55 protein-coding genes and 1 pseudogene (2 of these 56 only partly in view) are annotated in these 56973 nt (G+C 64.6%); 35 read left to right on the forward strand and 21 right to left on the reverse strand.

Features of this window, described 5'->3' with window-relative positions; all coding sequences use genetic code 11:
- From urtD to RAD04_RS04080, 12 genes are all read left to right on the forward strand, one after another.
- On the forward strand, window positions 1-140 hold the final stretch of the coding sequence (urtD, locus tag RAD04_RS04025) for an urea ABC transporter ATP-binding protein UrtD (protein ID WP_018318771.1). It extends 622 nt beyond the left edge of the window; the window shows 140 of its 762 coding nt (coding positions 623-762); its start codon lies beyond the left edge, outside the window; its stop codon occupies window positions 138-140.
- 3 nt (window positions 141-143) lie between these two features.
- The gene (gene urtE, locus RAD04_RS04030; protein WP_018318770.1) at window positions 144-839 is read left to right on the forward strand and encodes an urea ABC transporter ATP-binding subunit UrtE; all 696 of its coding nucleotides are present in this window, start codon (window positions 144-146) and stop codon (window positions 837-839) included.
- 32 nt (window positions 840-871) lie between these two features.
- Window positions 872-1702 carry an urease accessory protein UreD gene (locus tag RAD04_RS04035; protein WP_461622746.1) on the forward strand — a complete coding sequence of 277 codons (831 nt, stop codon included), beginning with the start codon at window positions 872-874 and terminating at the stop codon, window positions 1700-1702.
- Window positions 1703-1739: 37 nt separating this feature from the next.
- Window positions 1740-2042 carry an urease subunit gamma gene (locus RAD04_RS04040; protein ID WP_007605424.1) on the forward strand — a complete coding sequence of 101 codons (303 nt, stop codon included), beginning with the start codon at window positions 1740-1742 and terminating at the stop codon, window positions 2040-2042.
- Window positions 2043-2154: 112 nt separating this feature from the next.
- Window positions 2155-2460 carry an urease subunit beta gene (locus RAD04_RS04045; RefSeq protein WP_026202067.1) on the forward strand — a complete coding sequence of 102 codons (306 nt, stop codon included), beginning with the start codon at window positions 2155-2157 and terminating at the stop codon, window positions 2458-2460.
- A 57-nt stretch (window positions 2461-2517) separates the two neighbouring features.
- Window positions 2518-3057 carry an HD domain-containing protein gene (locus tag RAD04_RS04050; protein WP_461622747.1) on the forward strand — a complete coding sequence of 180 codons (540 nt, stop codon included), beginning with the start codon at window positions 2518-2520 and terminating at the stop codon, window positions 3055-3057.
- A 34-nt stretch (window positions 3058-3091) separates the two neighbouring features.
- On the forward strand, window positions 3092-4807 hold the full coding sequence (gene ureC, locus RAD04_RS04055; RefSeq protein WP_461622748.1) for an urease subunit alpha: 1716 nt from the start codon (window positions 3092-3094) through the stop codon (window positions 4805-4807).
- A gap of 142 nt (window positions 4808-4949) precedes the next feature.
- A complete protein-coding gene (locus RAD04_RS04060; RefSeq protein ID WP_018318764.1) occupies window positions 4950-5249 on the forward strand; it encodes a putative quinol monooxygenase in 300 nt (99 codons plus the stop codon).
- Between the two features lie 14 nt (window positions 5250-5263).
- The gene (locus RAD04_RS04065) at window positions 5264-5920 is read left to right on the forward strand and encodes an urease accessory protein UreE (RefSeq protein ID WP_461622749.1); all 657 of its coding nucleotides are present in this window, start codon (window positions 5264-5266) and stop codon (window positions 5918-5920) included.
- Window positions 5901-6629: an urease accessory protein UreF gene (locus RAD04_RS04070; RefSeq protein ID WP_461623156.1), complete on the forward strand. Its 729-nt coding sequence runs from the start codon at window positions 5901-5903 to the stop codon at window positions 6627-6629. Before RAD04_RS04065 ends, RAD04_RS04070 begins: the two co-directional genes overlap by 20 nt.
- 39 nt (window positions 6630-6668) lie before the next feature.
- Window positions 6669-7292, forward strand: a complete 624-nt coding sequence (gene ureG, locus RAD04_RS04075; protein WP_008131868.1) for an urease accessory protein UreG — start codon at window positions 6669-6671, stop codon at window positions 7290-7292.
- 296 nt (window positions 7293-7588) lie between these two features.
- Window positions 7589-9247 carry a CHASE domain-containing protein gene (locus RAD04_RS04080; RefSeq protein WP_461622750.1) on the forward strand — a complete coding sequence of 553 codons (1659 nt, stop codon included), beginning with the start codon at window positions 7589-7591 and terminating at the stop codon, window positions 9245-9247.
- Between the two features lie 33 nt (window positions 9248-9280).
- On the opposite strand, the gene RAD04_RS04085 is transcribed toward RAD04_RS04080, so the two are convergent.
- From RAD04_RS04085 to RAD04_RS04105, 5 genes are all read right to left on the reverse strand, one after another.
- A complete protein-coding gene (locus RAD04_RS04085) occupies window positions 9281-9910 on the reverse strand; it encodes a TetR/AcrR family transcriptional regulator (protein WP_461622751.1) in 630 nt (209 codons plus the stop codon).
- 147 nt (window positions 9911-10057) lie between these two features.
- Window positions 10058-11200 (reverse strand): OpgC domain-containing protein, encoded by a 1143-nt coding sequence (locus RAD04_RS04090; RefSeq protein WP_461622752.1) that lies wholly within the window; start codon window positions 11198-11200, stop codon window positions 10058-10060.
- A gap of 187 nt (window positions 11201-11387) precedes the next feature.
- Window positions 11388-11843: a hypothetical protein gene (locus tag RAD04_RS04095; RefSeq protein ID WP_461622753.1), complete on the reverse strand. Its 456-nt coding sequence runs from the start codon at window positions 11841-11843 to the stop codon at window positions 11388-11390.
- 93 nt (window positions 11844-11936) lie between these two features.
- A complete protein-coding gene (locus tag RAD04_RS04100) occupies window positions 11937-12305 on the reverse strand; it encodes an ElaB/YgaM/YqjD family protein (protein ID WP_461622754.1) in 369 nt (122 codons plus the stop codon).
- 78 nt (window positions 12306-12383) lie between these two features.
- Entirely contained in the window at window positions 12384-13496 is a 1113-nt protein-coding gene (locus RAD04_RS04105; protein ID WP_461622755.1) for an AI-2E family transporter, read from the reverse strand.
- Between the two features lie 209 nt (window positions 13497-13705).
- Here RAD04_RS04105 and RAD04_RS04110 point away from each other — a divergent pair, with 209 nt between their 5' ends.
- Window positions 13706-14485, forward strand: a complete 780-nt coding sequence (locus RAD04_RS04110) for a L,D-transpeptidase (protein WP_461622756.1) — start codon at window positions 13706-13708, stop codon at window positions 14483-14485.
- A gap of 17 nt (window positions 14486-14502) precedes the next feature.
- Window positions 14503-15150: a DUF2865 domain-containing protein gene (locus RAD04_RS04115; protein WP_461622757.1), complete on the forward strand. Its 648-nt coding sequence runs from the start codon at window positions 14503-14505 to the stop codon at window positions 15148-15150.
- Between the two features lie 220 nt (window positions 15151-15370).
- Here the strand turns inward: RAD04_RS04115 and RAD04_RS04120 are convergent.
- Window positions 15371-17453, reverse strand: a pseudogene (locus tag RAD04_RS04120) (methyl-accepting chemotaxis protein).
- Between the two features lie 272 nt (window positions 17454-17725).
- Between RAD04_RS04120 and RAD04_RS04125 the strand changes: the two are divergent.
- Window positions 17726-17881: a Thivi_2564 family membrane protein gene (locus RAD04_RS04125; RefSeq protein WP_007599832.1), complete on the forward strand. Its 156-nt coding sequence runs from the start codon at window positions 17726-17728 to the stop codon at window positions 17879-17881.
- Window positions 17882-18014: 133 nt separating this feature from the next.
- Here the strand turns inward: RAD04_RS04125 and RAD04_RS04130 are convergent, their stop codons facing one another.
- The 4 genes from RAD04_RS04130 to cysD all read right to left on the reverse strand — a co-directional run bounded on the left by RAD04_RS04130 (window position 18015) and on the right by cysD (window position 23549).
- Complete coding sequence (locus tag RAD04_RS04130) at window positions 18015-18215, reverse strand: CsbD family protein (protein ID WP_461622758.1); 201 nt, start codon at window positions 18213-18215, stop codon at window positions 18015-18017.
- Between the two features lie 142 nt (window positions 18216-18357).
- Complete coding sequence (locus tag RAD04_RS04135; RefSeq protein WP_461622759.1) at window positions 18358-20523, reverse strand: malate synthase G; 2166 nt, start codon at window positions 20521-20523, stop codon at window positions 18358-18360.
- Between the two features lie 295 nt (window positions 20524-20818).
- Window positions 20819-22735, reverse strand: a complete 1917-nt coding sequence (cysC, locus tag RAD04_RS04140; protein WP_461622760.1) for an adenylyl-sulfate kinase — start codon at window positions 22733-22735, stop codon at window positions 20819-20821.
- Between the two features lie 19 nt (window positions 22736-22754).
- Entirely contained in the window at window positions 22755-23549 is a 795-nt protein-coding gene (gene cysD / locus RAD04_RS04145) for a sulfate adenylyltransferase subunit CysD (protein ID WP_026202064.1), read from the reverse strand.
- A 245-nt stretch (window positions 23550-23794) separates the two neighbouring features.
- On the opposite strand from cysD, the gene cysG reads away from it, so the two are divergent.
- From cysG to RAD04_RS04205, 12 genes are all read left to right on the forward strand, one after another.
- Window positions 23795-25219 carry a siroheme synthase CysG gene (gene cysG / locus RAD04_RS04150; RefSeq protein WP_461622761.1) on the forward strand — a complete coding sequence of 475 codons (1425 nt, stop codon included), beginning with the start codon at window positions 23795-23797 and terminating at the stop codon, window positions 25217-25219.
- The gene (locus tag RAD04_RS04155; protein ID WP_018318747.1) at window positions 25216-25533 is read left to right on the forward strand and encodes a DUF2849 domain-containing protein; all 318 of its coding nucleotides are present in this window, start codon (window positions 25216-25218) and stop codon (window positions 25531-25533) included. Before cysG ends, RAD04_RS04155 begins: the two co-directional genes overlap by 4 nt.
- Window positions 25534-25544: 11 nt before the next feature.
- A complete protein-coding gene (locus RAD04_RS04160) occupies window positions 25545-27200 on the forward strand; it encodes a nitrite/sulfite reductase (protein WP_091955966.1) in 1656 nt (551 codons plus the stop codon).
- Window positions 27187-27702, forward strand: coding sequence for a DUF934 domain-containing protein (locus RAD04_RS04165; protein WP_461622762.1), 516 nt, complete (start codon window positions 27187-27189; stop codon window positions 27700-27702). The genes RAD04_RS04160 and RAD04_RS04165 overlap by 14 nt, the downstream gene beginning before the upstream one ends.
- Complete coding sequence (locus tag RAD04_RS04170; protein WP_461622763.1) at window positions 27699-28430, forward strand: phosphoadenylyl-sulfate reductase; 732 nt, start codon at window positions 27699-27701, stop codon at window positions 28428-28430. The genes RAD04_RS04165 and RAD04_RS04170 overlap by 4 nt, the downstream gene beginning before the upstream one ends.
- A 123-nt stretch (window positions 28431-28553) precedes the next feature.
- Complete coding sequence (locus RAD04_RS04175; protein WP_461623157.1) at window positions 28554-29552, forward strand: sulfate ABC transporter substrate-binding protein; 999 nt, start codon at window positions 28554-28556, stop codon at window positions 29550-29552.
- A gap of 37 nt (window positions 29553-29589) precedes the next feature.
- Window positions 29590-30426 carry a sulfate ABC transporter permease subunit CysT gene (gene cysT / locus RAD04_RS04180; RefSeq protein ID WP_461622764.1) on the forward strand — a complete coding sequence of 279 codons (837 nt, stop codon included), beginning with the start codon at window positions 29590-29592 and terminating at the stop codon, window positions 30424-30426.
- A 10-nt stretch (window positions 30427-30436) separates the two neighbouring features.
- Window positions 30437-31360 (forward strand): sulfate ABC transporter permease subunit CysW, encoded by a 924-nt coding sequence (gene cysW / locus RAD04_RS04185; RefSeq protein WP_461622765.1) that lies wholly within the window; start codon window positions 30437-30439, stop codon window positions 31358-31360.
- A complete protein-coding gene (locus RAD04_RS04190) occupies window positions 31350-32384 on the forward strand; it encodes a sulfate/molybdate ABC transporter ATP-binding protein (protein ID WP_461622766.1) in 1035 nt (344 codons plus the stop codon). Before cysW ends, RAD04_RS04190 begins: the two co-directional genes overlap by 11 nt.
- Window positions 32385-32555: 171 nt before the next feature.
- Window positions 32556-33059, forward strand: coding sequence for a CAP domain-containing protein (locus RAD04_RS04195; protein ID WP_461622767.1), 504 nt, complete (start codon window positions 32556-32558; stop codon window positions 33057-33059).
- 78 nt (window positions 33060-33137) lie between these two features.
- Window positions 33138-34313, forward strand: coding sequence for a DUF3734 domain-containing protein (locus RAD04_RS04200; RefSeq protein WP_091955973.1), 1176 nt, complete (start codon window positions 33138-33140; stop codon window positions 34311-34313).
- A 1-nt stretch (window position 34314) separates the two neighbouring features.
- The gene (locus tag RAD04_RS04205) at window positions 34315-35103 is read left to right on the forward strand and encodes a 3-hydroxybutyrate dehydrogenase (protein WP_018318737.1); all 789 of its coding nucleotides are present in this window, start codon (window positions 34315-34317) and stop codon (window positions 35101-35103) included.
- Window positions 35104-35232: 129 nt separating this feature from the next.
- On the opposite strand, the gene RAD04_RS04210 is transcribed toward RAD04_RS04205, so the two are convergent.
- From RAD04_RS04210 to RAD04_RS04220, 3 genes are all read right to left on the reverse strand, one after another.
- Window positions 35233-36057: a sulfite exporter TauE/SafE family protein gene (locus RAD04_RS04210; RefSeq protein WP_461622768.1), complete on the reverse strand. Its 825-nt coding sequence runs from the start codon at window positions 36055-36057 to the stop codon at window positions 35233-35235.
- Between the two features lie 196 nt (window positions 36058-36253).
- Complete coding sequence (locus RAD04_RS04215) at window positions 36254-37612, reverse strand: flippase (RefSeq protein ID WP_461623158.1); 1359 nt, start codon at window positions 37610-37612, stop codon at window positions 36254-36256.
- A gap of 130 nt (window positions 37613-37742) precedes the next feature.
- Entirely contained in the window at window positions 37743-38582 is an 840-nt protein-coding gene (locus RAD04_RS04220) for a protein-disulfide reductase DsbD domain-containing protein (protein ID WP_461622769.1), read from the reverse strand.
- Window positions 38583-38724: 142 nt separating this feature from the next.
- Between RAD04_RS04220 and RAD04_RS04225 the strand changes: the two genes are divergently transcribed.
- Complete coding sequence (locus tag RAD04_RS04225; RefSeq protein ID WP_461622770.1) at window positions 38725-39369, forward strand: YqgE/AlgH family protein; 645 nt, start codon at window positions 38725-38727, stop codon at window positions 39367-39369.
- 219 nt (window positions 39370-39588) lie between these two features.
- Here RAD04_RS04225 and RAD04_RS04230 read toward each other — a convergent pair whose 3' ends face one another.
- The gene (locus RAD04_RS04230; RefSeq protein WP_461622771.1) at window positions 39589-40476 is read right to left on the reverse strand and encodes a TauD/TfdA dioxygenase family protein; all 888 of its coding nucleotides are present in this window, start codon (window positions 40474-40476) and stop codon (window positions 39589-39591) included.
- Between the two features lie 97 nt (window positions 40477-40573).
- Window positions 40574-41353: an SDR family NAD(P)-dependent oxidoreductase gene (locus RAD04_RS04235; RefSeq protein WP_461622772.1), complete on the reverse strand. Its 780-nt coding sequence runs from the start codon at window positions 41351-41353 to the stop codon at window positions 40574-40576.
- A gap of 97 nt (window positions 41354-41450) precedes the next feature.
- On the opposite strand from RAD04_RS04235, the gene RAD04_RS04240 reads away from it, so the two are divergent.
- Both RAD04_RS04240 and RAD04_RS04245 read left to right on the forward strand, forming a co-directional pair.
- Complete coding sequence (locus RAD04_RS04240; protein ID WP_461622773.1) at window positions 41451-42188, forward strand: SDR family NAD(P)-dependent oxidoreductase; 738 nt, start codon at window positions 41451-41453, stop codon at window positions 42186-42188.
- A gap of 180 nt (window positions 42189-42368) precedes the next feature.
- Complete coding sequence (locus RAD04_RS04245; RefSeq protein ID WP_018318729.1) at window positions 42369-42740, forward strand: CsbD family protein; 372 nt, start codon at window positions 42369-42371, stop codon at window positions 42738-42740.
- 188 nt (window positions 42741-42928) lie between these two features.
- Here the strand turns inward: RAD04_RS04245 and RAD04_RS04250 are convergent, their stop codons facing one another.
- Together RAD04_RS04250 and RAD04_RS04255 are read right to left on the reverse strand one after the other, a co-directional pair.
- Window positions 42929-44641 carry an SGNH/GDSL hydrolase family protein gene (locus RAD04_RS04250; protein WP_461622774.1) on the reverse strand — a complete coding sequence of 571 codons (1713 nt, stop codon included), beginning with the start codon at window positions 44639-44641 and terminating at the stop codon, window positions 42929-42931.
- A 171-nt stretch (window positions 44642-44812) separates the two neighbouring features.
- Window positions 44813-46198 carry a lytic murein transglycosylase gene (locus RAD04_RS04255; RefSeq protein ID WP_461622775.1) on the reverse strand — a complete coding sequence of 462 codons (1386 nt, stop codon included), beginning with the start codon at window positions 46196-46198 and terminating at the stop codon, window positions 44813-44815.
- Window positions 46199-46413: 215 nt separating this feature from the next.
- Between RAD04_RS04255 and RAD04_RS04260 the strand changes: the two genes are divergently transcribed.
- Window positions 46414-47289 carry a UTP--glucose-1-phosphate uridylyltransferase gene (locus RAD04_RS04260; RefSeq protein WP_461622776.1) on the forward strand — a complete coding sequence of 292 codons (876 nt, stop codon included), beginning with the start codon at window positions 46414-46416 and terminating at the stop codon, window positions 47287-47289.
- A gap of 192 nt (window positions 47290-47481) precedes the next feature.
- Here the strand turns inward: RAD04_RS04260 and RAD04_RS04265 are convergent, their stop codons facing one another.
- The gene (locus RAD04_RS04265; protein ID WP_461622777.1) at window positions 47482-48978 is read right to left on the reverse strand and encodes a sensor domain-containing diguanylate cyclase; all 1497 of its coding nucleotides are present in this window, start codon (window positions 48976-48978) and stop codon (window positions 47482-47484) included.
- Between the two features lie 170 nt (window positions 48979-49148).
- Between RAD04_RS04265 and RAD04_RS04270 the strand changes: the two genes are divergently transcribed.
- The gene (locus RAD04_RS04270) at window positions 49149-49412 is read left to right on the forward strand and encodes a DUF7662 domain-containing protein (RefSeq protein ID WP_461622778.1); all 264 of its coding nucleotides are present in this window, start codon (window positions 49149-49151) and stop codon (window positions 49410-49412) included.
- A gap of 173 nt (window positions 49413-49585) precedes the next feature.
- Here RAD04_RS04270 and RAD04_RS04275 read toward each other — a convergent pair whose 3' ends face one another.
- A complete protein-coding gene (locus RAD04_RS04275; RefSeq protein ID WP_018318723.1) occupies window positions 49586-52462 on the reverse strand; it encodes an EAL domain-containing protein in 2877 nt (958 codons plus the stop codon).
- Between the two features lie 139 nt (window positions 52463-52601).
- Window positions 52602-53600, reverse strand: a complete 999-nt coding sequence (locus RAD04_RS04280; protein ID WP_461622779.1) for an NAD(P)H-quinone oxidoreductase — start codon at window positions 53598-53600, stop codon at window positions 52602-52604.
- A gap of 107 nt (window positions 53601-53707) precedes the next feature.
- Here RAD04_RS04280 and RAD04_RS04285 point away from each other — a divergent pair, with 107 nt between their 5' ends.
- Together RAD04_RS04285 and rcdA are read left to right on the forward strand one after the other, a co-directional pair.
- Complete coding sequence (locus RAD04_RS04285; protein ID WP_461622780.1) at window positions 53708-53899, forward strand: DUF1192 domain-containing protein; 192 nt, start codon at window positions 53708-53710, stop codon at window positions 53897-53899.
- Window positions 53900-54556: 657 nt separating this feature from the next.
- Window positions 54557-55066, forward strand: coding sequence for a protease adaptor protein RcdA (gene rcdA / locus RAD04_RS04290; RefSeq protein ID WP_018318720.1), 510 nt, complete (start codon window positions 54557-54559; stop codon window positions 55064-55066).
- Between the two features lie 159 nt (window positions 55067-55225).
- Here the strand turns inward: rcdA and rpmE are convergent, their stop codons facing one another.
- Window positions 55226-55453, reverse strand: coding sequence for a 50S ribosomal protein L31 (rpmE, locus tag RAD04_RS04295; protein ID WP_007599895.1), 228 nt, complete (start codon window positions 55451-55453; stop codon window positions 55226-55228).
- Between the two features lie 197 nt (window positions 55454-55650).
- On the opposite strand from rpmE, the gene RAD04_RS04300 reads away from it, so the two are divergent.
- Window positions 55651-56973 carry the 5' portion of an ABC transporter ATP-binding protein/permease gene (locus RAD04_RS04300; protein WP_461622781.1) on the forward strand. The gene runs 528 nt beyond the window's last position, so the window shows 1323 of its 1851 coding nt (coding positions 1-1323); its start codon is at window positions 55651-55653; its stop codon lies off the right edge, out of view.

A 56973-nucleotide genomic window follows, 5' to 3' on the forward strand; every position in this document is an offset into this window, starting at 1 on the left:
TGGTCGAGCACGACATGACCTTCGTGCGCGAGCTCGGCGTCAAGGTCACATGTCTGCACGAAGGCACCGTGCTTGCCGAAGGAACCATCGACCAGGTCTCGTCCAACGAGCGGGTCATCGAAGTCTATCTGGGACGCTGAGCGATGCTTGAGGTCAAGGATATCAATCTGTTCTACGGCGCGGCGCAGGCGCTGCGCGGCGTCTCGATCTCGGCCGAGCCGGGCAAGGTGACCTGCGTGCTCGGGCGCAACGGCGTCGGCAAGACCTCGCTCTTGCGCGCCATGGTCGGGCAATATCCGATTTCGTCGGGCGCGATCGTGCTCGACGGCAGCGACATCACCGGCCTCAAGCCCTATGAGCGGGCGCGCAAGGGCATCGGCTTTGTGCCGCAGGGCCGCGAGATCTTTCCGCTGCTCACGGTCGAGGAGAACCTCAAGACCGGCTTCGGTCCGCTCAAGCGCGAGGACAAGCACATTCCGGATGACGTGTTCTCGCTGTTTCCGGTGCTGCAATCCATGCTCGGCCGGCGCGGTGGCGATCTCTCCGGCGGCCAGCAGCAGCAACTCGCTATCGGTCGCGCGCTGGTGATGCGGCCGAAATTGCTGCTCCTCGACGAACCGACCGAGGGCATCCAGCCCTCGATCATCAAGGACATCGGCCGCGCCATCTCCTATTTGCGCAACCTCGGCAACATCGCCATCGTGCTGGTTGAACAATATCTCGACTTTGCCTGCGAACTCGGCGACAGTTTTGCCGTGATGGATCGCGGCGCGGTGAAATTCACCTGCGATCGCGCCAATTTGGACGCGAGCGAGATCAGCCGCCAGATGGCGCTGTAAGCCGTTCTGCCGCGACCGGCTGGGGGAGGCGGATGCGCAGCGACGTTTCGGTCACGTCAGGGGTTTTCGAGGCAAACCGTGCCCGCGGCGCGGTGCGCTTCGACGTCCATGCGCGTGACGGCGTGACGCGGCGCGGCGTCTTGCATGAATCCGGCTCGCTGCGCGTGCGTTTTCCTTCGCCGGAAGGCGAGGGGCTCTCCGGCGTGTTCGTCAACACGGCAGGCGGCGTTGCCGGTGGCGACAGTTTTGAGATCGACATCGCGGCGGGCGAGCGCTCGCGCCTGACCTTGACTACGGCGGCTGCCGAAAAGGTCTATCGCGCGCCCGGGACGGCGGCGCGGCTCAAAATTTCCTTGAAGGTGGACGCGGGAGCGCATCTGTCCTGGCTGCCCCAGGAGACGATCTTGTTTGACCGCGCCCGGGTCCACCGCCGCTTCGATATCGAGCTTGATGATGCCGCCTCGCTCCTGCTCTGCGAGATCGTGGTGTTCGGCCGCACTGCCATGGGCGAGCGGATGGAGCAGGGCGAGTTCGTCGACCGCTGGCGGCTACGGCGTGGTGGCAGGCTGGTGTTTGCCGAGACCATCAGGCTCGACGGCAATATCGGCGCAAAGCTTGAGCGATCCGCCGTCGCCAAGGGCGGTGCCGCGATCGGCACGGCGCTGATCGTGCCCGGTGACGAGGCTCTGATCGAGCGCATTCGCGAGGCCTCGGACTCATTCTCCGGCGAGGTCGGAATCTCGGCGTGGAATGGCTTTGCAATGGCGCGGTTCTGTGCCCAAGATGCGGCGCGGTTGCGGGCCGACATGATGGCCGTGCTGGCGCGCACTGGAACGGCCCTGCCGCGACTCTGGCTGAGCTGACCGGCTGAATTGACGTGTTGAACGGAAGAGATTCTTCATGAACCTGTCTCCCCGCGAAAAGGACAAGCTTCTGATCTCGATGGCGGCCATCGTGGCCCGCCGCCGGCTGGATCGCGGCGTCAAGCTGAACCATCCCGAGGCGATCGCCATCATCTCCGATTTCATCCTTGAAGGCGCGCGCGACGGCCGCACTGTCGCCGAGCTGATGCAATCCGGCGCGCAGGTCCTCACCCGCGACCAGGTGATGCCGGGCATTCCCGAGATGATCCACGACATCCAGGTCGAGGCGACCTTTCCGGACGGGACCAAGCTCGTCACCGTCCACGAGCCGATCAGGTAATTCGAATTCGTCATTCCGGGGCGCCCGCAGGGCGAACCCGGAATCCAGAGGTTTTGGTTTCGAGATTCCGGCCTTCTCGCTGCGCGAGCCCCGGAATGACGAGGAGGATAGAATGATCCCCGGCGAACTCTTCATCCAGGACGGCGAGATCGAGCTCAATGCCGGCCGCAAGACCGTGACGCTGACGGTGGCCAATACCGGCGACCGCCCGATCCAGGTCGGCTCGCACTATCATTTCTTCGAGACCAACCCCGCACTGAAATTCGACCGCAAGAAGGCCCGCGGTATGCGCCTCGACATCGCCGCCGGCACCGCCGTCCGCTTCGAGCCCGGTCAGACCCGCGACGTCCAGCTCGTCGCGATGGCGGGCAAGAAGACGATTTACGGTTTTCGTGGCGACGTGATGGGGAAGCTGTGAACCCCACAGGAACGAGCGCGGCGCGGCACGGTTGAGGCGGAAACGGAGGTCTTTGCCATGCTGTCGCCCGTCCGCCTCGTCTCAGAAGCCGCCGAACTCGCTGCGCACCGTCACAATGGCATGGCGCGCAAGGGGCGCGGCAACGAGCCCTACATCAATCATCTCGCCGAGGTCGCGAACCTGCTGGCGACCGCGACCGACGGCGCCGATGCCGAACTGGTCGCGGCCGGCTGGCTGCATGATTCGATCGAGGACACCGACACCACACGCGAGGAGCTTGCGCAGAAATTCTCCGAGCGTGTTGCATCCTTGATCGTCGAGTGCACGGATGACATGAGCCTGCCGAAGGCCGAGCGCCGGCAGAAACAGATTAAGGATGCGCCCCACAAATCGCCGGGCGCAAAGCTGATCAAGATCGCCGACAAGATCAGCAACATCGGCGCACGCATTCAGACCGATCCGAGTGCGGACGAGCGCGACGATCTCGCTGATTACGTTGGATGGGCCACGCAGGTCGCTGCCGGTTGCCGCGGCGGCAATCCGTGGCTCGACGAGAAATTCGATGATGCCGTGAAAGCAGCGAAGGCTTTGCTGTGAGTCACCAGATATTCAAACGCAAACGGGGCTTGTGATGTCCGTCAAGATGAAGCGTTCCGTCTATGCTGACATGTTCGGCCCGACCACCGGCGACAGGGTGCGGCTGGCCGACACCGACCTCATCATCGAGGTCGAGAAGGATTTCACCACCTATGGCGAGGAGGTGAAGTTCGGCGGCGGCAAGGTGATCCGCGACGGCATGGGGCAGTCGCAGGTCACCAACAAGCAGGGCGCGGCCGACACCGTCATCACCAATGCGCTGATCGTCGATCACTGGGGCATCGTGAAGGCTGACGTTGCCATCAAGGACGGCATGATCGCCGGCATCGGCAAGGCCGGCAATCCCGACATCCAGCCGGGCGTCACGATCATCATCGGCCCCGGCACCGACGTGATCGCGGGCGAAGGAAAAATCCTCACCGCCGGCGGCTTCGACAGCCACATCCATTTCATCTGCCCGCAGCAGATCGAGCACGCGCTGATGTCGGGCGTCACCTCGATGCTGGGCGGTGGCACCGGCCCGTCGCATGGCACCTTCGCCACCACCTGCACGCCGGGTCCCTGGCACATGGGGCGGATGATCCAGTCGTTCGATGCCTTCCCGGTCAATCTCGGCATCTCCGGCAAGGGCAACGCATCGCGGCCCGCCGCCCTGGTCGAGATGATCAAGGCCGGCGCCTGCGCGCTGAAGCTGCACGAGGACTGGGGCACGACGCCGGCGGCGATCGACAACTGCCTGTCGGTTGCCGATGCTCACGACATCCAGGTGATGATCCATACCGATACGCTGAACGAATCTGGTTTCGTCGAGGACACCATCAAGGCGTTCAAGGGCCGCACCATCCATGCCTTCCACACCGAGGGCGCCGGCGGTGGTCACGCCCCAGATATCATCAAGGTCGCAGGGCTCAAGAACGTGCTCCCGTCCTCGACCAACCCGACGCGGCCCTTCACGCGCAACACCATCGACGAGCATCTGGACATGCTGATGGTGTGCCACCACCTCGATCCCTCGATCGCGGAAGATCTGGCGTTCGCGGAAAGCCGTATCCGCAAGGAGACCATCGCGGCCGAAGACATCCTGCACGATCTCGGCGCGCTCTCGATGATGTCGTCGGACTCGCAGGCCATGGGCCGGCTCGGCGAGGTCATCATCCGGACCTGGCAGACCGCCGACAAGATGAAGAAGCAGCGCGGGTCACTGCCGCAGGACAAGGGCAAGGACAACGACAATTTTCGCGTCAAGCGCTACATCGCCAAATACACCATCAATCCCGCGATCGCGCACGGCGTGTCGAAACTGATCGGCTCGGTCGAGAAGGGCAAGCTCGCCGATCTCGTGCTGTGGTCGCCCGCCTTCTTCGGCGTCAAGCCGGACTGCATCGTCAAGGGCGGCACGATCGTCGCAGCTCCGATGGGCGATCCCAACGCCTCGATCCCGACGCCGCAGCCGGTGCATTACCAGCCGATGTTCGGCGCCTTCGGCAAGGCGCGCACGGCATCGTCCGTGGTGTTCACCTCGAAGGCGGCCATCACCGGCGGTCTCGCGCGAAAACTCGGCATCGAGAAGAAGCTCTATGCCGTGCAGAACACCCGCGGCAAGATCTCGAAAAAGAGCATGATCCACAACGACGCCACGCCCAATATCGAGGTCGATCCGGAGACCTATGAGGTCCGCGCCGACGGCGAATTGCTCACCTGCGCCCCCGCGGAGGTGCTGCCCATGGCGCAGCGATATTTCATGTACTGAAAATAGCGCGTCAACGCATGTCCGCGGGATTATGTCCAGAGGGCATGTCCGGGGATGGCTTTTACGGTTTTGCGTTCGATCCCGCCTGGTCTAATGTCCCGCCCGGTATCTAACCTTAGAAGAAAAGCCGGGAGGATTTCTCGTGATCTACGTCGTTGCCACCTTGACCATCAAGCCCGAGACGCGCGCCGAATTCATTGCAGCCGCCACCGCCTGCATCAAGGAGACGCGGAAGGAGCCCGGCAATATCGCCTATGATCTGCATGAAAGCGTCACCGATCCTGCCAAGATGGTGTTCGTCGAGCAGTGGGAGAACGCCGAGGCGCTGGTGCCACATCGTGGCATGGAGCACATGAAGACGTTCGGGCGCGTGGCGGTCAAGTGCTTCACGGCACCGCCGAAGATCGAAGTGATCACGCCCGAGAAGGTCGAGACAAGGTAACGGGGTAAAAGCGCATGATCCGGGCGACGCAGGTCAAGGGACAGCACCGCTTCACGGAAGCGCCGGCGGATACGGTGGTGCTCGATTTCGACGATCGGCACCGCCGCCGCATGGCGATGACGGGAACGCGGGGGCTCGAATTCCTGCTCGACCTGGAGCACGCCGTCGCGCTGCGCGGCGGCGATGCGCTGGTGCTGGAGGACGGCCGGCTGGTTGAAGTGGTCGCGGCGCCCGAGCCGCTGCTGGAAATCCGCGGCCGCGATCCGCATCACCTCATTCGCGTCGGCTGGCACCTCGGCAACCGTCATCTGCCGACGCAGATCATGGCGAAAGCCTTGCGCATTCGCCGTGATCACGTCATCGAAGCCATGGTGAAGGGCCTCGGCGCGCGCGTGATCGAGATCGAGGCGCCGTTCGATCCCGAAGGCGGCGCCTATGCCGATGCCGGCCACGCGCATGGGCATGACGATCATGCGCATCATGATCACGGCCATCATCATGATCATGGTCACGACCACCACGATCACCATGGCCATGATCATCACGCTCATGACCACCACCATGATCATGCCGCGCATGATCATGGGCACGATCATCACCATCACCACGACGAGCATTGCGATCATCCCGACCATCACCACGGCCACAAGCATGCTCATGATCACAAGTGAGCCGGTCGCAGCCTGCGACCTCGCCGAGGGCGAGGCGGCGGCGCTGTACCGGCTGATGACCTGGCTGTCGCCGGCATTCCCGGTCGGCGGCTTCTCCTATTCCAGCGGTATCGAATGGGCGGTCGAGGCGGGCGACATCGTCGATACAGCCACGCTGGCCGACTGGCTCGACGCAATGCTCGGCGACGGCTCCGGCTTTTGCGACGCGACGTTTCTCGTGCATGCCTATCGTGCTGCAGAGATGGGCGAAGATGCGACCTTGAGCGATATCGCCGAGCTCGCCGCGGCCATGGTGCCGTCGCGCGAGCGCCAGCTGGAGACGACCTCGCAGGGCCGCGCCTTCATCGACATCTCCCGGGCTGCCTGGGATGTAGACGGCCTGGATGCCATGGTTGCGGCATGCCGCACGTCACTGGTCTATCCCGTCGCGGTCGGCGTGGTCGCCGCCAAGCACGGCGTGGCGCTGGCGCCGACGCTGCACGCATACCTGCATGCGTTGGTATCGAACTGGATTTCGGCCGCCAGCCGGCTCATTCCGCTCGGCCAGACTGACAGCCAGCGCGTGTTGGTGAGGCTGGAAGCGGCCGTCGCCGCCACCGCCAATCGTGCGTTGAACGCAGCATTGGACGATCTTGGCAGCGCGACCTTCCGCGCCGATCTCGCCAGCCTGCGGCACGAGACGCAATATACCCGGCTGTTCCGGTCGTGAGCGGTGCGGCCTTTGACCCATCGAGAAAGAGCGAATGACATGTCGAAATCTCACGGCCCCTTGCGTGTCGGCGTCGGCGGTCCGGTCGGATCGGGCAAGACCGCGCTGATGGACCTGCTCTGCAAGACCATGCGCGAGCGCTATGACATTGCCGCGATCACCAACGACATCTACACCAAATGGGATGCCGAGTTCCTGGTGCGTTCGGGCTCGCTGACGCCGGACCGCATTGCCGGCGTCGAGACCGGCGGCTGCCCGCACACCGCGATCCGCGAGGATGCCTCGATGAATCTCGCCGCGGTGGCGGACATGCGCGCCAAGTTTCCCGGGCTCGATCTCGTTCTGATCGAGTCCGGCGGTGACAATCTCGCTGCCACTTTTTCCCCGGAGCTGGCCGACCTGACCATCTACGTCATCGACGTGGCCGCCGGCGACAAGATCCCGTCCAAGGGCGGCCCCGGCATTACTCGGTCCGACCTGCTGGTCATCAACAAGATCGACCTCGCCCCCCATGTCGGCGCCTCCCTGGAGAAGATGGACACGGACGCCAGGCGCATGCGCGGCGAGCGTCCCTTCGTCATGACCAATCTGAAGAAGAGCGAGGGCCTTGACCGCATTGTCGGCTTCATCGAGGCCAAAGGCGGCCTCAAACGGGCGGGCTGACAGCGCGCGACGACTTGGCGCATGCTGTTTCCGCCGTTAACCCTGCGGCCGGGCCGCAACCACGGAACAAATTTCGGACACGGCGATTAACTACCTCCGGTGCCCGGGCAATTCATCCCGGCCAGACCATCGGCCGGGCGGATTAAGCTTTCCAGGCGACCCAAGTTGCGTACTGATGCCTCCTCCTTCATTATCTCTGCCACCGGGGTTCACCCTGTTTCGGCACATGGCCGTTCGAGCGGCGTTCATATGCTCCTTGTTTATTGCCGACCTCCTGCTTTCGCCTGAGTAGTCGCGTGGTCCGGCTGGGTTTCATCATCGGTTTCATCGCTCTGCTCGGAGCCTTGCTCTCCGGGCTTGCGGCCTATCGCGTCCATGACCAGGAGCTGGCGCTAGACCGGATCGCGCTCGCGCGCGCGATCGACGTTCATGCCAGCCTGGTGCAGGACCGGCTCACCGAGCGCGAACTGCTCGCACGCGTCGCCTCAGGCCTGTTCCGCACACCATCCGTGATCAAGCCGAACATGCTGGAGCCGCTGCGCTCGGCCATTTACGCCTTCAAGACCGATTTCGTGGTGGCCGGCTGGATCGCCCGGCTGAAGCCGAACGAGCTTACGGCGGCGCAGGCTGCCATTGGAGGCGCCGGCTTCCCCAATCCGAAGATCCGCACCTTTGACGACAAGCCGATCAATCCGGCCGAGATCACCCAGCCGATCGACGTGCTGTTGGATCTCGAGCCGCGCAGCGACGAGACCAAGGCGCTGCCTGGCCGTAGTTACGACCAGGATCAGGTTCGCAGCGCCATGTTGACACGGGCCCGGCTCGAGAAGCGGTCGGTGGCGTCGGACCCGATTCCGCTGTTGCGCGGCAACGGGCCGGTCGGGATCATTGTGGCAGCTCCCGTCATTCCCGAGGGTGCGACCGAGCCAGCCGGGTTCGTCACCTTTTCCTACGAACTCGCCTCGCTGATGCTGACCAATGACGATATGTCGTTGTTCTCGGTCGCGCTCAGGGACCCGCGCAAGGAAGGTGGCGAGCTCGTTGCCAACGATCAGGGCATCGTCTCCACCCGCATGACGACGGCGGACGGGCCGACGCCATCGGCGACGCGCACGGTGAGCTTCGGCGGCCGTGACTGGCAGCTGGGTTATTACGCCAAGACCAACTCGGCGCGTCGCGCCGAGCAGACCGCGATCATCGTGGCTGCGATCGGCTTTGCGATCACTGCGATGGTGTGCGGCCTGTTTGGCTATGTCGCCTACAACAATCTGCGGCTCAGCCGGGAAATCCAGGTCAGAATCGGCTTCGAGCGCCGGCTGACCGCGGTGATCGACGAGCTCAACCACCGGGTCAAGAATATCCTCGCGGTGATCCAGTCGATCGTCACGCGCACCTTGCGCCACGGCTCGGACATCGACGTCGCCCGTGAACTGCTGATCGGCCGCATCCACGCCATGTCCAACGTGGTCTCGCTGCTCAGCGAGAGCCAGTGGCAGGGCGTCAAGCTGAAGGGCCTGTTCGAGGCGCGCGCCATCCCGCATGCCGACCGCATCGCCGTCACGGGTCCTGATATCGCGGTCAGCGCGCGCGCGGCGCAGAGCCTCTCGCTGCTGTTCTTCGAACTTGCCTCGCATTCCGACGAGGGCCTGTCGCTGGTCGGAAAGCACCCGCACATCACCGCCATCTGGACGGTGACGGGCGAGGGGGCGGGCGAGGTCTTCCATTTCCGCTGGGAGGAGCTCAACACCAGCGAAGCGACGCGCCGCCCCGATTCCGATTTCGGCCTGATCCTGCTCGACCGGGTCGCCCCCGAGGCGCTCGGCGGCACCGCCAAGCGTTATTTCACCGACGCTTCCTATGTCTACGAGCTGACCGCGCCGATGGAGACGGTGGTCGACATGACCGAGCGCGACCGCACGGACAAGATCTCGGCACCGGTGAGGCCTGCGCGATAGAAGCCGCCGGCTTCAGCCTCGGACTGTCCCTTCCTAACCCTTAGGCCGCAACACCAAGTCGACCAGGTTGCGGGCGTAGGCCGGCGTGATCGGCGCGATGCCGAAGACGTAGCGGTAGAACAGGCCGCCATAGATCGCGTCGTAGAGATCCTCAGCCGGCCCTTCGGCCAGGATGCTGCCATCGTTCTGGCCTGCCGCGATCATCTCGACCAGCGCGTCGCGACGGAATTGCAGATAGCGGGCATAGAACAGCTCGGCGGAGCCGGTTTTGGAAATGCATTCGGAGATGACCGCGAGCTGGACCTTGCCGAACTCGCCCTGGAGCGCCTCGGCGTAGGATGTGGCATGGCGGCGGGCGCGCGCTGCGGGGTTGCCGGAGCTCACCGGGGGCAGCGGCAGCATCTGCGCGGCATGTTGAAGAAAGGCGTCGATCAAGAGTGCCTCGCGGGATGGCCACCATTTGTAGATCGTCATCTTGGAGACGCTGGAGTGGCGGGCGACCGCGTCGATGGTGGTGGCGGCAAGGCCAGTGGACGCCATCAGCGCATAGGCGCTTTCGAGAATGGCGTTGCTGGTCTCGATCGATCGAGGCCGGCCGCGCCGGGGCGTGCTCTCGGTCTCCCCACCCCCGCTTTTCACCGTCGCCACGCCCGGTCTCCTCACGTAGAGCTTCCCCGCATAGCGCAGCCGCCGCTTTCGGCCTAGCAGAATCGCACGATTCTCTGCCTAGAGCGTTTTCGAGCGAAGTGGATTCCGGAGCCAATACCAGAACCCACGGCCCCGCTCCGATTCCATCGGACGAAATTGGCTCTAGGCCTGCTGCCGCAAGGCCGTCGGGAGATCCTGCCACTTCGACCAGGCGACATAGTAGGCCACCGCGGTCATCGCGGCGAAGCCGGCGAGGCTCACCACGATCTGCATCGCCACCAGATTGGCGCTGGTGATCAGGATGAGATGGCCCGCAAACGACAGGAACACCCCGACGCAGAACACGGCAAGCCATTCCTCGCCACATCGGATGACCGCCTGCAGCGGCTTCAATTGCAGGCCGGGATGATTGGCCGGAATGAGATGGGTCGCCAGCAAGGCGAGCGCGAGGAAGTGAATCACGCGATAGGGCGCGAGGTTTTCCTTGTCGGTCGGCGCGATGCTGTCGAGGAGGAGGTCCGGCAGGTAAGCCGACATTGCCGGCGAATGGCGCAGCAGGGTGATGGCCATCGCGAATACGAGATAGGTGCCGGCGAGAATCCGCAGCCAGGGCATGTCGCGTAGCGCGCGCCCGGGCGCGCCTGTCACGGCGAACCAGCCCCCGAGCACCATCAGCATCTGCCAGCAGAGCGGATTGAAGGTCCATTCCTGGTCCGGATAGACGCGAAAATTCCAGTCGAACCAGCGTGCGGCAATATACAGCGCGACTGATGCCGCCAGGGTCAGGTTCGGCCACCGCAACAGACCCCACAGCGCGAACGGAAAAAAGGCCATCAGCGGGATCATCAATTGCAGGAGGTCGAGGTTCAGCGGCTCCTCCTGGAGCACGAGGCCGCGGACCAGGATCCGCAGCGGGTGCTCGAGAATGCCCGAGATATTGTATTCGTGGATGATCTCCGGCGCCATCGACTGCGAGGCGACATAGGCGATGGTGTCGATGTAGATCACGAACAGCACGACATAGGCGGCGTAGAGCCGCCAGACGCGGCGGAAGATGCGCGTCGCCGCCACGAGGTAGCCCCGTTCAAGCGCCATCCGGCCGTGGATGATGGCGACGCCATAGCCGACGACGAACACGAGCAGGTCAGCCGCGCCGCTGAAGCCGAAATTGCGCAGCGTCAGCAGGTTGACGACGTTGTTCGGGATATGGTCGACGAAAACCGACCAGTTGGCGATACCGAGCGTCAGATACAGCCTGGCGTCGGGATGGAATGCGGCGAGATTCGCCTGAACGGACGGTTTCATTGACTAAAATAGCTTTGGGAATCAGGGTGATACTTTTAACGGCAACTGCCTGCCCATCCGAGTAGCGTTTGCGTGATGGCTGGGGCAGCCGCGCCGTCATGGCGCGAAATTGCGCGGTGTCTCGTGGAGAATTCTGATAGATGCGCTCGGAGGACTTACAACGAAATTTTCTAACGTGTTCTTACCGCTATTCGGCGGGCTCGGCCGACGCCTCGTCGGGAACGCCCGCGCGGCTCGCCATGATGCCGAGGGCGACGCCGCCGATCGCCAGGATCGGCAGTAGCCGCTTGACGCCGATGGCACGGACGATCTGCAGCCCGGTGGCGAGCAGCATGGGATCCGCGAGCATGCTCTGCGCCGCTGACTTCGCGGCGCGCTCGGCCGCGATCTGGGCGCGCTTCTGCACCTCGCGCTTGTAGCCCCAATAAGAGCCTGCCGCAGCCAGCGTCAGCAGGAAGAAGATGCCGGCGCCGGCAAGACAGGCCTGCACCGGACCATATTTCTCCAGCACCGAGATGAAGGCAGCAGCGCAAAGGAAGCACGTCGTCACGAACAGCGCGAAGGCCGCGCCTGCGGCAAGCGAGGTCAGTCGCACCGTCGTGCCGGTGGATGCACTGATCCCATCGATGATGCGCTGAAACATGGCCCTCGCTCCTCAATTCCCCGCAAGCCAAACCCTCACGGGCCGACGCCGGCAACGCGCCGCTGCCGACGCCTCAACACGCGTCCGCAAATCTTACCGGCGCCAGGCAGCACCGATCAGGAAGCCGATGCCGAGCGCGAGCCCGACGGTCGCAAGCGGCCGCTGCGTGATCGCGTCTTCGAGCGTCTCCTCGATCGAGCCGTAAGCTTCCTGGGCCGCGTCCATCATTGCACTGCCGCGCTCCGACACGTCGTCGAGCGCGGTATCCATGTTCTCGCGTGCCTGGCGATAGCCGCGGCGGGCCTGCTTGCTGGTGGAATTGGCAAAGGTGTTGAGCGCGTCGGTGATCTGGTCGGTGAGGGCGGCGATATCGCTTTTCACGGCTGCTACATCCTTCTCGAGGCGTTCCCTGGTGGCTTTGTCGGTCCAGTCTTTCATCCCGGCTTCATTGGTCGTGGACATCGGGAGCTCCAAACTGTTGACGGCTGAGATAGCCGGAAAACGTTTCGTCGTCGGGGAAGTTCCGTTCGCGGAAACCGGTCAGTCCTGCGGAAGCTGCGGCGCATCCGCCGGCAACAGATGCTCCTTCAGGATCAGCGCGACGATCAGAAGCGGCGACGACAGGAATGCGCCCATCGGCCCCCATAGCCAGGTCCAGAACGCGAGCGCCAGCAGCACGGCGAGCGCATTCAGCGCCAGCCGCCGCCCGATGATCATGGGCGTGACGAAGTGCCCCTCCAGGAAGGTGAGGCCGCCGAAGGCGAGCGCGGCCATCAGGCCGCCGCTGATGGTCGGGAAGGCGATCAGGCCCACCACGACCAGAACGGCGAACATCGCGATCGGCCCGATGATCGGGATGAAGTTGAGGGTTGCCGCGAGCGCGCCGAGCCCGGCCGGATTGGGCATGCCGGTGAGCGCACAGACGAGGCCGGTGGCGACCCCGACCCCGATATTGATGAGTGTGACGGTCAGTAGGTAGTTGCCGAGGTGGACCTCGATCTCGTTGAGGATCCGAAGCGTGCGCAGCCGGGCGTCGCGGTCGCTGAAGGTCATGATCAGCGCCCGGCGCAGGTCGCGCCAGCTTGCGATGAACAGGATCAGGGTGACGAAGAACAGCAGGAATTCGGTAAAGGTCGGTGACAGGAATTCCAGCGTCGGCTGCACCCAATCGAATTTCGGCATCTGGAAGTTCGGCAGTCCTTCCGAGCCGCCGACCATGGCCTGCAGTTCGCGCCACAGTGCGAGCGGTCGGTCGAACACGTGCAGCTTGTCCTTCAATTGCGCGCCGAGCTCCGGCAGGCGCGTGCTCCATTCCATCGCGGGGGAGGCGATCAGCGCCACCACGAAGGCCACCACGGCGGTCCCCGCAACTACGATCACAACGGCACCTACGCTGCGCGGCACCTTGTACCGCTCCAGAAAGCCCGCGGCCGGCGACAGCATGGTGCCGGTGACGAAGGCCATCACGACCGGCAGGAAGAAAGCTCTTCCAACGTAGAGCACGGTAACGACCGCAATCAGTAACAAGCCGGCAAGCGCGAAGGCGACGAACTCGGTGCGGCGGATCACCGGCGGCAGCTCGATATGGCTGTCGGGAAGCGGACTGCCTTCGCTGTTGCCGGGAATCAGACGTTCACTGGGAAGGACGCGCACAATCTCTCTCCCGCACGGAAGCCTCGATCCGCGCGCCCATTTGGCGAGCTGATAATGCGCCAGCAGTGCCGCGGTTCCATCGCGGCTTCGTGAATACGCGCTCGCTTGACTGTGACAAGGATGCCGCGCGAAGGGCCGGAACCTGAATCGCCTCCGCGGCGTTTGTTCGCAAGCGCATCACCTGATGCACGCATCCAACGGGGCAGCACATGACAAAGTTCTCTGCAGTCCGTCGCAGCTTCTCGCCGCGCGCCGTCACCGCCTTCGCTTTCGCAACCGCCCTGCTGACGGTGCCTTTCGCTGGCGCGAGCGCGCAGACGTACGGCTATGCGCCGATGCAGCCGCAGGCGTATCCGCAGGACCAGGGTTACGCGCAGGGCTACGTGAACGGAGCGCCGCAGCCGCAGGCGGCGGACGAGGATGCCCAGCTGCCCGATCGTCTGCGCAAGCAGATCGTCGGCTTCGACCGCAGCGAGCCGGCCGGCACCATCGTCATCGATACCAACAACACCTATCTCTATTACGTGCTCGGCAATGGTCGTGCGATCCGTTACGGCGTCGGCGTCGGCCGCGAAGGCTTCACTTGGTCCGGCGTGCAGAGCGTCAGCCGCAAGGCGGAATGGCCGGACTGGCATCCGCCGGCCGAGATGATCGCGCGCCAGCCCTATCTGCCGCGCTTCGTCGCCGGCGGTCCCGGCAACCCGCTCGGGGCGCGTGCGATGTATCTCGGCTCCAGCGAATACCGCATCCACGGCACCAACGATCCCTCCACGATCGGCAAGTTCGTCTCCTCCGGCTGCATCCGCATGACCAACGAGGACGTCACCGATCTGTTCAGCCGCGTCAATGTCGGCGCAAGGGTCGTGGTGCTGCCGAAGAACGCGCCGCTGATGGCCAAAGGCAGCGACACGGTGCGCAGGCGTCCAGCCGTGACGGCGATGCCTTCTGGCCGGCAGGCGCTGAACATCGCGACGTCGGCCGTGAACTAGGAGTAAGAGTGAGTCATATGAGCAGACGCCTGATTGGCAAAGTGGCTGGCGGTACGGCGATCATGGTCGTTGTCTCCGCTGGTCTGGCATTCGCACCGTCGGCGCACGCGGAGGATTTTTTCTCGGCGCTGTTCGGTGCGTTCGGAGGGCGGCCTCCACAGATCAGGACGCCGTTCCCTGGCGATGACATGCCGCGCTACGACGCCCCTCGCCAACGCGCGGCCTATGGCGGCGGCACGGCATATTGCGTGCGGGGCTGCGACGGCCGCTACTTCCCGGCGCAAGGCAATGATGCCGAGAGCAAGGCGCAATCCTGCAAGAGCTTCTGCCCGGCTTCCGAGACGTCGCTGGTCTATGGCAGCAATATCGACGACGCCACGGCTGAGAATGGAAAGTCCTATTCCGACCTGCCGAACGCGTTCCGCTACCGCAACGAGATCGTTGCGGGCTGCACCTGCAACGGCAAGGATCCGGCCGGACTCGCATCGGTCAAGGTCGAGGACGATCCCACCCTGCGCAAGGGCGATATCGTCGCCGGCGCTGACGGCCTGGTGGTCGCCAGCCGCAACGCCAACGACCGCCGCGGCGTCGCGATGAATTTTTCGCCGCTGCCGGCATCGGTGCGCGCCAAATTCCGCCAGGTGCCTGTGGTGGCGAAGGAGTAGGGCGTGTGTGGCGTGGCTGAGTTGTCCCGCTAGCAGCCACACAAACACCGTCGTCCTGGACGAGCGAAGCGAAGATCCGGGACCCATACCCACAGGGAGAGGTTGCGGCGCGAGCCGGCAACCACGACTTTTCGCCAAACCGCATCCTGTGGTTATGGATCCCCGCGTTCGCGGGGACGACACCGCAGGTGTAGAGGCGGTTTCCTCTCCAATTCGCTCTTCACGCCGCGCGGATCTTGCCGAGGAAGTCGCTGACCTCATGGCCGAGCTGGCGGCTCTGGCTCTCCAGCATCTCGGAGGCCTGCTTCACATTGTCGGCGGCTGCGGCGGCAGCGTCCGCATCGGCTTTGACGCCGGTGATGTTGTCCGAGACGTTCTTGGTGCCCTGCGCCGCGAATTGGGTGCTGCGCGTGATCTCCTGCGTCGCCGCACCCTGCTCCTGCACGGCGGCGGCAATGGCGGTCGCCACTTCATTCACTTCGCCGATGATACCGCCGATGGTCTGGATCGCGTTGATGGCGTCGCCCGCGACTTTCTGGATGTCGGCGATCTGCTCCGAGATCTCCTCGGTCGCCTTCGCCGTCTGGCTTGCCAGCGACTTCACTTCGGAGGCGACCACCGCAAACCCGCGCCCGGCTTCGCCGGCGCGCGCCGCTTCGATGGTGGCGTTGAGCGCGAGCAGATTGGTCTGCGCCGCGATGGTGTTGATGAGGCCGACGACCTCGCCGATGCGCCCGGCGGACTTCGCCAGGCCCTGCACGGTGCCGTCGGTTTCGCGCGCCTGCGTGACGGCGCGGCCGGCGATGCCGGCGGCATGCGCGGCCTGCTGGCTGATGTCGTTGATCGAGGCCGAGAGCTCTTCGGCGGCGGCGGCGACGCTGTCGACGCTCATGGAGGCGTCGTTGGAGGCCTTGCCGGCGACCTGGACGCGATCGTTGGTCTGGCGCGATACGGCGGAGAGGTCGCCCGAGGTCTTGCGCATCTCACCGGAGGCCTCGCTCAATTCGCCGAGCGTCTTGCGCACCGCGCGCTCGAACTCGCCGACATAGGCTTCGACGGCACGCTGGCGTGCGGAAGCGCCCGCATTGCGCTCGCGCTCCTGCTTTTCGATCTTGAGCTTGTCGGTGGCCTGCTGCTTGAAGGTCTCCAGCGCGCCGGCCAGTGCGCCGATTTCGTCCTGACGATCGAGATAGCCGCTGTCGACGGCAAGGTCGCCGCCGGCGACCTTCAACATGGCGTCGCGGATGGTGTTGAGCGGATGGATCACGCGACGGCTCACGAGCATGACCGCACCGACGGCAAGGCCGATGGCGAGCGCCAGCAATCCGAGCTGCACGATCAGCGCGCGTTGTGCGGCGCCGCGCTGCGCCAGCGTATGGACCTTGGCGGCGTCGAGAGCGGCTTCCGCCACGGTGACAGCGCTGGAAAGGCGGCCGACCGTGAGCGGGCTCCACTGGTTGGCGGTCATCTCGGCCTTCTCGCCCTTGACCAAAGTGTCAGCGAGACGGTCCCGCAGGGTCAGATATTGCGGCTCGAAATAGGCGGTCTTGGCCGCGGCCATGGCGGAGACGAGCGCGGGCGGCAACTGCATGCCCGAGGCTGACAATTCCAGCGCCTTCCACATCGCCGACATGCTGGGTGTAGCTGTTGCGGGCTTCCGGTGTGATCTTGCCGGCGGCAAGACCGGTCGAGACGACCAGCGAAGCTTCGCCCGCGGTGTTGCGGAGCAGCCAGGCGTTCTGCTTGATCGACAGCAGCTGGTCGATCACGGCGTCCTGATGATTGACGGTGGCGGCCAGGACGTTCGACAGCTTGTCGAGCGTTTCGAGCAGGCCACCCGTCGTCTCCATATATTCCTTCGGCAGGCCGGCGCGGCGCTGATCCCTGGGCTTGGCCGTCTCCGCCCAGAACTGTTTCTGCTCTTCGGTCAGCAGCTTGTGGAGGCGCGCGAGCTCCGGCACCAGCGTGCCCGATTGCGGGAAGTCCATGACCGGCAGCAGCTCCAGCGCGCGTGCCATTGCGGGCATCTCGGTGTCCCGGATCGCGCGCAGATATTTCTCGATCTCGGCATCCATCGGTTCGGCCGAGTTGAGGAGCCGCGTCGTGGTCGATCGGTCGGTGCGCAGGCTGTGCATCGCCTTGAACAAATCGGCGGATGCGTCGGCGGTCTGCGAGATGCGGTTGGCGGTCTGGAGGCGATCCCAGGACTCGAAGGCGGTGAGCGAGAGCGCGAGCACCACGCAGGCCGACGTGATCGCGATCACCGCCTTCAGCAGCGCGGATACGGTCAGACGATTCAGCATCGAAGCCCCCCCCAATTCCCATTGCAAAGCTCTTGAAAACGCGCGGCAGCATCGACAAGCCCGGCGCGGCAGAACGGCAATCGCACGCCGTTTGCGGCCCACGGCCCCGGCGTCATTTCCGCATCTGAATGGAAAAGGGTAAAATTTTAGGCAGGCCGTCCGATCGTAGAAGTACGGATTTACTAGAAGTTGCAGTGGGTTGCCGCGATGGAACCAGCGCAGGAGACAGGCGTTAGAGCGGTGGTCGTAATTTGCCTGAAGGGGGTCTCGCGATGCTGGTGGGCGTACTCGTCACTTTTCTCGTCGTTATTCTCGTCCTTTATCTCATCAACATGCTGCCGATGGACGGCCGCGCCAAGCAGATCGCGCGCGTGGTCGTCATCATCATCGGCATCGTCTCGCTGCTGAAATATCTCGCGGTGTTCTAGCAAGGGATCATAACCCGGATGAGCGCAGCGATGTCCGGGGTCCCGCAACAAAGGTCCCGGATGTCGCTTCGCTCATCCGGGCTACTCGCCAAACAAGAAGCCCCGGCTTTCGCCGGGGCTTTGTCGTGCCGCGCTAGTGCAGCGACTTGAGCCAGTCGTCGACGTCCTGACGAACCTGGTCCTTGGCCTTGCCGTAGCGTTCCTGGATCCGGCCTTCGAGCTGCTCGCGGCGGCCCTCGACCAATTGAAGATCGTCGTCAGTGAGCTTGCCCCATTTCTCCTTGGCCGATCCCTTGAACTGCTTCCAGTTTCCTTCGATGCGATTCCAGTCCATGACCATCTCCCAATGGTTGATGGCCGTACAACGCGACCGGCGCGCGGCCGTTCCGCTGCACGGCGCGACGTTTCGCCCGCTGCGCTCAACAAAAAAGCCCCGGCGTGAGCCGGGGCTTTCGGTGTTTCGAGCCGGCTGACTATCAGCCGTTCGCCTTGGCCTCGCGTCGGCGCGCGGTGAGGATGTATTCGGTGTAGCCGTTCGGCTGCTCGCGGCCCTTGAAGATGAGGTCGCAGGCGGCCTTGAAGGCGACGCCGTCGAAGGCGGGCGCCATCGGCTTGTAGATGGCGTCGCCGGCGTTCTGCTTGTCGACGACGATCGCCATGCGCTTGAGCGATTCCATCACCTGCGCCTCGGTGATCACGCCCTGGTGCAGCCAGTTGGCGAGATGCTGGCTGGAGATGCGCAAGGTGGCGCGGTCTTCCATCAGGCCGACGTCGTGGATGTCGGGCACCTTGGAGCAGCCGACGCCCTGGTCGATCCAGCGCACGACATAGCCGAGGATGCCCTGGCAGTTGTTGTCGATCTCCTGCTTGACGTCATCGGGCGCCCAGTTCGACTTCGACACCGGAATGGTGAGGATGTCCGAAAGCTTTGCGCGCGGCCCGCCTTTGGTGAGCTCTTCCTGGCGAGCGATCACGTTGACCTGATGGTAGTGCAGCGCGTGCAGCGTCGCAGCCGTCGGCGAGGGCACCCAGGCGGTGGTGGCGCCGGCCTGCGGATGGCCAAGCTTCTGCGCCAGCATGTCCGCCATCTTGTCAGGGGCGGCCCACATGCCCTTGCCGATCTGGGCATGGCCGGGCAGGCCACAGGTCAGGCCCATGTCGACGTTCCAGTCCTCATAGGCCTTGATCCAGGCCTGGGCTTTCATCTCGTTCTTGCGGATCATTGGGCCCGCTTCCATCGAGGTGTGGATCTCGTCGCCAGTGCGGTCGAGGAAGCCGGTGTTGATGAACATGATGCGCCTGGAGGCGCGCTGGATGCAGGCCTTGAGGTTGACGGTGGTGCGGCGCTCCTCGTCCATGATGCCGACCTTGAGCGTGTTCTCCGGCAGCGACAGGATCTTCTCGACGCGATCGAAGATCTCGCAGGTGAGCGACACCTCGTCCGGGCCGTGCATCTTCGGCTTGACGATATAGGCCGATCCCGTACGGCTGTTCTTGACCTTCGAGTTGCCCTTGAGGTCGTGGATCGCGAGCAGGCCGGAGACGGCGGCGTCCAGAAGGCCTTCCGGAATCTCCTCGCCCTTCTCGTCCAGTACCGCGTCGGTGAACATGTGGTGACCGCAATTGCGCATCAGCAGCAGGCTGCGGCCGTGCAGCTTGACCTCGCCCTTGCCGTCCGGGGTCTTGTAGCTGCGGTCGGCGTTAAGCGAGCGCGTCAACGTCTTGCCGCCCTTCTCGAAATCGGCCGACAGCGTGCCGTTCATCAGGCCGAGCGTGTTGCGGTAGACCAGCACCTTGTCCTCGGCATCGACGGCTGCGACCGAGTCCTCCATGTCGAGGATGGTGGAAACCGCGGATTCCATGATCATGTCGGCGACGCCGGCCGGATCGTCCTTGCCGATCGCGCTGCTGCGGTCGATCTTCACCTCGACATGCAGGCCGTTGTTGGCGAGCAGTACCGCGCTCGGCGCGGCCGCATCGCCCTGGAAGCCGGCGAATTGCGCGGCGTTCTTCAGTGCGGTGGCATTGCCGCTCTTCAGCTTCACTGCGAGCTGGCCCGCGACGACGCTGTAGGCGGTGACGTCGGTGTGGCTGCCGGTTGCGAGCGGCACGGCGGTATCGAGGAACGCCTTGGCCTTGGCGATCACCTTGTCGCCGCGCGCTTTGTTATAGCCCTTGCCGCTCTCGGACGCGTCGTGCGGGATCGCGTCGGTGCCGTAGAAGGCGTCATAGAGCGAACCCCAGCGCGCGTTCGCTGCGTTGAGTGCATAGCGCGCATTGGTGAGAGGCACGACGAGCTGCGGGCCGCAGATCTTGCCGATTTCTTCATCGACATTGGCGGTCTCGACCTTCTGGGTCGCCGGCTCCGGAACGAGATAGCCGATCTCCTTCAGGAAGGCGGTATAGGCGTTGAGGTCGAACGCCTTGCCCTTGCTGGCGCGGTGCCAGTCGTCGATCTTGGCCTGCAACGTGTCGCGCACCGCCAGCAATGCGCGGTTCTTCGGCCCCAGATCCTTGATGATGGCGGCAAGCCCGGCCCAGAACGCATCCGGCGAGATCCCCGTTTTCGGGGCCGCTTCCTTGGCGATGAAATCAAACAGGACGGGAGCGATCTTCAATCCGTGGGCGTCGACGCGTTTCATGATGGGCTTTCTTGTTGGAAATGGCTGTTTTTGGCTGCTTTTGACCCGACAGCAGCAAAATGCGCCCACGAGGGAGCGGCTTTCGGGGCCCTATTAGCCCCAAAACAAGGGCGGTGAGAAGACCCCCAAGGGTTTGTCAAAATGTCAAGACGGGGTGTGGGCCCCACGCACCGGTGTCATTCCCCGCGAAAGCGGGGAATCCAGTACGCCGCAGCTTCTCCGTATCCCAAAGCTGTCTCTGGAATACTGGGTCGCCCGGTCAAGCCGGGCGACGACAGCGGGGAATAGGACGGCCCTAGATATTCGCGGCGAGGTCGACGGCCTCGTCGAACAGCACGCCGGTGTTCTTCAGCATCTGCTCGATCTCGTCGGCCGCCTCGGCGACGGTTCGCGTCGAGGTGTCGATCACGAGCTCGGCCGCCTGCGGCGCTTCGTAGTCGTTACCGATGCCGGTGAACGACGCGAGCGCGCCGGCGCGAGCCTTCTTGTAGTGCCCCTTGGGATCGCGATCCTCGCAGATCTCTGCCGGCGTCGCGACATGGATCTCGCGGAACGCGGTGTCGGCGATGCGGCGCGCCGCGGCGCGGTCCTCGCGCGCGGGCGAAACCGCGGCGACGATGGCGATATGGCCGTTACGGGCGAGATGCGTTGCGACTTCGGCAAGGCGGCGGATGTTCTCGCTGCGATCAGCAGTGGAGAAGCCGAGATCGCTGTTGAGCCCGGCGCGCAGCGTGTCGCCATCGAGCAGGATCGGCGAGCCGCCATTGGTGAATAGCCGCCGTTCCAGCGCCTTGGCGAGCGTCGACTTGCCCGAAGCCGGCAGGCCGGTAAGCCAGACCACGGCGCCGTTGTGCTGATAGCGCGCGGAGCGCTCGTCGGGACGAAGTGCGGATTCCACCGGCACGATGTCGACGGGCAAGGCGCGCTGGCCGGCATCGACCGACAGCACCAGACCGCCACCGGCGATGCGTCCGGAGACTTCGATCACGAGACGACCGGTGCGCGGATTCTCGGTGTATGGATCGGTGGCGATCGGATTTGACAGGGAGATGTCGATCTCGCCGACATGGTTGCGGCCGATCGCCTTGTTCTCGCTGCTCGAGAGCTCGCCCGGATCGACCGCCTTCTCGATGGCGACCACGGTGGCGCGGCTTTCCTTCGGCCCGCAGCGAACCAGCAGCTGGTCACCCTTGGCGAGCGGCTTGTCGTGCAGCCAGAAGATCCGCGCCCGCAACCGGCGCGTCTCGCGCGGGGCGCTGCCGGCATGCGCGACGATGTCGCCGCGCTCGATGAACAATTCGCGGTCCAGCGTGATGCCGACCGAGCGGCCCGCGCCCTGCCGTCCCGCAACCGGCGTCGCCGGCCAGCTCTCGACCGTCTTGATCTTCGCGATCTTGCCGGCCGGCATGATCACGATCTCGTCGCCGGCAATCAGGCTGCCGGATTCGATGCGGCCCGCCACGATGCGGCGGTCGTCGAACTTGTAGATCGCCTGCACCGGCAGCCGCAGCGCCAGCGCTTCCAGCGGCCGCGCCGGCTCGAGTTGGTCGAGCGCCTCGACTACCGTCGGGCCCTTGTACCAGGAGATGCGGTCGGTGCGCATCGCAACACCGTCGCCGTCGCGCGCGGAGATCGGGATCACGGCTGTGGGCTTCACGCCGAGGCCGTTCAGATGCGCGGAGATCTCGTCGCTGATCTCCTTGAAACGCTCTGCGGAGAAGTCGACGCGGTCCATCTTGTTGACGACGATCGCGACCTGCTTCACGCCGAGCAGATGCAGGAGATAGCCGTGCCGCCGTGTCTGGTCGCGCACGCCTTCGAGCGCGTCGATGATCAGCACCGCACCGTCGGCCTGGGAGGCGCCGGTGATCATGTTGCGCAGGAATTCGGCGTGGCCGGGCGCGTCGATCAGCACGATGTCGCGCGAATTGGTGCGGAAGCGGATCTGCGTGGTGTCGATGGTGATGCCCTGGTCGCGCTCGGTCTGCAGCGCATCGAGCAGGAACGACCATTCGAACGGCATGCCGCGCCGCGCGCTGACGGCTTTGAGCATCTCAAGCTTGCCGTCGGGCAGGCTGCCGGTCTCGTGCAAGAGGCGGCCGACCAGCGTCGATTTGCCGTGGTCGACATGGCCGACGATGACGATGCGGACCTGCGGACGGGTGGTGCCGTTCGGGGTGGCCGGCGAAGCGGGGGTGACGATCATGTTCATATCGCGCTCGCGTTCTTGATCAGAGATAGCCGGCGACGCGCAGGCGCTCGAAGGCGTCCTCGGTCTCGTGGTCGAGTGCGCGGCCGGCGCGCTCCGGCACCTTGGTCTGCTCGAGCTCGATCAGGATCTCGTCGATGTTGGACGCGGTCGATGCGACCGGATTGGTGATGTCCTGATCGCCCAGCGAGCGATAGCGCTTGCCGTCCTTGGCGAGATACAGCGGGATGATCGGGATGTTCTCGCGCTTGGTGTAGGCCCAGATGTCGGCCTCGGTCCAATGCAGGATCGGGTGGATGCGCAAATGGGCGCCCTGCGGCGGCGAGGCGTTGAAATGGTCCCAGAACTCCGGGGGCTGGTCGCGCACGTCCCAATTGCCTTCGAGCCCGCGCGGCGAGAACACACGCTCCTTGGCGCGCGTTGCCTCCTCGTCGCGGCGAATGCCGGCGATCAGGCCGTCAAAGCCGAATTTGCCGAGCGCCATCTTGAGGCCTTCGGTCTTGCGCGCAGCGGAGCGGGCGGCCGGCGGCAGCGTCGGATCGACGGCATCGATGGGCGGGCAGGGCTCGACGCGCAAATCGAGATCCCATTCTTTGCCGTAGTGATCCCGAAAGCGGTACATCTCCGGAAACTTCTTGCCGGTGTCGACATGCAGTGCCGGGAACGGCACGCGGCCGAAGAACGCCTTCCGCGCCAGCCAGATCATGACGTTGGAGTCCTTCCCGAGCGACCACAGCAGCGCAATCTTCTTCAACCGGGCGAACGCCTCGCGGAAGATGTAGATGCTCTGCGCCTCGAGCTGGTCGAGATGGTCCATGCTGGGGGCAAGATCAGCAGAAAATTCTTGCGTGCGTGCGCGCTCGGCCGGGGCCGGGCTGCTCAGTCCGCTCGCTGCGGAATCGTCCTTGAGAAGATGCATCTCTGCCACTTTGCGTTTGGAGGCGAAAATTCTATAGTTGCGGTGCGGAAGAGAAGAAAAAATTTTCTCTTTGCGCGCTCGAAACGACACATATATAGAAAATAATTCCAGTCAACCCCGGATGTGGGGGAAGCGAGTATCGCATGCGGTTCTTGCCGGTGTTTCTCGATCTCAAGGCCGGTCCGGTGGTCCTCATCGGCGCGGGTGAGCTTTTGCGTGCCAAGCTGCGCGTGCTCTCTGCTGCCGGTGCGCGCATCCGCGTGCATGCGATCGATGGTAATCATGACCTGGGCCTGAACTCCGGGGATGCGGCGCGTATCGAGATCGCGTCGGGCGATCCGCTCACTGCCGATCTCCCGGGAGTCATCGCCATCGTCTGTGCCGGCGCGGGCGATGTCGGCGTGGCGATGTCGGCGCGAGCGAAGGCACTGGGCCTGCCCGTCAACGTCATGGACGATCTCGAACATTCCAGCTTCATCTTCCCGGCGATCGTCGATCGCGGCGATGTCGTGGTCGCGGTCGGTACCGGCGGCACTTCGCCCGTCGTTGCACGGCGCGTGCGGGAGAAGATCGAGGCGCTGCTGCCGGCCCGTATCGGTGAGCTCGCCGAGTTCATCGGCGGCTTTCGCAAGTCCATCAACGAGCGCATCACCGAGTTTCCGCTGCGCCGCCGGTTCTGGGAGCGCGTCATCGACGGCCCGATCGGCGCCGCCGTCCTCGGCGGCCGCAGGAGCGAGGCGGATGCCGCGCTCAAGGCGATTGCCGATCCCTCCGAATTCGCGCGTGCCGACAAGCCGGAAGGCTCGGTCGCGCTGATCGGCGCCGGTCCCGGCGATCCCGATCTTCTCACCATCAAGGCGCTGCGCGCATTGCAGGACGCCGACATCGTCTTCCATGACGAACTAGTCTCGGGCGAAATTCTCGACCGCATCCGCCGCGACACCACGCGCGTTGCGGTCGGCCGCCGCGTCGGCAAGCCCGGCATCGGCCAGGACGCCATCAACCAGCGCATGATCGAAGCCGCGCGAGCCGGCCAGCGGGTGGTGCGGCTGAAGGGCGGCGATCCCTTCGTGTTCGGCCGCGGCGGCGAAGAGGTCGAAGCACTGCGCGCGGCTGGCGTCGCCTATTCGATCATCCCCGGCATCACAGCCGGACTCGGCGGCGCCGCCGATTTCGAGGTGCCGCTCACCTACCGTCATGAAGCGACCCGCATCACCTTCCTCACCGCGCACAAGGCGCGCGATGCGGAAGTCGTTGACTGGTCGACGCTGACCGACACCAAAATGACCGTCGTGGTCTACATGGGCATGACTGCCGCGCCGGCCGTGCGCGCCGGCCTGTTCGCCGCCGGCCGTTCGCCGGAGACGCCGGTCGGCGTGTTCGCGCGCGTCACCCGTCCCGATGCGCAGGGCGCGATCGGCACGTTGCGCGATCTCCCCGAGCTGGTGCGGCGCGTCAGCGGCGGTCCCGCCATTCTCATCATCGGCGAGGTGGTCCGGCATGCCGGTTCCCTTCGTCGCGAAACCCCAAAGCAAATCATCTCTGACCTATTGGATGCAGCCGAATGACCTCCCCGCTTGAACAGAAGAAGATCAAGATCGCCGGCCCCTCGATCGTGACCGCCAACCGGACTTGGGACGGCATCGTGGTGTATCGCACCGCTGCCAAGAGCTGGTCTGCGGACCTGTCTGAAGCTGCGATAGTGCGCAACTCCGACGAGGCCAAAGCGTTGCTTGCGGAGTCCGTCGCCGATGACGTCGGCGCGATCGGTCCCTATATCGCCCCGGTGCAGGTCGGCGCGGACGGCAAGATCGAACCCGGCAATCTGCGCGAACAGATCCGCCGCACCGGTGTGACCATCGGACAGTCGGCCCAGGTTTAAGGCGCTTTCTTATGTATGCTTACGACGAAATCGACCGCACGCTCGTCAATGAGCGCGTCTCGGAGTTCCGCGACCAGGTGAAGCGGCGCCTCTCCGGCGAGCTCACCGAGGACGAGTTCAAGATCCTGCGCCTGCAGAACGGCGTCTATCTGCAACTGCACGCCTACATGTTCCGGGTCGCGATCCCCTATGGCACGCTGGCGACAAACCAGCTGCGGGCGCTCGCCCATGTCGCGCGCAAATACGACCGCGGCTACGGCCATTTCACCACGCGGCAGAACATCCAGTTCAACTGGATCAAGCTCGCAGAGCTGCCGGACGCGCTGGAAGATCTCGCCAAGGTCGGCATCCATGCCATGCAGACCTCCGGCAACAACATGCGCAACGTCACCTCGGACCAGTGGGCCGGCGTCGCGCCGGGTGAGATCGAGGATCCCCGCATCTGGTCGGAGCTGATCCGCCAGCACACCACGCTGCATCCGGAATTCTCGTTCCTGCCGCGCAAGTTCAAGATCGCGATCACTGCGTCGGACCACGACCGCGCCGCGATCAAGATCCACGACATCGGCCTCCGCCTGATCAAGAACGAGAAGGGCGAGACCGGCTTCGAGGTGCTGGTCGGCGGCGGACTAGGCCGCACGCCGTTCATCGCCAAGACCATCAAGCATTTCGTGCACGGCCGCGATATCCTGAGCTATATCGAGGCCATCCTGCGCGTCTACAATCAGTATGGCCGCCGCGACAACATCTACAAGGCGCGCATCAAGATCCTGGTCCACGAGCTCGGCATCGAGAAGTTCTCGCGCGAGGTCGAGGAGGAGTGGCAGCACATCCGCAACTCCTCGCTCCAGATCGACGACGAGGTGATCGAGGACATCCGTTCGCGCTTCACCTATCCGGCCTACGAAAAGCTGCCGCACATGCCGGACGAGCTGCGGCAGGCGGCGGCCGATCCCGACTTCGAAGCGTGGCGCAAGAACTCGGTGGCCCCGCACAAGAACCAGGGCTACTCCATCGTCACGATCTCGCTGAAGCCGATCGGTGCGCCTCCGGGCGATGCCACGGCGGAGCAGATGGATGCGCTGGCCGATCTCGCCGACAAATATTCCTTCGGCGAGATTCGCGTCGGCCACGAGCAGAACCTGGCGCTGCCGCATGTCGCCAAGCGCGACTTGCCGGCGCTGTGGAAGGCGCTCGACAAGCTTGGCCTCGCGACGCCGAACGTCAACCTGATCACCGATATCATCGCCTGCCCGGGTCTCGACTATTGCTCGCTGGCGAATGCGCGCTCGATCCCGATCGCGCAGGAGCTGACGCGGCGCTTCGCCAACCACGAGCTCGCCAACCTGATCGGCCGGCTCCACATCAACATCTCCGGCTGCATCAACGCCTGCGGCCATCACCATGTCGGCCATATCGGCATTCTCGGCGTCGAGAAGAACGGCGAGGAAGTCTACCAGATCACCATCGGCGGCCGTGCGGACGAGAACGCAGCGCTCGGGAACCTGATCGGGCCCGGCGTCAAGTTCGACGAGGTCGCCGACGTCGTCGAGGACATCGTGGAAGCCTATCTGGCGCTGCGCGAGCGGCCCGAAGAGCTGTTCATGGACACCGTGAAACGCCTCGGCGTCGAACCCTTCAAGGAGCGCGTTTATGCCACTCGTTAACGGCGGAAAGATCGCCGACGACAGCTTCGTCAAGCTGGCCGTCGACACGCCGCTGCCCGAGGGCGGCGACATCCTGGTGCCGGCCGAGCGCTTCATCGGCGAGGCCGATGCGCTGCTCAAGCGCGCCGGCAAGGTCGGCGTGATCTGGCCGAACAACCGCGACATCAGCGAACTCGTGCCCTATCTCGGCAAGATCACCGTCGTCGCTCTGGTATTCCCGACCTTCCGCGACGGCCGCGCCTACAGCCAGGCCCGCCTGCTGCGCGAGCGCTACAATTACCGCGGCGAATTGCGCGCCACCGGCCAGGTGCTGCGCGACCAGTTCGTGTTCATGCTGCGCGCCGGCTTCGATTCCTTCGACGTCAAGAAGCAGGCCGACGCGGAAGCCTTCATGCAGACCGCCAAGCGCTATTCGGTGTTCTACCAGCCGACCGGCGACGGCCGCATCACGGCCTTGCATCGGCGCATGCAGCTGCGCCATTCCGAAGGCGTCGGCACGTGAACGCGATCGCGCCTCAGGTTTCGCCGACGTCGGTCTCTGCGTTGCCGTCAGCGGACGAACTCGATCGCGCGCTGCGCGATGCCTCGCCCGCGGAGATCGTCGCCGCGGCGCTGAAGACAGTCGGGCGCGAAAAGCTTGCGCTGGTGTCGTCGTTCGGCACGGAATCGGCGACGCTGCTGAAAGTCATGGCGGACGTCGACCCCGCGATCCCCGTGATCTTCCTCGATACCGGCTGGCTGTTCGAGGAGACGCTGGCCTATCGCGACACGCTGATCGCGACGCTTGGCTTGAAGGACGTTCGCTCGATCAAGCCTGCGGAGGAGACGCTGGCGCGCGAAGATGCCGACCGCGATCTCTGGTTCTCTGATCCCGATGCCTGCTGTCGCATTCGTAAAGTCGAGCCGCTGGCGCGGGCATTGAAGCCGTTCTCGGCCTGGCTCAACGGCCGCAAGCGCTTCCAGGGCAATGCGCGCGCCGACATTCCGGTGGTTGAAGACGATGGCGTGCGGTTGAAGTTCAACCCCTTCGCCAACGTCTCGCGCGAGGAACTCGAGGCCATCTTCGTCCGCGCCAAATTGCCGCGTCATCCACTGGCCGCCTCCGGTTTCCTGTCGGTTGGGTGTATGCCTTGCACGAGCAGAACGGCCGAAGGTGAGGATGAACGTGCTGGTCGCTGGCGCGGCCGGGCCAAGACAGAATGCGGCATCCACACGATGAAGACTTCGTAGCACAGTCACGCTGCCACGCTGCGAACAAGAAAATCCGGTTTCGTTGACTTAAGCGCGTTTCGCCGCGAGTTTCGCCTGCCTTCGCTGACACCGACGTCGTCGAAGTGAATGGAGATGGACATGATGCGCCGTATCGTTCCGCTCGCTGCAGGACTTCTCGCGACGGGTTTTTTGGCAAGCGCGGCTCTCGCTGCCGACATCAATCTGCTCAACGTGTCGTATGATCCGACGCGCGAGCTCTATGCCGAATTCAATAAGGCGTTCGCGAACGCCTATCAGAAGGAAACCGGCAAGAGCGTCGAGATCAAACAGTCGCATGGCGGCAGCGGTTCGCAGGCGCGCGCGGTGATCGACGGATTGCAGGCCGATGTGGTGACGCTCGCGCTCGCCTACGACATCGACGCGATCGCCGGCAAGGGCCTCACGGCGACGGACTGGCAGAAGCGGTTGCCGCAGAATGCGTCACCCTACACCTCCACCATCGTGTTCCTGGTGCGCAAGGGCAATCCCAAGGCGATCAAGGACTGGGATGATCTGATCAAGCCGGGCGTTGCCGTGATCACGCCGAACCCGAAGACATCGGGCGGCGCGCGCTGGAATTATCTGGCGGCCTGGGGCTTTGCGCTGAAGAAATCCGGCGCCGCCGACAAGGCCAAGGACTTCATCGGAAAGCTCTACCAGCAGGTGCCGGTGCTCGATACCGGCGCGCGCGGCGCCACCGTGACCTTCGTCGAGCGCGGCGTCGGCGACGTGCTGCTGGCCTGGGAGAACGAGGCGTTTCTCGCCCTGAAGGAATTCGGCCGGGAGAAATTCGAGATCGTGGCGCCGCCGCAATCCATCCTCGCCGAGCCGCCGGTCGCGATCGTAGACAAGGTTGCCGACAAAAAGGGCACCCGCAACGCCGCCGATGCCTACCTCCAGTACTGGTACACCAAGGAGGGGCAGGAGATCGCCGCGCGCAACTTCTACCGCCCGCGGGATGCCGAGATTGCCAAAAAATACGAAAACGCCTTCGCAAAGGTCGAACTATTCACGATCGACGACGTTTTCGGTGGTTGGACCAAGGCGCAGAAGGAACATTTCGCCGACGGCGGCATCTTTGACCAGATCTATAAGAACTGATCTGGCGCTGTCTTAATGGGCTTTAGCAGGGGGCCTGGTGAGCGCACTCGCAGCACGACGCCGGACATTGCCGGGCTTCGGTCTCACAATGGGACTGACGCTTTCCTGGCTGTCGATCATCATCCTGATTCCGCTCGCTGGGCTGTTCCTGAAATCGCTCGAGCTCAGCCCCGAGCAATTCTGGAACATCCTCTCCAGCCGCCGCACCCTGAATGCCCTCAGGGTTTCCTTCGGCCTCGCGTTCGCGGCGGCCTCCGTCAACCTCGTCATGGGCAGCATCATCGTCTGGGCGCTGGTGCGTTACCGCTTCCCCGGCCGGCGGCTGTTCGACGCCATCGTCGACGTGCCCTTCGCGCTGCCGACGGCGGTCGCCGGCGTCGCGCTGACCGCGCTGTTCGCCGAGAAGGGCTGGCTGGGGGCGCCGCTGGCGGCGCTCGGCATCAAGGTGGCGTTCACCCCGGTCGGTATCTTCGTCGCCATGATCTTCATCGGCATTCCCTTCGTGGTGCGCACGGTGCAGCCGGTGCTGCAGGATCTCGACCCCGAGATCGAGGAGGCCGCGGGCAGCCTGGGCGCCAGCCGCTGGCAGACCATCATCCGCGTGATCCTGCCCTCGCTCGCGCCGGCGCTGCTCACCGGGCTCGCACTCTCCTTCGCCCGCGCGGTCGGTGAATACGGCTCGGTGATCTTCATTGCCGGCAATCTGCCGAATGTCTCCGAGATCGCGCCGCTCTTGATCGTGATCCGGCTGTCCGAGTTCCGCTACGCCGACGCGACCGCCATCGCGGTGGTCATGCTCGTCGTCTCCTTCGTCATCATTTTCGCCGTCAACCGGCTCCAGCGCTGGGCGCGGAGCCGGATCCCGGCGCGCTGAGGAGGATGCGATGACGATGCAGATCGCGGACTCCGTGTCGCTCTCGGCTCCCGACGCCACGGCACGTGCGAAGGCCCGGGCACACGCGGCGGCGGCGCAAGACAATTTGCGCACCGAGCCGCGCGCGGTGCGCATCACGATCATCGCGCTGGCGATGATCTTTCTTTCCGTCTTCGTCGTGCTGCCGCTGGTGGTCGTGTTCGCGCAGGCCTTTTCGAAGGGAATCCTCGCCTACCTCTCCGCACTCGCCGAGCCGGAGGCTCTCGCCGCGATCAAGCTGACGTTGGTCGTCGCGGCGATCTCGGTGGGCCTCAACCTGGTGTTCGGCCTCGTCGCCGCCTGGGCGATTGCAAAATTCGAGTTCCCGGGCAAGACCTTCCTGATCACGCTGATCGACCTGCCGTTTTCGGTCAGCCCGGTGATCTCCGGCCTCGTCTTCGTGCTGCTGTTCGGCGCGCAGGGCTATTTCGGCAGCTGGCTTAGGGATCACGACATCCAGATCCTGTTCGCCGTGCCCGGCATTGCGCTCGCCACCACCTTCGTGACCTTCCCGTTCGTTGCGCGCGCGCTGATCCCGCTGATGCAGGAGCAGGGCACGCAGGAGGAGGAGGCCGCGGTTTCGCTCGGTGCCTCGGGTCTTCAGACCTTCTTCCGTGTCACGTTGCCCAACATCAAATGGGGCGTGCTCTACGGCGTGCTGCTCTGCAATGCGCGCGCGATGGGCGAGTTCGGCGCGGTCTCCGTCGTCTCCGGCCATATCCGCGGCGAGACCAACACGATGCCGCTGCTGGTCGAGATCCTCTACAACGAATACCAGTTCGTCGCCGCCTTCGCGATCGCCTCGCTGCTGGCGATGCTGGCACTGATCACGCTGATCGCAAAGACGGTTCTCGAACGTCACCTCGACGAAGGACACGACGCAAGTGACCATTGAGGTCAAAAATCTCGTCAAGAAGTTCGGCAGTTTTGCCGCCCTCGACGGCGTCGATCTCAAGGTCGACAATGGAGAATTGCTGGCGCTGCTCGGTCCATCAGGCTCCGGCAAGACCACCTTGCTGCGGATCATCGCCGGCCTCGACTGGCCTGACTCCGGCGAGGTCTCCTTCAACGGCGAGGACGCGCTGGCGCAGGGCGCGCGCGAGCGGCATGTCGGTTTCGTGTTCCAGCACTACGCACTGTTCCGCCACATGACCGTGTTCGAGAACGTCGCCTTCGGCCTGCGCGTGCAGCCGCGTGCTATCCGGAAAGACGAGGCCGCGATCCGCGCCCGGGTGAAAGAGCTGCTTGATCTCGTGCAGCTCGACTGGCTCGCCGATCGCTACCCGAGCCAGCTCTCCGGCGGCCAGCGCCAGCGCATTGCGCTCGCCCGCGCGCTCGCGATCGAGCCGCGCATCCTCTTGCTCGACGAGCCCTTCGGCGCGCTTGATGCCAAGGTACGAAAAGAGCTGCGCCGATGGCTGCGCTCGTTGCATCACGAGATCAACGTCACCTCGATCTTCGTCACCCACGACCAGGAGGAGGCGCTCGAAGTCGCCAACCGCGTCGTCGTCATGGACAAGGGCAGGATCGAGCAGATCGGCTCGCCCGACGATGTCTATGAGACCCCGGCAAGCGCGTTCGTTCACGGCTTCATCGGCGAGTCCATCGAGCTCCCGGTTCAGGTCGAAGGCGGCGTGATCAGGCTCGGTGACCGGCCGCTCGCCCTCGCGGCGGACGGGATTGCGCCTGGCGCGTCAAAACTGTTCGTACGGCGACATGATATGCTGGTCGGGCCCCCCGGCAGCGGCGCGTTCGAGGGCGCGGTCCAGCACGTCCGCAATTTCGGTCCCGTGCAGCGCGCCGAGGTCGCATTGTCAGGCGGCGAGACCATCGAGATCGACGCCCCCCGCGACAAGGAACTGCGCGCCGGCGACACCATCGGGCTCGAGCCGCGCCGTTACCGGATATTTGCGGGGTAGAAATTCCCGTCATTCCGGGACGGTCCGAAGGACCAGACCTCAGGTGCGCAATTGCGCACCATAGTTCAGTGCTGCGCACTGCCCCGGAATGACACCGAGCAGATTTTCATCAAAATTCACCTTTCAGCCACGGTTGGTATGCAACAACGGCCCCTCATTCGGGGGCTTTACATGCGCGCCGCGGCCGCAATTCTCATCACTTTGCTGCTTGCCGGCTGTGCCGGCAACGAGGCACCGGTCCAGCAGCCGTCCATGTATGCCGATATGGCGGCCCCGGGCTCCAAGCTCGACGCACAGGCGGCCGCGATCATGATCTCGCAATACCGCCAGAACAACGCCCTCGGCACCGTTGTCATCGATCCCGATCTGATGCGGCTCGCCGAATCCCAGTCCCAGGCCATGGCTGCGGCCAACAAGATGGATCACGACGTCCGCGCGCCGCTGGCCAAGCGCCTTGCCACCGGCGGCTATCCCGCCACCGTTGCCGTCGAGAACGTCTCGGCCGGCTATCATACGCTGGCGGAAGCGTTTTCCGGCTGGCGCGACTCGCCGCCCCACCGCGCCAACATGCTCAAGGGCGGTGTCACAAAATTGGGCATAGCGGCGAGCTATGCTCCGGGCACCAAATACAAGGTGTTCTGGACCATGATCCTGGCCTCGACGGAGCCCCGATAAGCCAGACTTGATCCCGGGATGCATTGACGCCGCGGCGGAGCGGCGCCACGGTGGCTCGCCTTTTGCTATTGTTCATCCATGACCGATCGTAGCCCGGAATCCGCCAGCATCCCTGCGAATGCGCAACGCGTCCTGGTCCTTCAGGGCGGCGGCGCGCTTGGCTCCTATCAGGCCGGCGCCTATCAGGCGCTGTGCGGCCATGGCTTCGAGCCGGAATGGGTCGCCGGCATCTCGATCGGCGCGGTCAACGCCGCCATCATCGCCGGCAACGAGGGCCCGACGCGCGTCAAGCGGCTCAAGGAATTCTGGGAGATGGTCTCCGCGCCGGTGCCGTGGAAGCCGATCGGCAAGAGCGACCACAGCCGCGAGCTGTTCAACTCGACCAGCGCTGCGCTGATCGCGACCTTCGGCGTGCCCGGCTTCTTCACGCCGCGCATCCCGCCCGCGCCGCTCTGGCCGCCGGGCAGCTCGCAAGCCGAGAGCTACTACGACACCGCGCCGCTGAAGAAGACGCTGGAGCGTCTGGTCGATTTCGACCGCATCAACGATTTGAAGACGCGCCTGTCGGTCGGCGCGGTCGGCGTCACCTCGGGCAATTTCAAGTATTTCGACAATTACGAGTTCAAGAAGCTCGGCAAGACCATCGGCCCCGAGCACATCATGGCCTCTGGCGCGCTGCCGCCTGGCTTTCCGTCCGTCGTCATCGACGGCGAACATTATTGGGATGGCGGTATCGCCTCCAACACACCGCTCGACTATGTGCTCGATGCCGAGGTCGATCGCGACATGCTGATCTTCCAGGTCGACCTGTTTTCCGCGCGCGGAGACTTACCGAATTCACTGCTCGAGGCGACCGAGCGCGAGAAGGACATCCGCTTCTCCAGCCGCACGCGGATGAACACCGACAAGAACAAGCAGATCCACAACGCCCGCAGGGCGGTGCGCGACCTGATCGGCAAATTGCCGGATTATCTCAAGAACGATCCTTCCGTCGAATTCCTTGCGAAGGTGTCGCGCGAAAGCACCGTCACCGTCGTGCATCTGATCTACCGCAGCAAGAACTACGAATCCTCGTCCAAGGATTACGACTTCTCGCACGTCGCCATGGTCGAGCATTGGGAGGCCGGCGTGCGCGACGTGCATCTGTCGATGCGCCACAAGGACTGGCTCGAGCGGCCGCAGTCCGGCGAGACCATGGTGACTTACGATCTCACGGGGGACGTCACCGCACCCCCGGCAAAAAGGAGCGAATAGAATGGGTAGTCTATCAGGCAAGAACGCCGTCGTGACCGGATCCACCAGCGGCATCGGGCTCGCCTACGCACGTGCCTTCGCCGCCGCCGGCGCCAATGTCGTCATCAACGGCTTCGGCTCGCCGGAGGATATCGAGAAGGAGCGCGCCAAGATCGAACAGGACTTCAAGGTGAAGGCGATCTATTCGCCCGCCGACATGACCAAGCCGGCCGAGATAGCCGGCATGATCGCGCTCGGCGAGAAGACTTTTGGTTCGGTCGACATCCTCGTCAACAATGCCGGCATCCAGTTCGTCTCGCCGATCGAGGAATTCCCGCTCGAGAAGTGGGACCAGATCATCGCCATCAACCTGTCCTCGGCCTTCCACGCCATCCGTGCCGCCGTGCCCGGCATGAAGAAGAAAGGCTGGGGCCGCATCATCAACACGGCATCGGCGCATTCGCTGGTCGCCTCGCCCTTCAAGTCGGCCTACGTCTCGGCCAAGCACGGCATCGCCGGTCTCACCAAGACCGTGGCGCTGGAGGTCGCGACCCACAAGATCACCTGCAACTGCATCAGCCCCGGCTACGTCTGGACGCCGCTGGTAGAGCGGCAGATTCCCGACACGATGAAGGCGCGCAATCTGACGCGCGAGCAGGTCATCAACGACGTTCTGCTCGATGCGCAGCCGACCAAGGAGTTCGTGACGTCCGAGCAGGTCGCGGCATTGGCGCTGTTCCTGTGCGGCGATGATGCCGCCCAGATCACCGGCACCAATCTCTCGATCGACGGCGGCTGGACGGCGGAGTAACGGCACAGTGCGGTAGGGTGGGTTAGCGCAGCGTAACCCACCGCGTCTGTCACCGCGGAAACAAAAGAGGTGGGTTACGCCTTCGGCTAACCCACCCTACGAAACCGAGAACGAGGCGTCCGCTTCCGCTCAATGCGTCCAGGCCAGCGCCGTCACGAACGCCGACGACAGGTTCAGCTCCGCAAACATGATCTTGCCTGCGACCACGAACAGCACGCTGGCAAGCGTCAGCCGCAGCACCGTCTCCGGCACCCGCGTCGCGCTGTAGCTGCCGATGATGATGCCGGGCAGCGAGCCCATCAGCAGCACGCCCATCAGGGCCCAATCCACGTCGCCGAGCGCCCAGTGCCCGATGCCGGCGACCAGCGTCAACGGCACCGCATGGGCGATGTCGGAGCCGACGATGGTTGCCATGGGCAGGCGAGGGTAGAGCAGCAGCAGCACGGTCACGCCGACCGCACCGGCGCCCACCGACGAAATCGACACCAGCACGCCGAGCACGATGCCGGTGACGACGGTCGCAATCGCGGTGGTGCGCTCGTCGACCTGTTCGAGCCGGCCGCGATAACGCCCCATGATGGATTTGCGGAAGATCAGCGAGGTCGCGGTCAGCAGCAGCGCGAAGCACAGCACCAGATTGACCAGGCTGCGCTCGGAATCGCTTTTGAGATCGAGCTTCCACAGGATCAGCAGCGTCACTGCGCTCGCAGGAATGCTCCCGCAGGCGAGCCGCACCACCGCCGGCCAGTGCACGCTGCGCGACCAGCCATGCACCACACTGCCGCCGGTCTTGGTGGCGGCGGCATAGAGCAGATCGGTGCCGACCGCGGTGGAGGGATGAACACCGAACAGCAGGATCAGCAGCGGCGTCATCAAGGAACCGCCGCCCACGCCGGTCATCCCGACGAGCAGGCCGACGCCGAAACCGGAGGCGACGTAGAGTGGATCGATCATATCCAGGGAATCTTAAGTTTATCCCGTCAGTTGGGCAATATGACGTAGAATAAATTTCCCCTGCGGTGCAACCGCTTGGGCGTAATAAGAAAAATCGTTCTACAAGTCGGAGATTGGTAGGTGTTTCGCCTTGTTCGCGGGTGCGTTGCGAAATGGTCGTTCTTCGAGGGGGCGAACGAGGACGGGTGCGTAATACCTATTTTCCAAACGCCAGCACGTGCAGCCCCAACCGCTGCCGCACGATCCAGAACAGCAGCACCGTCTCGAAGGTGAGCGAGATCGAGGTCGCGGCCGCGGCGCCGTGGCCGCCGTAACGCGGCACCAGTGCGATGCAGAGCATGAGGTTCATCACGAAGGCCAACGCATAAGCGAGCGCGCAGATCTTCTGCTGGCCGAGCATGTTGAGCAGCCGCTCGACCGGTCCGATCGCGGAGCGCACCACCAGCCCGATCGCGGCGACGAACATGATGTCGTAGCCGACTACGAATTGCGGCCCGAACAGCCAGAGCAGCGGCTTGCCGAGCGCGAGCAGCACGATGGTCGCCGCCAGCGACGGCCAGAATGTCCAGTTGATGGCATGCGCGACATAGGCCGACAGGCGTGCCTTGTCGCCGCTTGCGTTGTATTCGGCGAAGCGATGCGCCGTCGTTGCCGACATCGCGTAGTGGATGAACGAGACCAGCGCCAGCGTCTTCACCACTGCGAAGTAGACGCCGACCTCGTCGGAGGGGCGGAATTGCTGCAGCACCAGCACGTCGGTGTAGGACAGCAGCAGGTAGAAGCTCTCGACCAGCAGGATCGGCAGCGAGACGGCGAGCCAGCCGCCGATGTCATAGGTCTTGGGGCCGGGCGCGATATGGCCGGAGAGCTTGCGGTTCAGCACCACCATCTGCCCGGTCATCGCGATCCACACTGCACCGGCGCTCGCAACCATCGCGGCGACGGCGCCGAGATGATAGCCGAGCAGGAAGGCGATAGCCGTGATTCCGATGATCAGCCCCTGACGGATGATGAATTGCGGCATCAGGCCGAGTTGCATCCAGTCATGCGAGCGCGCGATGCCGTCCTGGGTGTTGGCGACGACGAAGGCGGGCAGCGTCATGCAGCCGATATAGAGCGGCAGCACCTCGGCCGGATCGATCCAGGGCGAGAGCAGCCGGACGATGCCGGCAAGCGCGAGCGACACCACCATGGAGGCGGCAAAGATCAGCCAGCGGCTGCCGGAAAGAAAGCCGCGCAGCAATGCCTGCTCGCCGCTGGCGCGATACTCCGGAATGATCTTCTGCGCCGAGGCCGAGATGCCGAAATCCATCATGCTGCCGAGCAGCAGCACCCAGGTCCAGACATAGACGTAGATGCCGTAGTCGGACGTGCCCATCCAACGTGCGAGCAGCACCTGCGAGACATAGGCAAGGCCGGCGCTGATGACGCGGATGATGAAGATGGTGCCGGCCAGCCGCCGCGTCAGCGATGCCTCGCTCGGGCCGCCCGTCAGCCTGGCCCGCAGCCGCGCGATCAGCCCGGCCGGTCCGGTCGTTGCAGGTTCTGCATCCATCACGGCCACGAAAAGTCCCCAGTCTTCCGCATGCCGCAGGCTTGCTGCGGTGGCCCTGGGGCTTAGCAACCATTCGTTAAGATTCGGTTGGGTGGCGACTCGGTGATGTCCCGGACGAGCTAACCAGTACTCACTCCAAATTCGTATTGAACTCGTACGACTTCTCCGGCCCGACCAGCGTGAATTTCAACGCTGCGCCGTCGGGCCTAGCGCCCGGCGGCAGGCCGTCGAGCTCGAACGAAAAGCGCTTCACGCCAGCCGGGCTGTCTTTGACCGGAGCTGGAATCGGCAGCGCCCAGTCGGGCGTCGGACCTTCCACGAACAGATTGACGTTGCGCGCATCCGGCGTGACCACGTCGACCGTCACCTTGGTGGCGCCGTCGCGCTTGACGTCCCGGATGGTGAGCGGATTGGGATCGCCGATATTGGCGGGCTTGGGCACGGTATCGAGTGCCGCACGCAGATTGGCATCCTCGGTCGAGGCCACGCTGTTGAAGCCGAGCTCGGCGCTGGCCTCGACCGGAATGCAGAGTTTTTCGCACACCGCGTAATTGATCTCTGCGCGCAGGGTCACGGGCTTGTCGGCCGCTTTGGCGACGATGCGCAGGGGTAGCACGATCTGGTTGTGGTAGCCGATCGAATGGCCGCCGGCGCCGTCGTCGAATTTCAGCGGCGCAGGCCACATCACCGTCACCGCCTCCACATTGTCCGACTTGGAAAAGTCGAACCGCGGCGGGACGCCGGAATCGCCGGGGGAGCGCCAATAGGTCTTCCACCCCTGCTGGAGCTGGATGGCGATACCGCCGAGCAGGACGGCGCCGCTGCGCGATCCCGCCAATAGCCGCACCGCGGAATGTCCGTCGCGCTGCCACGGCGAAGCGTCATCGGCACGGGCTACGATGGCCAGCGACGACGCAAACAGGGTTGTTGCGACGCCAATCGCCGCACGCAGGGGAACTCTTGTGAGCATGGCACGTCTTTACAGGGTCACCCTGAGGCAAACCATTGAATTGCTTGTGATGGATGCACTTGAATCAAGTCTCTGCAAGCCTTGATTTGACAGCGGCCCGGCCCGACATCAGGATAGGAATTGAAACCGGAGTGCTTAACCGATGGCTCCCACAGGCAAGAGGACGGGCGAAAGCACCCGCAGCGCGGGACCCGTGCTCCCTAATTCGGCCGGTTATCTCGACGGCCGGCTCTTGATCGCGATGCCGGTGATGGGCGATTCCCGCTTCGAACGCTCGGTGATCTATCTCTGTGCCCATTCGGCGGAGGGAGCGATGGGCATCATCGTGAACCACCCGGCCGGCAGCATCGATTTCCCCGAGCTCTTGGAGCAGCTCGGCATCATCAAGAAGGGCGAGCACATCAAGCTGCCCGAGAATGCCGAAAGCATGAAGGTGCTGCGCGGCGGTCCGGTCGATACCGGGCGTGGCTTCGTGCTGCATTCCAGCGACTTCTACATCGAGAACGCGACGCTGCGGATCGACGACGGCGTCTGCCTCACCGCGACCGTCGACATCCTACGCGCGATCGCCAACGGCTCCGGCCCCAAGCACGCCATCCTCGCGCTCGGCTATGCCGGCTGGGCGCCGGGCCAGCTCGAGACCGAGATCCAGAGCAACGGCTGGCTGCATTGCGATGCGGATGCGGACCTGATCTTCGGTGACGACGTCGACGACAAATACAACCGCGCCCTGCAGAAGATCGGCATCGATCCCGGCATGCTCTCGAACGAAGCGGGACACGCCTAGCTGCTTTAGTCGCTACCGCGACATACTCCGCGGTGGTACGTCATCCTCCGCTGTCGTCCCGGACAAGCGCGCCTCAAGCGCGCGCAGATCCGGGACCCATACTCCCAGGGTGAAGTTTAAGGCAGGCCGGTCACTCCAAGTCTTCGCCAAACGACGTCCTGTGGTTATGGGTCCGGATCTTCGCTTCGCTCGTCCGGGACGACAGCGGAGGTTGCCGCGCTACTCCGCCGCCTGCTGCTGCACCGTCGGCTCCGTCCCCGCCACCGTCGCGCGGCGCATGTCGCGAGGTTGCGACTGGTCGTAGCGGCGGACGCGGTGCATGGTCTGGCGGTTGTCCCACATCACGAGGTCGTGCAGCTTCCATTTGTGGACGTAGACGAACTCTGCTTGCGTTGCGTGCTCGTTGAGATCGCGCAGCAACAGCCGGCCCTCGGGCACGCTCATGCCGACGACCTTGCCGGCATGGGATGACAGATACAGCGACTTGCGGCGATGCACGGGGTGCGTCCGCACCAGCCTTTGCAGCACCGGCTTGAACATCTCCTTCTCATCCTCGGTGTATTCGGTGAAGCCGAGCGATCCCCGCGAATACATCAGCGAGTGCTCGCAGATGAGATCGTCGATCTCCGCCTTGGTGTCGTCGTCGAGCGCGTCATAGGCGGCGCGCATGTCGGCGAATTCGGTGTTGCCGCCCTTGGGGTTCACCACGCGCGCCGACAGCAGCGAGAATTTTGCAGGGATGGGCCGGAACGAGCTGTCGGAGTGCCACAGGCAATTGCCGAGGTTGAACAGATTGGCGCGGCTGTCCTTCGGCAGCGGCTTGCCGTCCTTGCCGAGGTTGGAGACGTCGTTCAGGCCCGAGTTGAGGCGGTATTCGCTGGCCTTGGTAATGTTGCCGCCACGCGCATCCTCACGCTGACCGAAGTTCAGCGCAAAAGCCATCTGCTGCTCGTCGGTGATGTCCTGGTCGTGGAAAACCAGTACCGCGTATTTGTCCATGGCGGCCTCGACCTCGCGCGCCTCGACCTCGGTGAGGGGCTTTCGCAAATCGAGGCCGGAAACCTCGCCGGCAAAGTGCTTCTGAAGCTGCCGGATGGCGATCGTCATGGCGTTTTCTCCCGCATGTGCGAGCGGTTGGTCCCGCTCTGTCGGCGAAAAAGCTACTCCCGCACTCGCCGTTGTCAACGCTCGGCGCGCATGGCTCTCACGCGTTGCGCGCCATCAACCCGCCGTCGACCGGGATCACCGCGCCGGTGAGGAAGGACGCCGCCGGCAAGCACAGGCTCAGCGTCATATGTGCGACCTCCTCCGGATCGCCGTAGCGGCCGAGTGCGGTGCGGCGTTTGGCATAGATCGTCTTGTGCTCCTCCGAGATGCGGTCGGTGATCCCAGTGCGGATCGGACCCGGGCAGATGCAGTTGACGGTGATGCCCTCGCGGCCGAGCTCGACGGCGAGCGAGCGGGTGAGGCTCGCCACGCCGCCCTTCGCTGCCGAATAGGGGCTGTGTAATGCGGTGGCGCCGAGTGCCTCGGTCGAGGCGATGTTGACGATGCGCGGGCTCTTCGATTTGCGCAGGTAAGGCAGTGCGGCGCGGATGATGCGCGGATGCGCCGTCAGCATCACGGCGATGCCCCTGGCCCAGGCGTCCTCATAGGCCTCGTCGTCGATCGCGACGCGCACGGAGATGCCGGCATTGTTGACGACGATATCGAGCCCGCCGAAATGTGCCGCAGCATCATTCACCACGCGCTTGATCTCGGTGGCCTCTGCGACGTCGAGCTTCCAGGCTTTTGCCGAACCGCCGTTCGCCGCGATCTCCGCCGCGACGGCGAGCACGCCTTGCTCGTCATAGTCGGTGACGGCAACGTTCGCGCCCTCTGCGGCGAACAATTGCGCGGTGGCGCGTCCCATGCCGCTGGCCGCGCCGGTGACGAGAACGGTCAGGCCCTTTACGGACCGGCTGAGCCGTTTGAACTCGGACATGCTGTTTCCTCGCGCCCTGCTTGTTCTTGTTATGATTGACAAGGCTGACATCGATCCGCAGACAGGTCAAACAAGCAAGACAAAAGGGGAGGCCGCGATGGCGAACGAGCTCGATTTCTCAGGCAGGCAGGTGCTGGTGGTCGGCGGTTCCAGCGGTATCGGCAACGGCATCGCGCAAGCGTTTCGCGCGAGGGGCGCGCATGTCGCGGTTTGCGGCACGCGTGCGCAGGCAAAGGATTATTCGATCGAGGAGGGTTCTGATCTCACGGGCCTGTCTTATGCGCAGCTCGACGTCAGCAACCCCAATGCGATCGAGGCATTCAAGCCCTCCTTCGAGCGGCTCGACGTGCTCGTGCTCGCGCAAGGCGCGGTGCTCTATCGCCGCGGCGAGTTCGAGATGAGCGGCTTCCGCAAGGTGGTCGAGGTCAATTTGATGAGCCTGATGGCCCGCGCCACGCGATTTCATTCCATGCTGCGGGATGCGAAGGGGTCGCTGATCATGGTGTCCTCGACCGCGGCCTATCATTCCACTATGGGCAATCCCGCCTATAACGCCTCGAAGACCGGTGCGGTCGGATTGACGCGGACACTGGGCGAAGCCTGGGCGGAGGACGGCATCCGCGTCAACGGCATCGCGCCCGGACTCGTCGACACCAAGATGACGAAGGTAACGACCGACAATCCCAAGCGGCTCGAAGGTGCGTTGTCACGCATTCCGCTGCGGCGGCTGGGCACGCCGGCCGACATGGCGGGCGCGGCTCTGTTCCTGGCTTCGCCGCTGTCGTCCTACATCGTCGGACAGACGCTGGTCGTCGATGGCGGGCTCATCCTCTAGCTGACCGCGTAGCCTGGATGGAGCGCAGCGTAATCCGGGGTTCTCTCTCGCGGAAAGGCCCTCGGATTACGCTGCGCTCCATCCGGGCTACACACTTTCGTAGGAGCTACACTTTCGCAAACACTTGGAACTGGGCCGCGCCTGATCGGTTACTTCGGCTGACCACCGAGGAGGATCATCATGGACACGGATCGGATTGTTGGATCGGCCAAGGAATATGCCGGACGCGCGGAAGGCGCGATCGGAGACATGGCAGGCGATGCGAAGACGCAGGCGTCGGGCAAGGCGCGGGAAGCCGCGGGCACGGTGCAGAATCTCTACGGCCAGGCCAAGGATGCCGTACGCGAGGCCGGCGAGACTGCAGCCGACTACGCCAAGGACGCCTACGACAACAGCGGCGAGACTCTTCGCGACGGTACGCAAGCATTGTCGAAGAAGGTGCAGGACAATCCGCTCGGCGCGCTGCTGGTCGCCGGCGGCATCGGTTTCGCACTCGCGCTTCTGATGTCGCGCCCCGCGCGTCGTCCCCCGCCGTCGCGCTGGCGCTATTAAGGCTAGTCGCCGAACGCCTATCACTCGTGCCCCGGACGCGATGCAGCCTAGGCGATGCGTAGCATCGTCCGGAAACGCTGCATCGCTAAGCCGGGGCCATCTTTTGTGAATGCCGCACGAATTGGGTCCCGGCTCTGCGCCGCCTCACCGAGAAGCGCTGCGTCGCATCCGGGACACGAGACCTTACCTTACCGGAACATCTCGGCCGAACGGCCAACGTTACCCGGCGGACGCGGGACCCCGGGATTGGGATTCGGATTGCGCGGCCCGGGAGCCGGCGCCAGTTGACGCGGCGGCGGGGGCTGCGGAGAGCCGAAGCCGAAGAAATCGCGGAATGAGGGCGTAGCCTGTGCCGGTTGCTGCGGCGGGACCGGCGGCTTCTTCGGCGCGAGCTTTGGCGGAGCGATCGCCGCGGCTGCGCCCGGCGATGCGGAAGGCGCGCTGCCCTCAGGCGTTGTCGCGGCCATCGGCGTATCGCCCTTGGCCTGCTCGCGGCCGACTTCGCGGCGCGGCCAGGCGTAATCGTCGGCGCGGCCCGCCGGAGCCGCCAGCGGTTCGCCCTTCACCATTGTCTTCGCAGCGAGCGCATCGACAGCGGCGGGACGCGAGCCCGGGCCGCCCAGCAATTGATCGGTCGAAATCGAGGCTGCAACCAGCGGCACGATCGGCCCCGCCAGCGGCCGCGGTGCGGGCTTGCCGGGCTCGGCGCTGGTGTCGGGCGTCGCCGGCTCGCTCGGCAGCGCGATCGGGCCGGAACGTCCTGCCAGCAGGCGCGTGATTTCGCGCTCGACATAATGCGCGAGCTTGCGCGCGCCGGGCTTTGTGAAGAAGACGCCGTCAGAGCTGCGGAGCTGACGGATCTGGCCTTCGAAGTCAGGACCCTTCTGAAGGAAGCGGCCGGCCTCGTCGACAAACCCGTCCCAGACGTCGACATAGGTAATGCCGGCCTTGGCCGCGCCTTCGCGATAAAGCGAATCCAGGAACAGCATGTCCGCCGTGCCCTTCTGCCCGCGGATGGCGGGAAGGCCGACCCACAGCACCGGCACGCCCTTGGCCTTGAGGACGTTGGCGAGCTCCTCGATCTTCTTGCCGTAGAGCTCGACCCAGCGGTCGTCGCGGAATTCGTAGAGGCCGTTCGGATTGCGGGCCGTCTTTTCGGGCGCGGCCGCCGGCGCGTCGGCATTGTCGGCGTCGTCCTGCGGCAGATCGGCATCGGCAGGCTTGTCGTCGGGCTTGGCGGCGGTGTCGTTGCCGGGCTTGGCGTCCCCCGGCTTCGCTGGCTGTTTGGCGCGCGCGCCCTTGTCGTTCTTCTTGTCCTTGTCTGCGGCGGCCTTGTCCGTCTTGTCGGCGACGGGCTCGCGGATCGCGCTGCGGTCGTTGAGGCCCAGCATGACGACGATCACGTCGGGCTTTTCCGTCTCGAGGATGCCCCTTGCGGCAGTCGTCCAATCCGCGGGCTCGCCGCGCGGCTGGTACTTGATCAGGCCGGACGTGGTCTTGTGCTTGCGGATCACGCCCATGTCGGGCTGCTCGGTGTAGGCGTCTTCCAGGCCATAGGCGAGCCAGTCGGCCATGGCGTCGCCGATCACGAGCACGTTCTTCTCAGGGATGGTGTCGCGCTTGGCTGGCGCCGGCGCGCGCGAAAAATCCTGGCGGGGAGCCTGCTGCTGTTGCTGCTGGAACGGCGCGAAGAAGTCGCCGCCGAACCAGCCGCCGCCTCCGCCACCGCCCCGTTGTGGTGGCGGAGCCGAACGCTGCGGCGGGCCGCCGAAGCCGGGGAAGTTGAAGAACTGCGCCGAGGCAGGCCCTGCGACCGAGACCAGAATCGCAAGCGCCGTGCCCAGCGCGATCAACGGGCCGGTCTCGGTCAGCGCCTTGAACAGGGACTTCGGCTTCGACATGCGATCTCGGGCCAGCGCAATGGGGATCGGAGGTAGCTCGATATAATAACGGAATCAGGCGCCAAACGGGCAAATTCCGTTGCAGATTCTTGCGCCCATACACCGGGGAACAGCCGCCTGCGTCAAGGCTGCCTGCCAAAATCCCTGTTCAGGGTTACTTTCGGCGCGATTTTACCGTCCGCGCAGCCGTTCCAGTGCGTCGGAGGAGGCAAAACCGTCCGCGGGCACCCCGATCGAGGCCTGGAAATTGCGCAGGGCTTCCCGGGTCTGGCCGCCGAACTGGCCGTCCGGGGTGCCCTTGTAGAAGCCGCGCTGCGCCAGTAGCTGCTGCAGCTCCAGCCGCTCGGTGCGGGACAACTCGCGTTCCTGCCGCGGCCAGGGTTGCACGAAGGGCTGCCCTCCGCGCAGGCGGTCGGCGAAATGGCCGATCGCCAGCGCATAGGCCTCGGCCGGGTTGTACTTCATGATGACCCGGTAGTTCTGCAACATCAGGAAGCCCGGTCCCTGCGCGCCCGCCGGCGCCAGCAGATAGGCTTTTTCCGCCGGATGCGGGAAGGGCTGGCCGGTCGCCCGCTTCATCCCGAGCTTCTCCCATTGCGCAATCGTCATCGCCTTGGCGCGGTCCGCCAGCATGTAGTTGAAGCCTTGGGGCACCACGACCTCGAACCCCCAGGTCTGCCCCGCCTGCCAGCCGTCCTTCTTCAGGTTGTTGGCGGTGGAGGCGATCAGGTCGGTCGGATTGTCGACGACGTCGCGCCGCCCGTCGCCATCGCCGTCGACGGCAAAGCGCTTGAACGCGGTCGGCATGAACTGGGTCGGGCCGAACGCGCCGGCCCAGGAGCCGCGCATCTGCTCCGGCCGGAGGTCGCCGCGGTTGAGGATCTCCAGCGCGGAGAGGAACTCGTCCTTGAAATAGGCCTGGCGGCGGCCGATGCAGGCGAGCGTCGCGGTCGATTGCAGCACGCTGCGATCGCCCATCTGCGTCGAGTAATTGGACTCGATGCCCCAGATCGAGGCGATGATGTAGCGGTCGACGCCGGTGGCCTTCTCGGTGGCGTCGAACTGCGCCTTGTATTTGGCGAGCACCTCACGCCCCTTGGCGAGACGGTTGTCGTTCACGAGGATGTCGAGATAGTCCCAGATCGATTTCGTGAACTCCGGCTGCGAGTCCATCAGGTCCATGATGCGCAGGTCGGGGCTGAGACCGGCGGTGAAGCGCTGGAAGTTTTCCTGGGTGATGTTGCGCCGTGCGGCATCGGGCCACATCGCGGCAACGCAATTGCTGAAATTGCCGGCGGCCTCGCGGATCGCCGCGGCCGTCATTAGCGGATGGCCGGAAGCGCCGTCCTCACCGCTCCAGGGGAGAGCGCCGCCAGAACCGGGCGCAGGCTGCGAGGGCGCAGCGTTGGGGCCCGAGAAGATGCCGCCGAACAGATTGGACAGGCCGTTCTGCGCCTGGGCGTGCGCGCTGAGGGGCAGCAGCAGAGCGGCCGCGATCATCGCCGCGCCGGTCACGGATCCCGCCCGTCTTGCCTGCCCTGCCACCAATTGCATCATGTCCCACCCATCGGCCTTCCAAAAATCTGGCATCAGGAGGCCCGGTTACGGTTGCCAATAGCTTAACAAAGGTGAAATTTTGGTGGCGGCCTTTTTCTTAACTCTGCGCGGGTGAGGCCCCACATCCGCCTTTGTTGGCGGCTGCAAACAGGCTAGCAAGATGCCATTGCTCCGTTCCACCGTTCCCATGTGCCCCCAGGTATTCGAACAATCACATGAAAATTCGCAAAGCCGTATTCCCCGTCGCCGGCCTCGGCACCCGTGTCCTGCCCGCCACCAAGGCGATGCCGAAGGAAATGCTGACCATCGTCGACAAGCCGCTGATCCAGTACGTCTATGACGAGGCGAGGGAGGCCGGCATCGAGCACTTCGTCTTCGTCACCGGCCGCAACAAGAACGTCATCGAAGATCATTTCGACCGGATGTACGAGCTCGACGCCACGCTGGCCGCGCGCGGCAAGAAGGCCGAGCAGGACATCCTGTCGCAGAACCAGCCCGAAGCCGGTGCCGTCAGCTTCACCCGCCAGCAGGCGCCGCTCGGCCTCGGTCACGCGGTCTGGTGCGCGCGCGACATTGTCGGCAACGAGCCGTTCGCCGTCGTGCTGCCCGACGAACTCGTGCTCAACTCGCCCGGCTGCCTCAAGCAGATGATCGAGACGGCGTCGACGCTCGGCGAGAAATCCAACCTGGTCGCGGTCGAGGCGGTGCCCGACCATCTCACCCATCAATATGGTATCTGCGGCGTCGGCAAGCGCAGCGGCAAGATGTTCGAGGTCGACGGCATGGTCGAGAAGCCGGCCAAGGGCACCGCGCCCTCCAACCTCTCGATCACCGGCCGCTACATCCTGCAGCCGGAGATCTTCAAGATCCTTGAGACGCAGGAGCGCGGCGCCGGCGGCGAGATCCAGCTCACCGACGCCATGATCGGCCTTGCCAAGTCGCAGAAGTTCTACGGCGTCGAGTTCGAGGGCGAGCGCCATGATTGCGGCTCCAAGCCCGGCTTTCTCCGCGCCAACATCGCCTACGGCCTGAAGCGCCCGGAGCTGCGGGACGGGCTGATCGCGGAGATGAAGAAGTATCTGGGGCAGTAGTCGCTACAAGCTCCGCCGTCGTCCCCGCGAACGCGGGGACCCATACCACGTGATCTATCGACTGCGTTTTGCAGTAGTACCGAACGACAAGTCTTCGCCAAACCACTCCCTGTGGTTATGGGTCCCTGCGTTCGCAGGGACGACGCCGTTGGTGTGGATCGCGTCGCGTTCAATAGCGGTGATTAGTCCCCCTCACGCCACCAGCGACAGCTTCGGCAGGCTCGCAACAATCGACTGATTACGTCCGCCCGCCTTCGCGGCATAGAGCGCCTTGTCGGCGGCGGCGACCAGGATCGCCCAGTCCATGCCAGCGGTGGGAACGAGGCTGGCGACGCCGCAGGAGACCGTCAACATCACCTCGTCGTCAGACCAGCCCTGCACCTTGAGGCGGATCGTCTCGGCGACCTTGAAGGCATCGGTGGCAGACGTGTTGGGCAGCAGCACCGCGAATTCCTCGCCGCCATAGCGCGCGGCGCAATCGCCGGCCCGGCTCACCGAATCGGAAATGCAGATGGCGATGCCGACCAGCACCTGATCGCCGGCCTGATGGCCGAACGTGTCGTTGTAGGCCTTGAAGTGATCGGCATCGATCATCAGCAGCGCGACGGGCGCCTTCTGCCGCATCGCGCGCCGCCATTCGACGTCGATGACGGAATCGAACTTGCGGCGGTTCTTCAGGCCGGTGAGCGCGTCCGTCGTCGCCATCTCCTCGAGCTTGCGCTCGGCCTCGGCGCGGCGGCCGATCTCGCGCGCGAGCACCAGCGTCGATCCCAGCACGAACAGCGCGAGCGCCAGCACCACGGCGCCGATGCGATACGCCTCCTTCTGCCAGAGCGCGAAAACCGCGGTCAGCGGCTTGCCCGCCACCACGAACAGAGGACCGTTGTCGGCGCTGCGGACATACAGCCGCGGCGTCGGATCGACCGGGCCCTGTCCCGAATAGGAGGTGCCGACCGGGAGATTGTCGGGCTTCCAGGCCCGCCGGTCGTTCAGGTTGGTGCCGATGATATCGAGATCGAACGGCCGACGCATCATGATGGTGCGGTCGCGCCTGAGCACGGTAATGGTGTCTTCAGGATCGAGATTCAGCCGCTCGAACAATTCGTGGAAATAGCTGAAGCGGATCGAGCCGGCGACGACGCCGAGGAAGCCGCCGTCGGTATCGCTGATGCGACGGCTCAGCACGATCGCGTAGGCACCGCGGAACAGCATCGGGCGGCTGATGAAGAGCCCGACGTCGGGGTTGTCGCGATGAACCCTGAAATACTCCTCCTCGCTCCGGTTCTCGGGGAGGGGATCGAGGGTGGAGGCGTCGATGGCCAGCCTGCCCTCGGGGTCGAAAACCTGGATGGCGCCGAAATGCCTTGCCGTCGTCGCATGATCGAACAGGATCAGGTGACGGATCGGCTTCGACACGGTCGCGAGCTCGGGCAGCAGCATGTTGCTGGCGACCGCCTTCAGCGCCAGGTCGTAGATCTCGACGTTGCGGCTGACGTCGGACTGGATGGTGGTCGCGAGGTTCTCCAGCGTCTGACGGGCGAGCGCCTCCTCGCCCCGGCGCATGTCGAGCATGACGTTGACGCAAATGGCGGAAAAGCCGATCACCGTCACCACGGACGAGATGATCAGCAGCTTCGCCGAAATCCGCCACGGCCGGCGGGCCATGACTTCGCGCCATTCAGACAGCATCGTTTGCTCCCGATCCCCTAGTGGATGCGCCCGAAATCTTGAGTAGTGTTTAAGGTGGAACAGCGCTGCCGTAGTGAGTTAAGAATCGGTTTACGCCGCTCACGGTTTTAGGCAGCCCGCATGTGAGCAGGCTCATTTGAGCAGGTTGGGGTTCGGACGAGAGGACTGATGTGAACGACTACGACGCGTTGCGCGACTTTCTGCTGCGGCAGAAGCAGGCCGAATTCGTCCTGAGCTTCGAACAGATCGAAGAGATCATCGGCGCGGCTTTGCCGCGCGCGGCCAATCGCGCCTCATGGTGGGACAGCCTGCGCAGCCCCGACATCCAGATGCCGCAACGCGAAGCGTGCCTTGCCGCAGGCTTCAAGGCGGTGCGGATGCCCGATGGCCAGAGCGTGCGGTTCACGAAGATGAAGAAGGACGGGCGGCGGTAGCGGCGAAGTACCCGGTCAGGTGGGTGAAGGTCTCTCCATATCCAACAGTATCGTAGGGTGGGCAAAGCGAAGCGTGCCCACGACTTCCGTCGCAGTGCTGGATGGATGGTGGGCACGGCGCAAGTGCGCCTTTGCCCACCCTACGAGACCGAATTCGGGGGAGGGACGAGCGCCTAGCTCGCCGCTTCGAGCCGCACTTCCGTCAGCAGGCGCATCGCCGCGTCCGCGTCCATCGGCTCGCCGAAGGCAAAGCCTTGCGCGTATTCGCAACCCATCTGGTAGAGCTCGACCGCGTCGGAATCGGTCTCGGCGCCTTCGGCGACCACGTCCATGCCGAGGTCGTGTGCGAGCGCGATGATCGACTTCAGGATCACCGGCCGTGTGCCGCGATTGGTGGTGCGCACGAAGGACTGGTCGATCTTGATGGTGTCGAACGGGAAGCGCTGCAGATAGGCCAGCGAGGAATGGCCGGTGCCGAAATCGTCGAGCGAGAGCCCGGTGCCGAGCTCGCGGATCCGCGTCAGCATCTGCGCTGCGTGCTCCGGATTCTCCATCACCAGCGATTCCGTCAATTCCAGCTTGAGCGTGCCGCGCGCCACCGATGAGCGCGACAGCACGGTGCGGATGTCGTGGATCAGATCGTGGCGCAGCAATTGCCGCGACGAGACGTTGACGGAGGCGAAGATCGGCTCGCGTGAGCGCATCGCGCGCTGCCAGATCGAGAGCTGCTTGGCGGTCTGGTCCAGCACGAACATGCCGAGGTCGACGATCAGGCCGGTCTCTTCGGCGATGGTGATGAATTCCGAGGGCGCCATGCGGCCGAGCTTCGGGTGATCCCAGCGCACCAGCGCTTCGAAGCCCGCGACCGAACGATCCTCGAGCCGCACGATCGGCTGATACAGGATCGTGAGCTCCTGGCGCTCGATGGCGCGGCGCAGCTCGCTCTCCAGCGTCAGGCGATCGGTCTTCCGCGCGCGCATCGCGGGCTTATAGACGTCGATGCGGTCGCCGCCGATGCGCTTGGAGTGATACATCGCAAGCTCGGCATCCTTGATGATCTCGTCCGTGAGCTGAACTTGCGGATCGGAAAGGGCGAGACCGATCGAGGCCGTGAGAAAAATCTCGCGATCGTTGAAGGCGATCGGCGCGCGGATGGTCTTGCGGATGGTCTCGGCGAAGGCGGTGATGCGGGCCGGGTCCTGCTCCGAGAGCAGGATCAGGCCGAACTGGTCGCCGGCGAGCCGCGCCAGCGTGTCCTGCGGCTTTAGGATGCGGGTGAGGCGGCGGGCCAGCGTCAACAGGATGGAATCGCCAACGGCGATGCCGACGGAATCGTTGACCTGCTTGAAGCGGTCGAGGTCGATCACCATCAGCGTCGGTCGCAGCGTCGGCATGGTCTTGGCGAAATGCGCCACCGCACCCAGCCGGTCCATGAACAGTTTGCGGTTGGGCAGGCCGGTGAGGTTGTCATGCACGGAATCGTGCAGCAGGCGTTCCTCGGCGTTGCGCAGCTCGGTTACGTCGGTGAGCGTGCCGACCACGCGCGAGACCTCGCCGTCCGAGCCGACCACCGGGCGCGCCTTCAGCGCGAACCACATGAAATGGCCGTCCGGCGTGCGCAGGCGGAAATCCTGCACCAGACGGCCGCGGCGCTGATCGAGCACGCTGTCGAGCGCGGCGCGGAAACGATCCTGGTCGAGCGGATGCAGCACTTCGAGCCAGGAGGCCGCGGGCCCTTCGAGCGTGCCGCGCTTGAGGCCAAGCAGGGCTTCGGTCTCGGGGCTGGTGAAGACCTTGTCGGCGGAAACGTCCCAGTCCCAGATCAGATCGCCGGACCCGGCCAGCGCCAGTGCGCGCCGCTCGATGTCGGAGACGACGCCGGTGGTGGCGCCGCCGCCGGCAAAAGCGTGCTGCATCACCGTGAACCCGATCAGCATCACGATCAGCACGAGGCCGCCGAGCAGCGCAGGGCCGACGATGTCGTTGGTGACGGAACCTGCGACCGTCATGCCGGCCGCGACCACCCAGACCACCAGCAGGAACCAGGTCGGGATCAACAGTACCGCGCGGTCGAAACCGTGGGTGGAGAGATAGACAATCAGCGCGAAGCCCGCGAAGGCGATCAGCACCAGCGAAATGCGCGCGATGCCGGAGGCCACCGCGGGATCGAACAGCGCCAGCGCCACCAGCGAACCCAGGAACGCGAGCCATCCCACCGTGATGTGCGAATAGCGCACGTGCCAGCGGCTGAGATTGAGATAGGCGAACAGGAACACCAGCAGCGTTGCCGCCAAGATCGCTTCACCCGCCGCGCGCCAGATGCGCTCGGCGTTGTTCGACATGTCGAGCACCTTGCCCCAGAACCCGAAATCGACGCCGATATAGACCAGCACCGCCCAGGCCAGCGCTGCGGCGGCCGGGAACATGATGCTGCCCTTGACGACGAACAGAATGGTCAGCACCAGCGCCAGCAGGCCCGAGATGCCGATCACGATGCCCTGGTACAGCGTGAACGAGTTGACCTTGTCCTTGTAGGCTTCCGGCTCCCACAGATAGAGCTGCGGCAGCTTGTCGGTGCGCAGCTCCGCGACGAAGGTGATGACGGCGCCGGGGTCGAGCGTGACGCGGAACACGTCGGCGGTCGGGCTTTCCTGCCGCTCCGGCCGGTCGCCGGTCGAAGGCGTGATGGTCGCAATGCGCGACAGGCCGAGGTCGGGCCACAACAGCCCCGAGGAGACGATGCGGTAATGCGGGGCGACGATCAGGCGGTCGAGCTGGTCGTCGGTGTTGTTGGCGAGCGCGAACACCACCCAGTTCTGGCCGCCCTCGCGGGCGCGCACTTCGATGCGGCGGACGATGCCGTCGGTGCCGGGCGCGGTGGAGACCTGGATGCGGTCCGCATCGCTGCGCTGATGCTCGAGCACGCCGGTGAGGTCGATCGCGGGCGCGTCACTGCGGACGCTGACGGCGTCGAGCGCGCGCGCGGGATACGCGGCGACAAGAATCATGAGGCCCAGCGCGATGGGCGCGAGGCACCTGATCAGACGCAAGGCCAGTTCTCCGCGTTCGACGCAAACTCTTCAGTGAAGACGATTTCAAACCGAACGGAAGTGGTTCGGTGCGTCGCGATAGATGCCACGAAAGCGAGGAAAATCAAAGGGTTTCCGGCGTCTCCCGTGGGCCGTTGGCCTAGACCTCCAACACAATTTTGCCAATATGTGCGCTCGTTTCCATGCGCCGGTGCGCATCGGCAGCCTTTTCCAGCGGGAAAGTGCTGTCCATCAGCGGTTTGACGCGGCCTTCGCGCAAAAGTGGCATCACTTTCTGCTCGATCGCGGCCACCATCGCCGCCTTGTCCGCATTACTACGGGGGCGCAGGGTCGAGCCGGTATGGGTCAGGCGCTTCACCATCACCTTGGCGATGTTGACGTTGACCTTGGGCCCGTTGAGGGTCGCGATCTGTACGATCCGGCCGTCGACCGCGGCGGCATCATAGTTGCGGTCGACATATTCGCCGGCGACCATGTCGAGGATCAGATTGACGCCGGCCTTGCCCGTCTCTTCCTTGACGACGGCGACGAAGTCCTCGGTCTTGTAATTGATGGCGCGGTCGGCGCCTAACTTGAGGCAGGCGTCGATCTTGTCCTGCGATCCGACGGTGACGAACACTTTCGCACCGAACGCTTTCGCCAGCTGGATCGCCATGGTGCCGATGCCGGAGGAGCCGCCATGGATCAGCAGCGTCTCTCCTGCCTTCAGGCCACCGCGCTCGAACACATTGTGCCAGACCGTCATCAGGGTTTCCGGCAGCGCGCCGGCCTCCTTCATGGACAGCGCGGGCGGTATGCTCATCGCCTGGGCATCCTGGGCGATGCAGTACTGCGCATAGCCACCGCCGGCGACCAGCGACATCACCTTGTCGCCGATCTTGTGCCGCTTGGCATTGCTGCCGACGGCAACCACTTCGCCCGCGATCTCGAGACCGGGCAGGTCGCTGGCGCCGGGCGGCGGCGGATAGGCTCCCGAGCGCTGTGCAACGTCGGGCCGGTTGACGCCGGCAGCCATCACCTTGACCAGGATCTCGTCAGGACCGGGCTGCGGAATGCTGCGTTGTTCCGGCACCAGCACTTCCGGTCCGCCGGGCTTGGAGATGGCGACCACGGTCATTTGCGCGGGCAGCTTGTCCATGATGTGTCCTTGGGTGAAGGTGCGGAAACGAGGCCCTTGCTTAGCCAGCGTGATCCAAGCTGGCAACCGCCTCAACATTGTGTGCGCGAACTTTGGGAGGGACGAGGATGGCGACGGAAGACGACGACCGCCCGCGCAAGAAGATCAGCCATGAAATCGGCCAGGACCTCTCACTCTTGTCGGTCGAGGAACTGACCGAGCGCGTCACGCTGCTCAAGACCGAGATCGCAAGGCTGGAAGAAGCCGCCACGAAGAAGCGCGCCTCGCGCGATGCGGCGAACAGTATTTTCAAGTCGTAGGGGGGCGCCAGCAGCTTGTCGTCCCGGACAAGCGCGCCCCAAGCGCGCGCCGATCCGGGACCCATACTCCCAGGGCGAAGTTGTTGCGCAAGACCGGCAACTCCGAGTCCTCGTCACCACGTCCGCCTGTGGTTATGGGTCCCGGATCGGCGCTTACGCTTGTCCGGGACGACACCGGAATGTGTTGCGCTAGCCTACGCAAAATACGCCTGACGTGCGCCGGGGGGACGACTGCGAGTTTTGTTCCCTGTCCCGCTCGGTCACTGGCCGACATGGCTAACGAACCCTCAAAAAATTCGCTCGTTTACGGTCGATTAAGCTTTCGGGTTTATGACTGGAACTGTCCTCGTTTGGACACCGAGTGGCTCCTGTCCACTCTGTTTGACGCCTCCCTGTTATCAACTTTCAAAGCCGCCGGTCTCCGGCGGCTCTTTTTTTGCGTTTTGCGCACAGGGTTTCGAGCGGCGTGGCTACCGCTTCGCGTCAAGAATATGCGTCAAAACAAGAGTCTCCGCCCAGTTGCATTCCGAGGAATGACCCGCGGAAACCATATCAGCGCTTGTCACTGGACTCCGCGTCCCGCCCGCGCAATGATTTGTTCATCATAAGCCGGCGCCAAAGCCGGGCAGTCAAACAGTTGCGTAAGAGGCGTTAACCATGGAACGTTTGCAGGCCGACGGCGCTCTCGTTCAACTCAGCGAGCGGTTCACCAATTCTGCGGCGTTCGGCGTCCTGTTCCGCGAGGGCATGGACCTCGTCGAAGAGACCGCCGCCTATCTCGACGGCGCTGGCCGCACCGAGGCCAAGGCGCTCGACCGTGCCGTCAGCCTCACCTACGCGACCGAGAGCATGCGTCTCACCACCCGCCTGATGCAGCTCGCCTCGTGGCTGCTGCTGCACCGCGCGGTGAAGGAGGGCGAGATGACGCTGAGCCAGGCCAATCGCGAGAAGACCAAGGTCAAGCTCAGCGCCGCCGATCCCGGCCCCACCGACACCATCGAGAAGCTGCCCTCGCAGCTCCAGGACCTGATCCATCGCTCGATGAGCCTGCAGACCCGCGTCCGCCGCCTCGACACCACCATCCACACACCGCCGGCCGAACACATCGCGATCGGCAATCCGCTGGTGCCGCACCTCAACGCGCTGAAGGCGGCGTTCGAGCGATAAGTCTCACGCCGTCATTCCGGGGCGCGCGGCGCGCGAACCCGCAATCTCGAGATTCCGGGTCCGGCTCTGCGAGCCGCCCCGGAATGACAGCCACAGAAAACAAAAAAACGCCCCCGGTTTTCCGGGGGCGTTTTTCGTCTCCAGCCTTTGCGGGCCGGATCAATCCTTTTTGAGAAAGCCCGAAAACTTCTTCTGGAAGCGCGAGACGCGGCCGCCGCGATCCATCAGCTGGGCATTGCCGCCGGTCCAGGCCGGGTGCGACTTGGGGTCGATGTCGAGGTTCAGCGTGTCGCCTTCCTTGCCCCAGGTCGAGCGGGTCAGGTACTCGGTTCCGTCGGTCATCACGACCTTAATTGTATGATAGTTCGGGTGAATTTCGGCTTTCATGGCAATTCCTCGGCGCCCCGGCGCCTTCTTGGGTGGCTATCGAATGACGGATTTGGGCGGCTCTATACCGCACGAAACCCGCTAAAACAAGCCATCCCGGCCGGTGAACCGGGTTTGCCCCCTAAGGGACTTCCCGGATTTGCCACTACCCTTGCCCCGGCCTATTGGGAGCAAACGAATGCAATGGGTTGGATCTCATGAGCGCAGTGGAACGGCTTGATGACCAGTATGCCGATCAGCCCGGAATGAACGCCGCGGACACGCCCTCGATCGAGGCCGAACTGATCGAAGAGCCGGCCAAGGGTCGCGCCAAGCTGCGGCCTCTGCTCGCGCTGGCGCCCTATGTGAACCGCTATCGCGGTCGGGCGGCGCTGGCCTTCGTCGCACTCACGGTCGCGGCGCTGACCACGCTGCTGGTGCCGGTCGCGGTGCGCCGGATGATCGATTTCGGCCTGACGCCCGAAGGCATCGAGCTGATCAACAGCTACTTCTCGGTGATGCTCGCGGTGGTCGGCGTGCTCGCGCTCGCCAGCGCCGCACGCTACTACCTCGTGATGACGATCGGCGAGCGCATCGTCGCCGATCTCAGGCGCGACGTGTTCGCCCATCTGCTGTCGCTGTCTCCCGCCTTCTTCGATTCCGCACGCAGCGGCGAGCTGATCTCGCGGCTCACCGCCGACACCACCCAGCTCAAATCGGCCGTCGGCGCCTCCGTGTCGATCGCGCTGCGCAATCTGATGATGTTCCTCGGTGCTGCGGCGATGATGGTGATCACCAGCCCGAAGCTGTCGGGCTTCGTTCTGCTGGCCATTCCTCTGATCGTGCTGCCGCTGGTCGCCTTCGGGCGCTGGGTGCGGCGTCTGTCGCGCAATGCGCAGGACACGCTTGCCGACGCCTCGGCCTATGCCGGCGAGCTGGTCGGCGCGATCCGCACCGTCCAGGCCTATACCAGCGAGCCATTCGCCGAGAAGCGTTTCGGCGGCGAGGTCGAGCAGGCTTATGAGGCCGCGCGCACCTCGACCCAGGCGCGCGCCGTGCTCACCGCCATCATCATCTTCATCGTGTTCGCAAGCGTGGTCGCGATCCTCTGGATCGGCTCGCATGACGTCCTCACGGGCGCGATTTCGCCGGGCCGGCTCGGTCAGTTCGTGCTTTATGCGGTGTTCGCCGCAGCCGGCCTCGGCCAGCTCAGCGAGGTCTGGGGCGAGGTCTCGGCGGCATCCGGCGCGGCCGAGCGGCTGTTCGAGATCCTGCATGTGGAGCCCGACATCAAGGCGCCTGCGGCGCCGCGCGCGCTGCCGGTGCCGGCACGCGGCGAGGTCGGCTTCGACCGCGTCAGCTTCGCCTATCCGGTGCGGCGCGATGTCAATGTGCTCGATGCCGTGTCATTCACGGTGCGCCCCGGCGAGAAGGTCGCGATCGTCGGTCCGTCCGGCGCCGGCAAGAGCACGATCTTTCATCTGCTGCTGCGCTTCTACGACCCGCGCAGCGGCGCGATCTCGCTCGATGGCGTGCCGGTC

The sequence above is a fragment of the Bradyrhizobium sp. 25ACV genome (genome assembly GCF_054863005.1).

Coding starts and splice junctions, on each gene's coding strand:
- urtE (WP_018318770.1), top strand. CDS start 144: ATGCTTGAGGTCAAGGATATCAATCTGTTCTACGGCGCGGCGCAGGCG.
- RAD04_RS04035 (WP_461622746.1), top strand. CDS start 872: ATGCGCAGCGACGTTTCGGTCACGTCAGGGGTTTTCGAGGCAAACCGT.
- RAD04_RS04040 (WP_007605424.1), top strand. CDS start 1,740: ATGAACCTGTCTCCCCGCGAAAAGGACAAGCTTCTGATCTCGATGGCG.
- RAD04_RS04045 (WP_026202067.1), top strand. CDS start 2,155: ATGATCCCCGGCGAACTCTTCATCCAGGACGGCGAGATCGAGCTCAAT.
- RAD04_RS04050 (WP_461622747.1), top strand. CDS start 2,518: ATGCTGTCGCCCGTCCGCCTCGTCTCAGAAGCCGCCGAACTCGCTGCG.
- ureC (WP_461622748.1), top strand. CDS start 3,092: ATGTCCGTCAAGATGAAGCGTTCCGTCTATGCTGACATGTTCGGCCCG.
- RAD04_RS04065 (WP_461622749.1), top strand. CDS start 5,264: ATGATCCGGGCGACGCAGGTCAAGGGACAGCACCGCTTCACGGAAGCG.
- RAD04_RS04070 (WP_461623156.1), top strand. CDS start 5,901: ATGCTCATGATCACAAGTGAGCCGGTCGCAGCCTGCGACCTCGCCGAG.
- ureG (WP_008131868.1), top strand. CDS start 6,669: ATGTCGAAATCTCACGGCCCCTTGCGTGTCGGCGTCGGCGGTCCGGTC.
- RAD04_RS04090 (WP_461622752.1), bottom strand. CDS start 11,200: ATGAAACCGTCCGTTCAGGCGAATCTCGCCGCATTCCATCCCGACGCC.
- RAD04_RS04095 (WP_461622753.1), bottom strand. CDS start 11,843: ATGTTTCAGCGCATCATCGATGGGATCAGTGCATCCACCGGCACGACG.
- RAD04_RS04100 (WP_461622754.1), bottom strand. CDS start 12,305: ATGTCCACGACCAATGAAGCCGGGATGAAAGACTGGACCGACAAAGCC.
- RAD04_RS04110 (WP_461622756.1), top strand. CDS start 13,706: ATGACAAAGTTCTCTGCAGTCCGTCGCAGCTTCTCGCCGCGCGCCGTC.
- RAD04_RS04115 (WP_461622757.1), top strand. CDS start 14,503: ATGAGCAGACGCCTGATTGGCAAAGTGGCTGGCGGTACGGCGATCATG.
- RAD04_RS04125 (WP_007599832.1), top strand. CDS start 17,726: ATGCTGGTGGGCGTACTCGTCACTTTTCTCGTCGTTATTCTCGTCCTT.
- RAD04_RS04130 (WP_461622758.1), bottom strand. CDS start 18,215: ATGGACTGGAATCGCATCGAAGGAAACTGGAAGCAGTTCAAGGGATCG.
- RAD04_RS04135 (WP_461622759.1), bottom strand. CDS start 20,523: ATGAAACGCGTCGACGCCCACGGATTGAAGATCGCTCCCGTCCTGTTT.
- cysC (WP_461622760.1), bottom strand. CDS start 22,735: ATGAACATGATCGTCACCCCCGCTTCGCCGGCCACCCCGAACGGCACC.
- cysD (WP_026202064.1), bottom strand. CDS start 23,549: ATGGACCATCTCGACCAGCTCGAGGCGCAGAGCATCTACATCTTCCGC.
- cysG (WP_461622761.1), top strand. CDS start 23,795: ATGCGGTTCTTGCCGGTGTTTCTCGATCTCAAGGCCGGTCCGGTGGTC.
- RAD04_RS04155 (WP_018318747.1), top strand. CDS start 25,216: ATGACCTCCCCGCTTGAACAGAAGAAGATCAAGATCGCCGGCCCCTCG.
- RAD04_RS04160 (WP_091955966.1), top strand. CDS start 25,545: ATGTATGCTTACGACGAAATCGACCGCACGCTCGTCAATGAGCGCGTC.
- RAD04_RS04165 (WP_461622762.1), top strand. CDS start 27,187: ATGCCACTCGTTAACGGCGGAAAGATCGCCGACGACAGCTTCGTCAAG.
- RAD04_RS04175 (WP_461623157.1), top strand. CDS start 28,554: ATGCGCCGTATCGTTCCGCTCGCTGCAGGACTTCTCGCGACGGGTTTT.
- cysW (WP_461622765.1), top strand. CDS start 30,437: ATGACGATGCAGATCGCGGACTCCGTGTCGCTCTCGGCTCCCGACGCC.
- RAD04_RS04195 (WP_461622767.1), top strand. CDS start 32,556: ATGCGCGCCGCGGCCGCAATTCTCATCACTTTGCTGCTTGCCGGCTGT.
- RAD04_RS04200 (WP_091955973.1), top strand. CDS start 33,138: ATGACCGATCGTAGCCCGGAATCCGCCAGCATCCCTGCGAATGCGCAA.
- RAD04_RS04205 (WP_018318737.1), top strand. CDS start 34,315: ATGGGTAGTCTATCAGGCAAGAACGCCGTCGTGACCGGATCCACCAGC.
- RAD04_RS04210 (WP_461622768.1), bottom strand. CDS start 36,057: ATGATCGATCCACTCTACGTCGCCTCCGGTTTCGGCGTCGGCCTGCTC.
- RAD04_RS04215 (WP_461623158.1), bottom strand. CDS start 37,612: ATGGATGCAGAACCTGCAACGACCGGACCGGCCGGGCTGATCGCGCGG.
- RAD04_RS04220 (WP_461622769.1), bottom strand. CDS start 38,582: ATGCTCACAAGAGTTCCCCTGCGTGCGGCGATTGGCGTCGCAACAACC.
- RAD04_RS04225 (WP_461622770.1), top strand. CDS start 38,725: ATGGCTCCCACAGGCAAGAGGACGGGCGAAAGCACCCGCAGCGCGGGA.
- RAD04_RS04230 (WP_461622771.1), bottom strand. CDS start 40,476: ATGACGATCGCCATCCGGCAGCTTCAGAAGCACTTTGCCGGCGAGGTT.
- RAD04_RS04235 (WP_461622772.1), bottom strand. CDS start 41,353: ATGTCCGAGTTCAAACGGCTCAGCCGGTCCGTAAAGGGCCTGACCGTT.
- RAD04_RS04240 (WP_461622773.1), top strand. CDS start 41,451: ATGGCGAACGAGCTCGATTTCTCAGGCAGGCAGGTGCTGGTGGTCGGC.
- RAD04_RS04245 (WP_018318729.1), top strand. CDS start 42,369: ATGGACACGGATCGGATTGTTGGATCGGCCAAGGAATATGCCGGACGC.
- RAD04_RS04250 (WP_461622774.1), bottom strand. CDS start 44,641: ATGTCGAAGCCGAAGTCCCTGTTCAAGGCGCTGACCGAGACCGGCCCG.
- RAD04_RS04255 (WP_461622775.1), bottom strand. CDS start 46,198: ATGATGCAATTGGTGGCAGGGCAGGCAAGACGGGCGGGATCCGTGACC.
- RAD04_RS04260 (WP_461622776.1), top strand. CDS start 46,414: ATGAAAATTCGCAAAGCCGTATTCCCCGTCGCCGGCCTCGGCACCCGT.
- RAD04_RS04265 (WP_461622777.1), bottom strand. CDS start 48,978: ATGCTGTCTGAATGGCGCGAAGTCATGGCCCGCCGGCCGTGGCGGATT.
- RAD04_RS04280 (WP_461622779.1), bottom strand. CDS start 53,600: ATGGACAAGCTGCCCGCGCAAATGACCGTGGTCGCCATCTCCAAGCCC.
- RAD04_RS04285 (WP_461622780.1), top strand. CDS start 53,708: ATGGCGACGGAAGACGACGACCGCCCGCGCAAGAAGATCAGCCATGAA.
- rcdA (WP_018318720.1), top strand. CDS start 54,557: ATGGAACGTTTGCAGGCCGACGGCGCTCTCGTTCAACTCAGCGAGCGG.
- rpmE (WP_007599895.1), bottom strand. CDS start 55,453: ATGAAAGCCGAAATTCACCCGAACTATCATACAATTAAGGTCGTGATG.